Raw genomic sequence first — 57,671 nt, forward strand, 5'->3', positions numbered from 1 at the left:
TGGCACAGGTGGCGGGACGTGCGGGTCGGAAAAATCACAGGGGAACAGTCGTATTGCAGACATCGGAACCAAATCATCCGTTAATACGGCAGGTCATGGATAATGATTATGAGGGGATGTATAAAACACAGTTGTCGGAGCGGAAGCAATTTTCTTATCCTCCTTTCTTTCGGTTGATCTATATTTATATGAAACACAAGGATGAACAAATACTGAATAGTCTTTCAATCCAGTATGCCCGGACTCTTCGAGAGGTATTTGGAGAACGTGTACTGGGACCAGATAACCCTCCTGTGGCCCGTGTGCAATCTTTGTATATCCGTAAAATAGTTTTAAAGGTGGAAGTGAACGCTTCCATGATAAGAGTGAAAGAGATATTAAGGAAAGTATATGAGAATATGCTTACGGACGGGCGCTTTAAATCTCTTATCTTATATTATGATGTAGATCCTATGTAAAAGGAATGATATAAGAATAAGATATAAAAATGCGCTGCTTTTTCAGGCAGCACATTTTTAATATACGGTTTGTTTATTTAGATTTAATATGCGAACATAGGGTATTGGTTCATAGTTGTGTTTACTTTATCGCGTACGGATTTGATGATACTTTCGTTTTCAACATGATGTAAAACCGTGTCTATCATTTCCACGATATCGCCCATCAGTTCTTCTTTTGCTCCGCGGGTAGTTATGGCAGGTGTTCCCAGACGTATTCCGGAAGTCTGGAAAGGAGAGCGACTGTCGAAAGGCACCATGTTCTTATTTGCCGTAATATCGGCCAGTACGAGGGCTTTCTCTGCAACTTTACCTGTAAGATCCGGCAACTTAGTTCGGAGATCGACCAAAATACAATGGTTGTCGGTTCCGTTGGAAACGACTTTATAACCTTTGTCCATCAGTGCTTTTGCCATAGCGGCTGCATTTTTCTTAACTCGCTTTTGGTATTCTTTATATTCCGGTTGTAAAGCTTCTCCGAAAGCTACTGCTTTAGCTGCTATCACATGTTCGAGGGGACCTCCCTGTACACCCGGGAATACGGCAGAATCGAGCAGAGCCGACATCTTTTTGATTTCTCCTTTGGGAGTGGTTTTTCCCCAGGGATTTTCGAAATCTTTGCCCAGTAAAATGATACCTCCGCGCGGTCCTCTTAGTGTTTTATGTGTAGTAGAAGTAACGATATGAGCGTATTTAAGCGGATTTTCCAACTCTCCCGCCGCAATAAGCCCGGCCGGATGTGCCATATCTACCATAAATATAGCGCCTATCTCGTCTGCAATTTTACGCATACGGGCATAATCCCATTCACGTGAATAAGCAGAAGCTCCTCCTATAAGTAATTTAGGATGTTCCCGCAAAGCTACTTCTTCCATCATATCGTAGTCGATATAGCCGGTATCTTCTTTTACGCTATATTCCAGAGGATGGAAAACCAGTCCGGAAAAGTTTACAGGAGAACCGTGAGAGAGATGGCCTCCATGGGAAAGGTTGAGTCCGAGGAACTTATCTCCCGGATTGAGTACAGCCATGAATACGGCCATATTAGCCTGAGCACCAGAGTGGGGTTGTACGTTTGCCCATTCGGCCCCAAATATTTTTTTTAACCGATCAATCGCTATTTGTTCGGCTTCATCTACTACTTCACAGCCACCGTAATAACGTTTACCCGGATAACCTTCGGCATATTTATTGGTAAGGCAGGAGCCCATAGCCTGCATGACCTGTTCACTGACGAAGTTTTCCGATGCGATCAGTTCGATGCCTTTTTTCTGTCTTTGATGTTCTCTTTCGATGATGTCGAAAATTGCATTATCTCTCTTCATTGTAATAATGTATTTAGTGTATGAATCTATTACCAAAAAAAACCTACCGATATATTTAGTTCGTTAGTCGAGCGTTCAAGTGTGGCTGTAACGGGTGTATAACTGATGTCGGACGGAGTGAGTGTATATGTATTGTTCTTGAAAGATGTACAACATATTTCATATCTGAAATCGATATATAACCTTCCGATGGTTGTACTAACGCCCGCTACGCCGTATATAGCGTAATTTTTGTCGTCATTCATATATTCCAGTCCAAAACGGGGGGACTGGGTATTTTTGCAGTGGTTCGAAAAAATATATTTTACTTTCGGGCCGATAAAAAAATTTAACAGATAAGGAGACGATTTCACTATATTGAAACCATATAACAACGGTATATTTATAGATTGAGAATGCTCTCTTATTTGTAATAATTGTTTTTGAGGAATCTCCATTTCCGGGAAAAAATCGGAAGGATCAAGTTGTATGGAGGTACGGGAGGTCATATAGGAAACTTCAAGCTGGATGAAATTCCGTTTGAAATTATATCTGGAAAAAATGGAACCGACAAATCCCAACTGAGAGTTTGCCTGGGGTTTTGTTTCGGTCTCTCCGCCGATTTTGTAATCCAGAATGTTCAAGAATGCTCCGTTGCCTCCGGCACGAATTCCCCAATTGAACTTCTTATTGATGTTCAGGTCTTTTAATTTAAACTGTGCTTGTGATAACGTGGAAGTTAAAGCCAGTATAATTAAGAATACCAGGATTCTTTTCATGTTTTTTTGTTCTTTTTTTGAACCGACCATCCGAATTTTCCGATCTCGTTCCCCAGTTCATGATAGTGACCGTGCGAATATACCAATAAATTGGCTTTCTCCATATTGAAAGCTCCCGTTTCTTTGTCGATGAAGCGCTCGTCCGCTAAAACATTCACTACGTCCGAGATGAACATGTCATGAGATCCCAATCCTATAATTTCCCTTACTTTACATTCTATGCATAAAGGGGATTCCTCGATATACGGAGCTTTGACTATAGTCGAAGTTCCCGGAGTCAGTCCCATTTCTTCGAATTTACGATGATCTTTTCCCGACCTTACCCCACACCAGTCTGTCGCGAAGGCCATATCTTTTGTCGTGAGATTAATGACGAATTCCATATTATCCCGGATAACAGGATAAGAATGCCGTTCGGGTCTGACCGAGATATAACACATGGGAGGGTTTGTACAGATAGTTCCTACCCAGCTTACGGTAAGCAGGTTATATTCTTCCGGTTTATTCCCGCAGCTGATAAGCACAGCCGGCAGAGGGTATATCATCGTTCCCGGTTTCCAGTTTAGTTTCATTTCAATTCTGTTTCTGGTTAGCAGATTTCTATTTCGTCTTTAGTTACGGTTCGTTCGCAATACTGGCATTTTATGGCTATGTTTTTTTTATCTACGACATGGAAAATTGTGCTCATCGGTTCGTTGTTAGTTATACATTTGGGATTATTACAGCGAACGATATCGTAAATAACATCGGGCAGTTCTACCTGTCTTTTCTCCGTAACACGATAGTTCCGGATAATGTTTATTTTAGCATTCGGGGCAATAAGGGCGATTTTGTTCAGTTCTTCTTCTTTAAAAAATACATCCGCTACTTTAATGATCCCTTTTGTTCCTATTTTCTTGCTGGCCAGATTGTTTCCTATGGTTATGCTGTTGCTCAGCTTATCCAGTCCCAAGAGCGATACTACTTTGAAAAGTTGGCTTGAAGGTATATGATCTATCACGGTTCCGTTCTCGAGGGCTGCGACTTCCAGTTCTTTTTTTTCGACATTCATGATTTCGAATTTTTCGGTGAATTAAATTTCGATACCTAATACTTTGCAAATAATGGCCTGACGGGCATATAAACCGTTCCTGGCCTGTTCGAAATAATATGCTTTAGGATTATTATCCACATCGTAGGATATTTCATTGACCCTGGGTAACGGATGGAGAATGCGCAGGTTGTTTTTGCTGCCGTCAAGCATTTCGTTATGCAGGGTATATACGTTTTTGACTTTCTCATATTCCATGAGATCGGTGAACCGTTCCCGTTGGACACGTGTCATATATAATATATCGGCATGGTTGATTACCTCTTCCGAAAAATCGCTGTGTTCCTCGTACGGAATATGATTTTTTTCACAGAATAGTTTGTATTCTACCGGCATTTTCAGCTCATCGGGAGCGACGAAATGGAACGTGGGACTGAAGTGAGACATAGCCATGAGCAGGGAATGTACGGTACGCCCGTATTTCAAATCGCCTACCATCGTGATGTTCAGATTTTCCAGTGTTCCCTGTGTTTTATAAATGGAATAAAGATCCAGCATGGTTTGTGACGGATGCTGGTTGGCTCCGTCTCCGGCATTGATCACCGGTACCGATGAAATTTCCGAGGCATAACGGGCAGCCCCTTCCAGATAATGGCGCATAATGATGAGATCTACATAATTGTTTACCATCATAATGGTGTCTTTGAGCGTCTCTCCTTTTGAAGAGCTGGTGGTGGAAGCATCGGAAAAACCTATGATTCTACCGCCTAAACGGTTCACCGCCGTTTCGAAACTGAGCCGTGTGCGGGTGGACGGCTCGAAGAAAAGGGTTGCGATTACTTTTCCTTCCAGAACTTTCCGGTCGGGATTTTCTTCAAAACGCCTGGTTTTTTCCAGCAGGTCCAGGATCTCTTCTTTTGAAAAGTCTGTAATAGATACTAAACTTTCTTGTTTCATCGGTTAAGAGCGTAATGGGTTATAATATGTTTTTATATACAAAAAAGCCAATCCGACTTTAGAGGGCGAACTGGCCTTTTTGACGATATCTTATCGGCAATTGAATGCTTTGGTCTCGAAAAGAGAGCCTGTATTTCAGTAGCTTGTATGTGTTTACAAACAATTTCATAACGAATACAAATGTACAAAAAAAAGTCCATTTCAAAATAAATCTACTTAAAAAATATTGTTATATTATTTGCCCGTAAAAGGTATCGAATATATTTTGTACCTTTGTTTTATTAAATGTGCGGTCCGGCCATCAGGATGCTTACTGTGCGGATATAAATGAAATAACGGGCACGTATTATAGGTGACGACATGAAAAAGAAGAACAATAAGAAATTGAATACGACGTATGTGATACGTTTTTTATGGGGAGGCTTCATTTTCGGTGTGCTTGCTCTTGTCATATTGTTTTCAATGATAGGCAACGGGTACATCGGATATATGCCGCCTATCGAAGATCTGGAAAACCCGAAAGATAAGTACGCTTCTGAAATCTATTCGGAAGATATGCAGGTTCTGAGCCGTTTTTACCAGAGTAAGAATAATCGTGTATATGTGGGTTATAAAGAGATTTCGCCTTATTTGGTGCAGGCTCTTATTGCTACGGAAGATGCCCGCTTTACCGAGCATTCGGGTATTGACGTAAAAGCATTATTCCGGGCGATCATCAAGAGGGGCTTGTTCTTGCAGAAAAGTGCGGGAGGAGGAAGTACCATCACCCAGCAATTGGCAAAGCTGTATTTCTCTCCGAGTGCCGATAATGTTCTGGAACGGTTGTTTCAAAAGCCTATTGAGTGGGTAATAGCCGTACAGCTGGAACGTTGTTATACCAAGGAAGAGATATTGAATATGTATCTTAATCAGTTCGATTTCCTGAATAATGCAGTGGGAATACAGTCTGCTGCCGGTATTTATTTCGGAACTACTCCCGATAAACTGAAGATAGAAGAGGCAGCCACATTGATAGGAATGTGTAAAAATCCTTCCTATTATAATCCGGTACGGCATAACGAACGTTCACGAGGACGGCGCAATACGGTACTTAACCAGATGTATAAAGCCGATTATATTACGGCTGCCGAAAGAGACTCTTTGAAAAATCTTCCGCTAAAACTTAAGTTTAGCCGCGTGGATCATAAAGAAGGACTGGCTCCCTATTTTCGTGAACAATTACGTCTGATGATGACGGCGCGTAAGCCGGTACGGTCCGATTATCGCGGATGGGAACAGCAGAAGTTCGTAGATGATTCTATTGCTTGGGAGACTAATCCGTTATATGGCTGGTGTGAAAAAAACCGGAAGGCCGATGGTTCCAAATATAATATTTATACCGACGGTCTGAAGATCTATACGACTATAGATTCCCGTATGCAAAGATATGCCGAAGAAGCAGTAAGAGAGCATTTAGGCGGATACTTACAGCCTCGGTTCTTTTCCGAGAAGAAAGGGCGAAGTTACGGTCCGTTTTCCCGGAGCATATCGGAAAAAGACAGGGCTGCTATATTAGAAAGAGCTATGAAGCAAAGCGACCGTTACAGGAGTATGCAAAACGACGGTTATTCGGAAAGTGAAATACGAAAAGCATTCAATACTCCTGTGGAGATGCAACTTTTTTCATATAATGGAATGATCGATACGATTATGACTCCTATGGACTCTATTCGTTACCAGAAGTCTTTCCTGCGTACCGGTTTTATGTCTATGGATCCTCATAACGGACATGTGAAAGCCTACGTAGGAGGTATAGATTTTGCACATTTCCAATATAATATGGTATCTCAGGGACGCCGTCAGGTAGGTTCTACCGTAAAACCGTTCCTTTACACATTGGCAATGGAAGAAGGATTTTCTCCCTGCGATATGGAGTTGAATGCCCAACCGACGCTAATGGATGAAAGCGGAAGACCCTGGTCTCCCAGAAATTCATCGAAAGCCAGAGCCGGGGAAATGGTGACGCTAAGATGGGGACTGGCCAATTCTAATAACTGGATTTCCGCACGAGTGATGAGCCGTTTATCCCCTACAAGCCTGGTCCGCCTGATGCATTCGTTCGGTATCAAGAATCATATAGATCCTGTTATCTCATTGTGCCTGGGACCGTCTGAAGTTTCGGTCGAGGAGATGGTTACGGCTTATTCGGCTTTTTCAAACAAAGGAGTAAGAGTAGATCCGTTGTTCGTCACCCGCATAGAAGATAACCATGGAAATGTGATATCTGAATTTACTCCTGTTTATACCGAAGTATTCAGTGAGGCTGCCTATTATAAGATATTACCTATGTTGCGGGATGTTATTGACAGGGGAACGGGCGGACGTATACGTTTCCGTTATGGAATTACAGCTCCTATGGGTGGGAAAACAGGTACGACCAATAATAATTCAGACGGATGGTTCATGGCCTTTACGCCCAGTCTTGTTTCCGGTGTATGGGTAGGGGGTGAAGACCGTTCTATACATTTCGACGGAATGGGTGACGGGCAGGGAGCCAGCATGGCATTACCCATATACGGGTTATATATGCAAAAGGTATATGGAGATAAGAAGTTGGGTTATTCTCAGGACGAGAATTTTGTGATTCCTCCGGAATATGCAGATCCTTGTAGCGGAGGAGGAATGGACGACAAGTATGAGGAATATGAGCCCCAAGGTATAGAGGGAATATTCGAATAGATATAGTGCTTATGTATTAAGGTTTTAATAGATGTATATATCCCGGAAAGAAAAAATTTCCGGGATATATTTTATTGCCAGTATAGCATAGATATAATAACCGGAACAGAAAAATCGACGATGATCCCGTGAAATACCGATACGATGACAAAGTCTTCTCCAACAGAAGAAGCGATGACGGGGAGAGTGGTGTCTAATGATGTTGCGCCAGCTGCCGAAATAGGAGCGAGTTTACCGCAAAAACGGGCGAGGAACGGAATGGTCAATAAAGCCAGCAGTTCTCTGGCGAGATTGCTGATAAGTGCCATCATTCCTATATCACTTCCTGCGAGTTTATCCAGAAATATAGCCGATAAGCTGTAATATCCGAACCCCGAACCTATGGCAATGGTTTCGCGCAAATCGGTATTGGGAAGTACGATAGAAACCGCACCCGAAAAAAGAATAGTACCGGCAATTGTCGCCAAGGGTATAAGAAGTATTTTTGCTTTGTATTTTTTCCAGGGACGTATCAGGCTCTTGATATCGAATCCTAATCCTATTCCTACAAAGAACATCATGATATATAAAATGTATAAACTATAATCGTGCTGGTTTGTCCATTCCGGTAGCCACCGAAAGTATGAGGCGGTCACACCTGCCAGAAAACAAGCGAGAATAATGAGGCTGTTCTTCATGGCCGGTTGTGTTTATTAAATAATGTGCGGAATAACAACCATGCGAGAAGTACGCTACCCGTGGTACTGGCTACGGCGATAATAATAGCTTGCAAACCCAGTCCTCCCAGATTATGTATGATCTCCTTGTTATTTCCTATGGAGATTCCCATAAAGAACAATAAAAGGAAAATAATATATAAGGTGATTCTCCCTATGACGGGTTGAATTTTTTTTTGTGAGCGTAACGCATAACCGATACATATACCGATTATCATGACTCCCATGACTCCGAACATATGTGATGCAGATAATGAAAATAATGAGGTTTTGAAATTAACTTAAATCAGGTCGTTTTTAATATTGACTTTTTCTTCTATTTTCTTAAACTCTTTGCTGTCGATAAATTCGGTGAGAAAGGCTGCATGTTTCTTGTTATGCATATCCGAACCCAGAAAATCGATATAACCTTTTTCTAAGAGCCATTCGGCCATACCTTTTACCGCCTTGTTGTAATATCCGCCGATAGAAAGCAGATTGACCTGAAACAAGCAGCCCTGGTTGTGCAGGTCGTCATATATTTTTTTATTCCCGAAATAATAAGAGTATCTTTCGGGGTGTGCCAGGATCGGTTGGTAACCTTTTAACTGTAACTGAAAGATGAGATCGTTCAGTTGGTAAAAAGGCTGTAGGAATGAGTTCTCGATAAGTACGTAGTTATTGGGAAAAGGGATGATTTCGCCTTTGCGGACTATTTCCATAAAATTTTCGTCCATGCGGTATTCAGCTGAATAATGTATATCCATTTTCATGCCTTCCTTATCCATTGCCTCTCTCAGTTTACGATAAGCGTTTTCTATCGTTTCGGCAGTATTTTCAAAAGTTGCTTCTGTTATGTGAGGAGTGGCAATCACGCGGGTAATACCCCATTTTTGTAAATTGCGTATTAATTCCAGTGATGTTTCGACGTCAGGAGAACCGTCATCTATACCGGGCAGGATATGTAAATGCATATCGGTAGTATAGAATAATTTACTTCTATTTTCTTCCTTTTTCTTAAATAATCCAAACATGCTTTGAGATTTATGTATTTAAATGTCCCCTATTACTAATATACTTTATTGAACAAAAATACTGATTTATTTTGAAAATCATATAAAAATAATTTATATTTGTATTTCTATTATAACGGATTCGCAAGGTCTTTTGTTTACAATTTAAACTAAATCGATTAACTATGGCTAAGAAATTGAAAATTCGTGATTTAACGCTTCGCGACGGGCAACAATCACTGTTTGCTACAAGACTCACTCAGGAACAGGTAAACCGGGTGCTTCCTTATTATAAAAAGGCCGGATTTTACGCTATGGAAGTTTGGGGCGGTGCTGTACCCGATTCTGTCATGCGTTACTTAAATGAAAGTCCTTGGGACCGGTTGAAAAGTATAAGTGATGCCGTAGAAGGCGCTTCCTATCTGACGGCTCTTTCCAGAGGCCGGAATTTATTCGGTTATGCGCCTTATCCCGATTCCATTCTTGAAGGTTTCTACCTGGAAGCGATTAAGAACGGTTTAGGAATTATGCGTATTTTCGATGCTCTTAATGACCTTAACAATGTAAAATCATCTATTGAAAAAATTAATGCGGCAGGCGGAATTTCCGATGGTGCCGTTTGTTATACGGTAGATCCTCATTATGAGGTTTCGTTTAGCGATAAACTCAAATCTTTTTTCGGCGGTCCTAAAACTCCGAAACCTATATTTACCGATGATTATTTTGTAAATAAGGCTAAGGGACTTGAGAAACTGGGCGCAAAAATGGTAACTTTGAAGGATATGGCCGGATTGGTAACTCCTTCCAGAGTAGCCAGCTTGATGCCTAAATTGAAGTCTGCACTTTCTGTTCCTGTTGATTTCCATACACATTGTACGCCCGGTTATGGATTGGCGTCTTCTTTAATGGCTGTTATACATGGTGTCGATATTCTTGATACGAATATTTGGTATTTCGGAGGGGGTTCTGCCGCGCCGGCTATCGAATTGCTTTATGTATTCTGTACAAAGTTAGGTGTGGAAATGGATGTGGATATGGAAGTCGTAGGCAATATCCGTAAAGAACTGGAAGGTATCCGTAAGGAACTGTCTGCTTATGATTTGGTAAAGAGTTTCCCGAAAGCATTCGATCCGTTGCAAGATACTTTGCCCGCCGAAATAGACAAACAATTCGATATAGCTATTGAAGCTGCCAAACAAAATAAAGAACAGGAGTTGCTGGATGCCTGTCATGCCATAGAAGAATATTTTAATTTCCCGAAACCGAATTTGCTGGTTAAAGAAGCTGAAGTTCCCGGAGGTATGTATTCCAATATGGTGGCCCAGTTAAAATCATTACAGGCAGAACATGTTTTGGACGATGCCATGAAATTGATTCCTAAAGTTCGCATGGACGCCGGACTTGTGCCTTTGGTAACGCCTACCAGCCAGATCGTAGGAAGTCAGGCTGTAAGTTGTGCGCTGGACAAATTGAAAGGTAATCCTGAATATACGACTGTTTCCAATCAGTTTATAGCGCTTGTAAAAGGAGAATATGGTGAGACTCCGGTTCCTATCGATCCGGCTTTCAGGGAAAAGATTACGGGCAGCCGTCAGGAAAAACCGTATGACATGTCCTCTTACAAAGCTCCGGAAAATCCTGTATTACCTGAATATGGAGGTGTGAAATTAGCGGAGAATGAACAGGAATATTTGCTACTTGAACTGTTTCCGAATGTTGCCACTACTTTCCTGAAAGGTCAAAAAGCAGCGAAATATAAAGCTGTCGAACCCGAAAAGAAAGCAGAAGAAGCACCGGTAGCTGATGAAGTTCCTGTTGCGGAAGATCCTGTTACCGGATCGGTAATCGATGCTCCTATGAGCGGAAAAGTTGTCGAAATACATGTAAAGGAAGGAGACGAGATCAAGAAAGGCGATGTCGTTATCGTATACGAAGCCATGAAAATGGAAAATGATATATCTTCGCCGATGGCCGGAAAAGTCAAACGTATATTTGTACATGTGAACGATATTGTAATGGCGAATGCTCCATTGATTGAATTTGAAGAATAATATATTTGGAACCGGTTATCACAAAGGCTTTTAATTATGCGATTTGTAAAAAGAAGATAAAAAACTTTCGTATTTCAAAAGTTATCAATACATTTGCAAGCCATTACGAATTTCACGCTACCAACGTGAGTAGAAATTAAAAATAAATTTTAAAGACGATATAATAATGAAAAAAGGACTGCATCCTGATAACTACCGTCCCGTAGTATTCAAAGACATGTCGAACGAAGATGTTTTTATTACCCGTTCTACAGTTGCTGCAAAAGAAACAATTGAAATTGATGGTGTTACTTATCCTTTGGTAAAGCTTGAAATCACCAATACTTCACATCCGTTCTTTACCGGTAAACAGAAATTGGTGGATACCGCAGGTCGTGTGGATAAATTCATGAGCCGTTATGGTGACCGTATGAAAAAGAAATAAACATAAAAGAGAGAGAGGGTATATCCTTCGGGTACTGTCTCTCAAACTTAGATGTTAAATAATAACGTCATAAATTCTCTAAATAATGAGCCCGGTATTGCCGGGCTCATTCCGTATAGCTTCATTTTAATTCTTTTATTATTATACCAGTCAGGTATTTATGCAGTTACTTTTTGAATTTCTGCATGGATTTAAATTTCCTGGTATGTGAGAATTCAGACTTCATAAGTCCAAAAAAGTTTTTCATAATAGAGTAATCCAAACGATTTCTCTTCCGGGGATATACTTTGTCTCATTCCGTGTTTAGTCAAGGCATTTTGATAATCTTTATACAGGTATTGTCACTCTTGACCGGAACGCAATATAATTTCGGTTTCCTTTGGTAAATTGTCTGTGATAGCAAAATATTATTCAACATTTTTCTTATTTATTTTAAATCCGCTTTATCAGCTACATTATAATATAGTATTCTCCGTTAAACAGATCTATTACAAGTGACAAGAAACTTTTTTGCCTTTTGACATATCTGTTGCATGTTTACGGCGAGGACAACCTGCTTTAAAATCCTGAACAGGATGTTTGGTGTAATCTTAACCGGCAGCTCCTTTATATGATCGGTACGTTTCTATTTCTTTTCGTATTTTGATGCATTTTTCAATTCCGTTTGAGGTTTTTCTTTTCGGTTTTCCCGTATGCTTGCTTGGCTACCCTCGCTCGTTATGACGATACAATTAAATAATAGTCATGAACATGAAAACGGGTTATTTGCTAAATTATAATGAATCCGGCCGGTTTTTCTCTTTTCTTCTGGTGTATATTCTTAATATAAATAAACCCCGAAAGCCGGATAAGAAACTTTCGGGGTTCACTTCATTTTGATATTTTGGGTTATTTTTTTATAAACCGCCCGATTCTCGATGTTCTGTCCGAAATGGTTTTTACAAAGTAGACGCCTGCATTAAAATTTGTGCAATCGACTTTAATTTTTTCATTGCAGGTTTGATCAATATAGAATAATTCTCCGTTAGTATTAAAGATGTATATCTTTGTTTGTTCGCCATTTCGGGGTATACCTTCAATATTGATTTCATTATCGGCCGGAGAAGGATAAATATGCAGGCTATAATTATTATCGTTATGTTTTGCTGTTTCAATATCCGATGTAATAGCCACATTCACTTTTATTTCTCCGTAAATTCCTGAACCGTCGATAGCATAAGCACGGACGGTGGCCGAACCATTCTTTTTTCCGGTGGCATTGATTATTCCGTACTTATCGATAGTTATAATGTCTTCTCCGTTTGTAATAATCCAGTTTACCCCCTGGAATGTTGCAGTATTAGGATAAACGTACGCTATGAGTCTGATGCTCGGTTTATCGTCTAAAGTGATATTTGTCTCTCCATTTTCGCCTTTTACCTCTACGTTTGTAACGAAATCTGTATTGGAGGCGTTGATTACCGATACTATATTTGAACGAGAGGCTTTGGGTATCTCCGGCGCTTTTAGATATGATTTATTGATTACTGGCGTGGAAGGTACGATTTCTACAGCATAATATAATGCATCGCCGGGAGTGGGATTCATATCGCAATAGGAATTCATGCTGCCCGATACTTCTGCAATGATTGAAAGGTTGCCGGGTGACGATCCTCTAAGGATACGATAACTGGTAATGTCGATTCCCTCATATTTGCTCCACATCAGATTCCATGAACTGCCCATACCCCGGTTTATCATTACATGAATAGCCTGATGAGCTCTTCCTTGCTCCGATTCACCGTAGTTTAGAACCCAAGATAGACGGTAGCGCGAAGCTAATGCTTCGGGAATAGAGTTCTTGTCTATATAACTTTTTGTTCCGATCGGAACATTAGCTATTAACTCATATTCTTCGTAACGTGAAGTTTCTTTATATATGTTTATACTTTCGGCTCCGGCAGGTAAAATCTGCGGTTCTTCCCATGATATCAGGTGCTTTCCGGTCGTTTCGTCAATAGTGATAAGTGAAATTTCCTGTGTGGTTATATTGTCGGTGACCGTGACGTTGCCAGTATAGGTAGTGGAGGAATATTCATCGCTTACGATATGTCTTATATCGTATTTCCCGGCTTTTGAAAAACGAATGATTATCTGTTCTTCATTGATAATAGCTATTTCGGTCTCCTGATTTTTAAAGATATCTTCATATTTCGATCCATCGGACGATATTTCCCATTTGCTACCGGAAGCATTTTTTGTCGTAACATTTACGATGGCTCCTGCAAGTACATTTTCAGGAAGAGCGAATGCTCCTTGCGGTTTAGGGTTGACATAAATCTGTTGTGAGAATTTGCCGTTGGTTACGGTTTTCATACCTTCTGTATCCCATACGACGATGTATTTGTTTCCGTTATGTGATTTTACGGTTGCGCCGTCCCAATTTAAATCCGTACTGATATTACCTGTTATCGTGATCTCAGTTTCTACATCAACAGCAGTCGATGCATGCATTTCGAAAGCGGCAGATTCGGTAACCGTGAGACTATGTATTTCAGAAAAATCCGATTGCATATTCCAGCGGTCTATACCTTGTACCTGTATTTCATATTCACCTGGAGCTATATTGGCGAGTGGAATAAAAAAGCGGTTGTTGGATATAAGCGGTTTATGGGAGGGTATATGTACTTCGTTTTTAGTGCTGTTACAAGGTGAAATCAAATATGCACCTTCTCCCTCGGCTCCTTTACGCTTCACGCTGAGATTGTATCGCATCAGTTTAGCAGGAGTTTCTTTGTCCGCCGAATGATTCCATTCTATCATTACTCCCCGGTCTGTTTGGGAAGTTCGCAGACAGGTGGGGGCCTGTGGTGCGGAGTTCTCTCCTTTGATAACGTTAACGTTCAGACTCAAATCCCCGTCGGACCGATAGAAAACCGGAACCCCGGTATAGTAATTGTATGTATTGTTAAATTCATAATCCGATTCGGTTCCTGAAACATTATCGATTTTATATTGATGATTGGGATATAAATAAATGGCATAAGCTTCGTCAATGCCCTGTGAACCCACTATATTGCAAATCCTTAAATCCAAAAATCCGTTATTATCCAGATCGAACGCCGATATCCATGATATTTCATGTTCAAAATCGATAGAGGTAACAGAACTATCTCCCCATTCTATAAAATAGGTTATTATGTTATCCAGTTCTTTCTGTATAAAGAAATCAGGTTTGCCGTCTCCGTCGAAGTCATCGATTAATAAGACAGTTTGAAATTCTTTGGCATTAGAATCGATAGATTTGATGGAGTGAATAATTGATTTTTCCGTAAATGTCCAGTTTCCGTTATTTTCATAAACGATGTAATCGGTAATGCCGATTCCTGTTCCTTCATCAAATTTATAAACAGGGACGAGTAAATCGGTCAGACCGTTATTACTATAATCTTTACATGCGGCTATTGAGGAAGCTCCATAATAAATCTCCTCGAAGTTAATATAATCCCCATTGTTTTTATATATATGATCTGTGCGGTTATAATATTGTTTTATATCGTATACACCGTCATTGTCGAAATCATACATTTCTCCCCAATTCGGTGTTGAAATGGCTGTTTGTTCACCTACGTCCAAGTCTTTGTTTCCTTTGTTGAGGGCTTTAACCAGCGTTCTCGAAGCATTGGTTCCGAATACGTCGCACATTCCATCGTTATTTAAATCGATAGTTGCAACATTAAAATTCAATACATCCAGATTTGCGTTACTGTTGAATGTCTTTTTTATTTTTGAATAGATCCCGTCTGGATTCCCTTCCATAAACCTATGTGCATCGCTGTAGAATATTTCCTGAATACCGTCTTCATCCAGATCTAAAGCGAATCCGACGTCATTTAGATAGGTGTTATCGTCTATAGGAATAGTCGAGGGTTTGATATTCCCGGAAGTAACTTCGATAAATTGTTCCGATATATTCGATGCAATACCTTGGTCGTTAAGTACCTGCAAGTAAATACGTTTCTCTCCACTTGTTTTGAAACGTAACTGATAGGAAGAGCCGTCATCGCTTTTGCTTATTATTTCGGCTCCGGAAAAATTCCAAGTGTATATATTTGAGGTTGACGGTTTGTTCTTTAGTGTTACGAAACAGGTTTCTCCTACAGCAAAGGGTTGTTTATAAGAAATAATGAAACTGTTCTCCGGTTCTTTCTTCTCAAATATGGTATATTCGCTGAATTGTGAGCCCCGGCAGTTGGGATCGACGGACTGAACCGAAATATAGTATTTTCCCGCCGGCCATGATAAGGTATTAAGTACGCGTAGGGTACTATATCCGTTATTCCCTTCAAGCAGATTCCGCCGGGTTCCGTCGGAAAGAGCATGGACGTAGAGTATGTCGCCTTTGTCGGGAGCCGTACCTATGCGAAGTGCGTAGGTCAAATCCATGTCCGATGATTCGGTATCTGTGCCTCTTTTCCAAAATACTTTCAACAACCCGGTTCTTGCGTCGTAGGCAAATTTCGGTTTTGCTATTCTCTGGGGGACGGAATTTACTTTATCGGACACTTGAAATATAAATTGTGCGCCTTTCTGATCGGAACCATCACCATATATGCATTCTAAAATGCCGTTGTTGTCGATGTCTGCAATTATGAAAGGATATAGATCATTCCAATAACGATTTCTCTGATCGGGATAAATTGTACCTACCTGCTTATATATCATGTCGGGAACGGAGGATACGTTTATTCCTGAAATTTTGTAACTTACATAATCTACACCGTATAAATCAGTACCGTACTTGTCATCTTTACCGATGATTTCATTATCAGATCTTTTGGCAATTACTTCGTAGTTGCCATCGGCGTCTATATCTAAACAATAATGAAAATAAACCTCGCCGTCAAGGTAGTTTTCATGTTTTTTAAACGTACCGTCACCTGTGTTTTCCATCATGACAAGGTAAGATGCCCCGTTTTTGAATTCCCCGTTATTGGTCATGAAATCAAAGGGAATAAGGATATCCACATCTCCGTCTTTGTCAAAGTCATAGCACCAGATTTTATCGCTGCAATGTAGTCCGGATATCAATTTTTGTTCTTGTGTTTTACCATCTTTTCTGGCCAGATAAAGTGTAACGGTTTTATTGTCTCCATTATACACCAACAAGTCCATTAATCCATCATTATTGAAATCACGGAATGCGGCTTGACCTCCGAATTTGCCTTCCACAAAACTATTCTCTCCGGTGTTCAGAAAATAGCATCCGATCGAAGTATCTACGAAATCTATCAGGCCGTCTCCATTTATATCGACAGCGTTGTAATTCCCGAAACTTGAAGGATCGGCGGAACCGTAAGATGAGGTAATAAACATGTCATTCATTCCCGGGATAACCATTCCGCCTGTTGACTCCAGTTTTTTCTTTATACCGTTATATTCATCGGGGGTCATGACCTTTACTTTTTCGTTTCTCCAATTACCGTTACAATCTAAAGAAAGAACGTTGTGGTTTTTTATGTCGGTGTTGTTCCCGTTTTTTTCTAAAAATTCAATTTTACCGTCGTTATCATAATCGATGGGATTCAGAAAATATTTGTTATCATTTCTGGAATAAACCTCTGTAAAATTCAGGGTATTTTCTCCTTTCGATATATAGGACGGTATTCCTTCATTATAATAGTAATCGATATAATCGTCATTATTGTAGTTTATCCAATTGGTAAATCCTGTAATATTGGGGATAATAATCATATTATTTAGAAAGCCTTCCTGAAAATCATAGATGTTCTTATCGAAATAATATTCCATTATACCGTCCCTGTTGATATCGTAAAAGGAGATATTTTTTGTTGAAACGTTATTTGCAAATTTATGCATCCCCGAAATATCGGGATTATAAATATTTGCATATATATCTATATTCGATGTTGTGCTAAATTGTTTGTCTTCCGATTTGTAAAGTCTTATTTCGGTTGTGCCTCCAGGAATTAAGTAATAATAGCTGCCGTTTTTTATGAACTTGTATTCGTCATTCCATTTAATGTACTCGTTTCCTATTTTATAGAAGATATCTCCGGAAAATCCACTGCGTAAATATGTATTTTTTATGGTCGGTAATGTTGCACTTGTAATAGAAGCATCATATATATATTTGCCTGAAACTTCGTCATATACCGAATTTCCCTGATCATCTCCCTGAAGAATGGTTTTGGTAAGGTCTTTCAATTTATTGTCCGAGGAATGCGATTCATCGAGATTCAGGATCTGAATACAGGAAATTCCTATATTTTGGTTATCATTACTCTTGATCTTTATACGTTTCGTATTTTGAGGTAACCTTGAGGAGGCATTCATGGTAATCGCTATCGGGCTATAATTGATACCGTCGTAGCTTACGAAGACAGAGAAAGATTTATCTTGAGGGCTGTGGATAACCAACGAAGGGTATGTTTCGGAATGTAAATCAAGTTCCGGCGAAATGAATTCGCTGCCTGCAATACCGGGATACTTACCGAGTATTGTGGCGGAACTAAATGTATAGTTGCCTGTCCAACCTGAATTGATAGCCAAACTTTCTGTGTGGAATGAAGAGTTCAAATACACACTCGGATAATCGGCAGGGGTAGCTTCACGCCATGTTAATGCGTGCATTGCATTAAACATGCAGCACCATAACATGATTGAAAATGTGCAGGTGCGTTTGTAGAAGGATTTGATTTTCATAAATGTATGTAATCCCGCTAATTCCCATTCGGGAGATAAAGTTGTACATATATACTGCAAAGCGTAGGAATCAATTTGTCCATTGATTTCAAGGCATCGCCAAACGCCTACAGCCACATGAACAAGAAGAATCCCACGCTGAAACGATATGTAATCGACTCACATCGGGATACATACACACAGCGTAAGCGTCTTGTTAGTTCATCTTTGACTGATAAAAAATTTGGCGAATTTTTGAAATCAAGATGAAGCAAACACGCTCCACAAATAAAAAAATGTAGTCTGTGAAACCTCACATGACTGACATTACAAATATAGCGAAATTAAATTAACGAAACTTATATAATTCCAAATTTTCTCATGATCCGGATAAACATGATTATTTAAAAAGTAATATTTTAATAGAGAATCTTTTCTGAAAAGTACATTGAAGTTAATTCTCTATATTCTTTTTTTCGTTTCATGAAAAGGAAGGGAAAGTTTTTTCCGTGAATACGTAAAACTCATAGTAAAGGCCGTTTCATTTTGTTATTTTGAAACGGCCTTTCTTGTGTTCTTAAGTCGGGTAGCTATAAGTACGTTGGTGAAATGGTCAAGGTGAAGACCGTACAGGGCTGAACAACAAGATCGGCAAGGCTGTTACCGTGTGCGGAAGTACTCCCATCAAAGGGGGTGTTATCGTGTGCAAGGCAGGTACGACGATGGAACAACTGCAACGATACGGGCTTGTGCTGCTAATGTTGGGGCATCACGACATTGCAGATCTCCATACACTGCGACGAGGGGCATTATACGGAACGTCCGGCGACAAAACCTCATGTCAACCGAGCTATTACGCCCATATCGTATGGGTCTGTATGAATAACATCACGGGAAAGTCTTGCAAGCTCACGCCGCAGGACATGAGCGAAATTTAGACTATCCTGGCCGAAGCACTCGGCATGTAGCAAGGCACATCGAAAGAGCTGACCGGGCGCGAGTATCTGGAACGAAACGAGGCTATACGGTTACTCGACCAGCAGAGAGCGGAAGAACGGCAGCGCATCGACCGGACTGTTCGGGAAGAGATCGGAAAACAAGCTGAGATTATCGAAATCCTCAATCGGGAATTGCTGTGGAAATCCGTGCTGCTTGATACACTGGCGGACCTTTTATACCGGACAATTGAAGTGTTCCGGCGTGCCGTTACCGCCATCTTTGAGTTCGCCACCTCGCAATACAAATACATATTCTCGCTGTCGGAAGCTGCGACATCAAACGGGTCATGCACTCATACGGAGGCGAGGATAACCGGCAGCAAAAGACAGTCGGCAGGTGGCTCATCGGCTATGCATAAAACCGGGAACTGCTTGACCCTATTGAACGAAATATAAATACAATGAAGCGAACGATATTGCAGTGGGGCTTATGACTGGAAAATTGAAAAAGCACAACAGGGGATGCAAAGGTAGAGTTTATCTTAGCGACATGTTTTATAGCCAGTACCATACAATTAAAAATAAAATTCATCATCACTATTTTCGAAGTACAGTGATGATGAATTTATTATTTCAATTCTCGTAAGATAAATATATTGTCCTACTTGGTTCTCTCTATGAATGCGATAATTTCCTGCTTCATTTTAATCAATGCGGCAGGTTCCACCGGGTAATGCCCGCCATCGGGAAGTATGGCAATTTTTACATCGACTTTCCGGATCTTATCCAAAAAAGGTTTGCTCAATCTCAGGGGAGTCCATCTGTCCTTTTCGGGCTGTGTCAGCAGAATAGGACAGATATCGAAGTCCTCCGGACTGCACAACAGCCGATGATGCATATAGGAGTCCAGAAAGGCTATCGTACAACTGTTTCCGGCCGAGGTCTTGTCTTTCATAAACGCTTTCATCGCCGTATCGTTATTGCACAATGCCCACATTTTAGAGGCAATGCTCATCTTTATCTTTACCTTGCCGAAGCCTGTTTTATTAAAAACTCCGAGCATCGGGACAGCAATGCGGCTCATGAACCAGTTACGGGTCGTGGTATTGCGAACATCGGCATTTTGCTGGTCGAGAAAAGTCATTCCTATGATTCCTTTTACTTTTCCGTTTCGGTAAGCCACATCGTAGGTCTCCATACCTCCTGCGCTCAATCCATACAAAAATATCGGACGTGAATCCCGGGACAGCTCATAATTTATGTAATCGTTCCCCAATTCTATCCAGTCGTCATAAGTAACCGTCGTGTTTTTGTCCACTTCGGTCAATCCATAGGTAGGCATGTCTATGGCAATCGTTTCGTACCCGTTTTTCGCCAACGGCCCTCCCGTAATCATCGACATTTGGCGTCCGTTCGTGCCGACTCCATGCAACATAATTACTTTGACATCGGCATCGGGATTCCGGAAGCAGTCCAGGTGGATTTTATGACCTCTCCATGCCCACCATTCTTCCGTGGGTGTAAATTTTTCCGTAAAACGATAATCTTCAGGCAAAGTATACTGAATCTCTTTCCAGGCTTTCTGTTCGCTGTAATTCATCTTCGTATATTTTAGTTAAACAAATATATTTAATATGTTTAAACTCTTAAACGCGTATAAGTATGAAAAAGATTATTCTTGCAGGTCATTTTTTAATGAACGCAACAAGTCCTCCAGTAATTCGACTGCGGCCGTCAATTCCAGTCGATAATACCTTTCCTTACCCTCTTTTCTTATTACGACAAGTCCGGCATCGAGTAGAAGTTTCAGATGATGCGATACCGCAGGACGGGATAACGGCATTTTTTCGGCAAGTGAAGCAACGCTCAATTCCCCGCTTTCAAACAACAATATGATTATCTGTTGTCTGTTCTCATCTTGTAAAACTGAGAATACAGGCGAGCATTGCCGCAATATTTCCATTGTTCTCTGGCTCATGTCTACGAGTTTAAACCTTTTGTAATGCAAATATAATGCTTTTATTTGTTTTGGGAATTGTATATGGCTTTTTTACTATAATCTAATCACTTTGTGCCCAACAATCTATTGCATATAACTCAGATTTGCATTTCCGTTATATGATTATTTTTTTCTATTGTGACATTATAGTGACAGATTTAGAATTTTGCTAATTTCAGTACATCCCTAAAATATAATTTATATGTTGATTTACAATTGTATATAGATTTTTCACAAGTGCCTATATATCAGAAATCTAATCCCAATTTTAGTTTCAGCATTTTATATCCATCAGGCGGGGATTTTTTGTAATTATCCTCCAAAGTTATCGTACATGAGATTCTCTTCAGGAACGCCCAGGTTCCAGAGCATATTCTCTACGGCTTTTGACATAGGTCCGGGTCCGCACATGTAGTATTCTATATCTTCGGGAGCATCGTGTTCTTTTAAATAATTGTTATAAATAACATCGTGGATAAATCCTGTTGGACCAGTCCAGTTGTCTTCGGGAAGGGCCGCACTTAATGCTATGTGGAACGAAAAATTGGGAAATTCTTTTTCTAATTTCCGGAAATCTTCTTCATAAAAAATTTCTGCCCTGGAGCGAGCCCCATACCAGTATGATATTTTTCTATCTCTGATATCCAAGGTTTTTAATAGATGAAGAATATGTGACCGGAGTGGAGCCATACCCGCACCGCCTCCGATATATAACATCTCTTTTTTAGAATTGAGTATAGGGTGGAAATCTCCGTAAGGCCCGGATACCATTACTTTGTCTCCCGGTTTTAAAGAAAATATGTAGGAGGAAGCAATGCCCGGCGGTACTTTTTGAAAGCCGCCGTTCACCCGGTCGAAAGGTGGTGTGGCGATACGTACATTTAATTTTTCAATATCTCCTTCTGCCGGATAATTTGCCATGGAATAGGCCCGCATTGTGGGTTCTGTATTCTTGCAAGTGAGATCGAACATTTTAAAATGTTCCCAGTCTCCTCTGAATTTTTCTTCGATGTCGAAATCGGAATATTTAAGTTCATAAGCAGGAATATCTATCTGGCTGTAACTGCCCGGTATAAAGTTCAGGTGTTCATCATTAGGGAGCCTTACGACGAATTCTTTGATAAAGGTAGCGACGTTACGGTTCGATATGACCTCGCATTCCCATTTTCTTATACCTAATACAGACTCGGGAATAAGTATTTTCATATCATTTTTTACTTTTACCTGACATCCGAGTCTCCAATGAGCCTGTTGTTGTTTCCGGGAAAAATGTACGGTTTCCGTAGGAAGAATTTCTCCTCCTCCTTCAAGAACCTGACAACGGCATTGTGCACAGGAACCACCGCCTCCGCAAGCCGAAGGAAGAAATATTTTTTGAGAAGACAGTGTAGAGAGCAGGCTCGAACCTGTCTCTGTTTCTATTTCTTTTTCATCATTAATGGTGATCTTTACTTTTCCGGAAGGGACGAGGTATTTTTTAGCTACCAATAATATGAATACGAGCAGCAATATCATGATGAGGAATATCATGATGCTTGTCGTTACGGTTGCTGTCGTAGGGTTTATCGTCAATATCATTTTATTATATATATTTATTCTTAGATTACAGTTTTATTCCCAGGAAGCTCATAAAGGCTATTCCCATAAGGCCTGTGATGATAAAGGTTATTCCTATTCCTTTTAAAGGGGCCGGTATATTGGAGTAAGTCAGTTTTTCTCGTATGGCGGCGATGCCAACTATTGCTAACAGCCAGCCTAATCCCGATCCCAGGCCATATATAGTCGCAGTGCCTACCGTTGGAAACTCCCGTTGCTGCATGAACAAAGAACCTCCTAATATGGCGCAGTTCACAGCGATGAGGGGCAGAAATATTCCGAGTGAGGCGTATAATGACGGAGTATAACGTTCTACGACCATTTCTACTAATTGTGTCATGGAGGCTACTACGGCGATAAACATGATCAGGCTTAAAAAACTCAGGTCGATGTCAGAGTATGAAGCTCCCAGCCATTTAAGAGCGCCCGCTTTCAGAATGTAATTTTCCAAAAGATAATTGACAGGGAGGGTAATCGTAAGGACGAACGTCACGGCTATTCCCAGTCCAATAGCTGTTTTGACATTTTTTGATACTGCCAGGTAAGAACACATTCCCAAAAAGTAGGCGAATATCATGTTGTCAATGAAAATCGATTTGACGAATAAATTGAGATTTTCCATTTTTTTCTACTTGTTAAATAAAGGTTATGTATTACTTTTCCTGCAGGTCCTTATTGCGAGAACGGTGTATCCAGATAATGCAGGCGACAGTAATGAGCGCCATAGGAGGAAGGATCATTAGGCCGTTGTTCTCATATCCCCAATCGTAAAAACATTGAGGGATTATCTGATAGCCGAAAAGGGTTCCTGATCCTAATAATTCTCTGACAAACGCTACTATAACCAGGATAAGGCCGTACCCCAAGCCGTTTCCTATTCCATCCAGGAATGATTCCCACGGCCGGTGTCCCAGAGCGAAGGCTTCAAGGCGTCCCATAAGTATACAGTTCGTGATAATAAGTCCTACAAATACCGATAATTGTTTGCTCACGTCATAAACATAGGCTTTCAGTACCTGGTCAACAATAATGACCAAAGCAGCAACGACTACTAACTGGACGATAATACGTATGCTGTTTGGGATCGTATTGCGGAGCAAGGAGATAATTACGTTGGCAAATGCGACTACTACGGTTACCGATATGGCCATTACTAAGGCCGGCTGTAATTTGGCGGTTACGGCCAATGCTGAGCAGATACCTAATATCTGCACGATTACGGGGTTGTTTCTGGAAAGCGGCCCCAACAATATTTCTTTATTTTTTTTTGATAACATAACTATAATATCCGCTTAATTTAATGACTTCAAAAAATTCTGATAAGGAGCCAGACAATTTTCAAGCATAGACTGTACTCCTTTGCTGGTGATGGTACCTCCTGAGATTGCATCTACATAATCGGCCCCGTTCAGAGGTTTTTGTCCTTTTTTCTCAACAGCTATCGATTTAAATGCTCCGTTAATGAATAAGTGCATTCCTTTGAACTGCTTCTGGAATTTCGGTTTTTCGATTTCAGCTCCCAGTCCTGGGGTTTCTCCCTGATGTGCGAAATATGTGCCATATACCGTATTACCGTCAGAATCTACAGAAAGATATCCCCAAATGGGTCCCCATAGTCCTGCACCATACATAGGCAGACAATATTTTGTCTTTCCGTCAGGAGTCGTACATACGAAAACGGGAAGTTTCCGTTCTGCATCCGGCTTCTTTGCTTCGTTGGCAATATTGATCTCGAACGCATCTCCTGTAATATCCTCTCCTTTCGAGTTTATTACGAATGAACGGGAAATGTATTTCCGATATAGTTCCTGTGCATTTTCTGTATTTGCTTCTATATTGACCGCACTTAATATTTGTTTCATTTTGTCTACTGCTATGTTTTTTTCCTGTGCTGGCTTGAGGCTCATTGCCGTAAAGGCCAGGAGGGCGGCAACGATGATAACCATTACCGAGGAGTAGATAATCGTATAAATATTTCCTTGTTTGTTCATAGTCGGTATTTCTTTATGCTTTAATTCTGGCTCTGTTGAGGCGTTTCTTAATATTCGCTTCCACCACGAAATAGTCAATGAGGGGTGCGAATACATTCATTAACAATACGGCGAGCATGGCTCCTTCGGGGTAACCGTTATTGTATACTCGTATAATGATGGCGATAATTCCGATAAGAAATCCGTAGATATATTTTCCCGTATTAGTGCGTGCTCCGGTGACCGGGTCGGTCGCCATAAATACGGCTGCGAATGCGAATCCCCCCAAACAGATCTGGTCGAGAGGGGATAGGAGCGAACCGGGGTAAGTGGGGGATGCGAATAGGTTGCATATCCAACTCATAAATGCTCCCCCTGCAAATACAGATAACATGATGCGCCAGCTGGCAATACGGGTAAACAATAATATTGCGGCACCTATGAGAATTGCTAAAGTGGAGGTCTCTCCGATGGAACCCGGTATGAATCCCAGAAACACGTCCATCCGGCTGATGGGCTCTCCTATCGTGTTGATCAGCTGCATGTCTCCTCCGGTGTGGGTGGCGACTTGTCCGAGAGGGGTGGCTCCGGAAAACCCGTTTATCACTTCCCCTGCACCTAAACCGAATGTGTCGGAAGTACGGACAAAAACTTCGTCTCCCGACATTTTTGCCGGATAGGCGAAGAAAAGGAAAGCCCGGGTGATGAGAGCTACATTGAATACATTCATTCCCGTTCCTCCGAAAACTTCTTTGGCAAAGATCACTGCGAAGGCCGTTGCTATGGCAATCATCCATAAAGGAGTATCTATAGGAACGATCATAGGAATGAGTATGCCCGATACGAGGAATCCTTCCTGTATTTCATGATGGCGTATCTGTGCTGCGGTAAATTCTATGCCGAGCCCGACTGCATAGGAAACAATGATTTTGGGCAACACGGACAAAAAACCGAATAAAAAAGTCGGCCAGAACCCCGGATTTTCTCCTATGGCAAGGTAATGCTGGTATCCTACATTATACATCCCGAACAGTAAAGCCGGTAACAAAGCTATGATAACGACTGTCATTGTACGTTTTGTATCTATACTGTCGTGTATGTGTACTCCCGTTTTTGAGGTTGAACTGGGTACGAAAAGAAAAGTTTCAAAACCTTCGAATACGGACTGGAACATGGACAGTTTTCCTCCGGGTTCAAAATGGGGCTTTATCTTGTTTATATAATTTCTTAAAGCTTTCAATGTGTCTGATATTTAAGGTTGTAAATTAATTCATCTCTTTTTTTAATAAATCGAGTCCGTTGCGAACGATTTTTTGTAATTCCAGTTTGGATGTATCTACAAATTCGCAAAGCGCGAAATCTTCCGGAGCAACTTCGTAAATACCCAGATTCTCCATCTTATCTATGTCGAAAGCTATGATTGCTTTTATAAGAAATTCCGGAAGAATGTTCATAGGAAATACTCTGTCATATTCGTCGGACATGATTATGGCGCGTTCTCCTCCCCGGATGCGGGCATCGATTGTAAATTCTTTTTTTGAGCCCGTGAGCCAGGAAAAGTAGGAGTGGCTTACACTGAATTTTCCCAGACCGGGAGTTGCCCATCCGAAAAATTCATTACGTTCGTCCCCTTCGGGGATGACAGTTATATGTGAGTGAGGGGCACACAAGTAATCATTTCTGTTTACATGCGTCCCTGTTAGGACATTCCCGCTTATGTAGCGTAAGTGGTATCCGTTATCTTTGATGTTTCCGTTGATGATAGAGTCTATGGATGCACCCACTTTGCTTCTTACGTAATGAGGGTTTTCGACCTCTGAACCGGTTACGGCTACAATGCGGCTGAAGTCGGTTTTCCCTTCGTTAAAAAGCCGTCCTATGAAAAGGACATCCAAGGCATTTACAGTCCATACGGTTTCTCCTTTATTAACAGGAGCTATATGTTGTATCTGCACCCCGGCGTTCCCCGCGGGATGTGGTCCGTCAAAAATTACAGTTTCAGCGTTTGTTATAGAGACAGGTTGTCTGGCAGAAACTCCGGCATATATTTTTCCTGTTGTAAGTTTAGACAAAGCCCGTAGTCCGGTTTCAAGGTTTTTTTCTTCTCCTTTCAATATAAAACTGAAATCGGGAGCCAACGGGGCTGAATCGAAAGCAGTCATAAAAATATCCCGAGGTTGTACTGCGGGATTGGCTATGATATCGTATGGCCGTTGCTTGATATAAGCGAACATTCCGGCTTCGGAAAGTATCTTTTTTATTTCATCTGCCGTCAGATGATCAGGGTCTTTTATCCCAAAGTCGATATATTGTTGTTTTTTATCGGGTTTGATGGTTATTTTTAATACTTTACGGCGTTCTCCTCTTTCTACATCGATTATTTCACCGCTTACCGGAGATACGAATTTTACGTCCGGCTGATTCTTGTCATACATGACAGGAGTCCCGGCTAATACATGGTCACCCGGTTTTACAATTATTTTGGGAATAATTCCATGGTAATCGTCAGGAACAACTGCAAATAATTCACTTTCTGCGGCATTGGTAATTTCAGAGGAAGGTTTGCCCCTTAAATTGATATCCAATCCTTTTTTTAACTTGATTACATTTGCCATGTTGTAATATATAATGTGTGTGTTAGTTTCGACGCAAAAGTATGTTTTTTTTATCAGTTTTGCCAGAAAACAAACTTTTTATTATAATAATGTGTACTATACCGTCGTTTATCCATTATAAGAACAGGATGACATGGACAGGCTATATCTTCATAAAGGAACAGAATGGTGTAAAGGAGAAAAACTAATTTTAAAATAACAATCTGAATAATAATAAATGTTATAGAGATAACATTTGACAAAAGATAGAAAATTATAGAAAAGAAAAGTTTTTAGGCTATTTTGATGTAAACTCTATAAAATGAACGATGCAGTATCCTTGTTTTTTTTAAAGAGCATGAATTTGTAGTTAAATTAGGTTAATAATAACCCGGGCATACACCAAAAGCCTGGGCGCAAAAAAAAGTACATTATTTTTTTATCTGAAAATAAAGTGCTACATTTGACGCACCAAAAAAGTAAAAGTGTAAGAATAAAGTGGCTAATAGGCTTTCTTTATATATCAAAAAGGATGCTTTTTTGTGATAATCGCATAAGTTCGATAGAAGATGCACTTATATGAGTGGTAAGTGTGTTTTGTCGGGCAGATACTATGAGGAACTCGTTTCCCCAGGTAAAATAAAAGAACGTTTTGTGATTGTATGAATAAGAAATTTATGCTTCCCGGTGCGGGTTCATGAATGCGCATTATGAAGTAAAATTATAAGTCAAACTAATTTAATAATTTAATAAAAACAACCACTTAGATTTTTTTAATTATGGAAACTAAAAAAACAAAAGGAAAAAAACAATTCCGCGGTATCAAAAATGCATTCTTGGTGATTATAGTGTGCTTTATTGTTGCCGTTTGTGTATTCAATTTCGTATTCGGTAATCCCGCAAACTTTATGGATGGAGATCCTACGGGTCATCCGCTGCCCGGAAATATGTTGGGAACAATTTATAAAGGAGGTGTAATCGTGCCTGTTCTTCAGACATTGTTGCTTACTGTATTGGTTCTTACTGTAGAACGTTGGTTCGCTATCTCTAGTGCTAAAGGTAAAGGTAACATTACGAAATTCGTTGCAAATATTAAAGAAGCATTGGCTAACAATGATTTGGCTAAAGCTCAGGAACTTTGTGACAAACAAAGAGGTTGTGTTGCCAGCGTTGTATCTTCTGTATTGAAGAAATATGACGAAATGGATAAAAACACTACCATCTCTAAAGAACAAAAACTGACAACACTTCAAAAAGAAGTTGAAGAAGCTACCGCATTGGAAATGCCTTCTTTGCAACAGAATCTTCCTATCATCGCTACGATGACTACCCTCGGTACTTTGGTCGGTCTGTTGGGAACTGTAGTTGGTATGATCAAGTCTTTCGCCGCTTTGGCAAACGCTGGTTCTCCTGACTCAATCGCATTGTCTACCGGTATTTCCGAAGCCCTTATCAATACTGCGTTCGGTATCGGTACTGGTGCTTTGGCTGTAATCTCTTATAACTTCTTTACCAATAAAATTGATAACATTACTTACGCTATTGACGAAGTAGGTTTCTCTATTGTTCAAACATTTGCCGCTACGCATAAATAATTTAAATAAAAGAAAGAATTAAATTATGCCAAGAGTTAAAGTAAAAAGGAAAAGTACGCTCATCGATATGACTGCGATGAGTGACGTTACTGTACTTTTGCTTACATTCTTTATGTTAACATCCACTTTCGTTCAGAAAGAGCCTGTTCAGGTAGCAACACCGGCATCTGTATCGGAAATTAAAATTCCCGAAACAAATATTTTGCAGATTTTGGTGGATCCTCAGGGAAAAGTATTCCTGAGCTTGGACAAACAGGACGACCGAGTGGCTGTACTTAATGCGGTAGGTGAAGAGTATGGTTTGACATTCACACCTGAAGAGCAGCATACATTTAAACTTGCGAATTCATTCGGAGTTCCTATCAAAGGGATGAAGGAGTTTCTCGGTAAGAGACAGGACGAGCAGGACGCTATCCTGAAGAACTACGGTATTCCTACCGATAGTTTGAATAATGAATTCAAAGTTTGGGTGAAAGCAGCAAAACAGGTGAATCCCGATTTGACAATAGCAATTAAAGCAGATCAAGCTACCCCTTATCCCCAAATCAAGACGGTAATGTCTTCTTTACAGGATATACGGGAAAACCGCTATAATCTGATTACGTCGCTGAAAACAATTCCTGCGGATAATTAATTATTAACTACATTTTTACATAGAATAATATGGCAGAAGTAGAACAAAAAGAAAGCGGGGAAAAGAAAAAAGGCGCGCAAAAGAAGATGAAAATTCATGTCGACTTTACCCCGATGGTTGATATGAACATGCTTTTGATCACTTTCTTTATGCTATGTACCACGATGAGCAAACCTCAGACTATGGAGATAAGTATGCCATCGAACGATAAAGTTACGGAAGAAGAACAAAATAAAGTAAAGGCTTCGCAAGCCATAACGATCCTTTTGGGGGATAAAGACCGGGTATTCTATTACGAAGGTGAACCCCAATATGATGATTATACTTCATTAAAAGAATCTTCTTACGAGGCAGACGGTCTTCGGGCGATGCTTCAGAACCGTAATCACGATGTGGTAGAGAAGATGAAAGAACTGAAAGAGAAAAAGCTGAATAAGGAGGTTTCGGACGAAGAATTCGATACGCAGGCTAAAGAGATCAAAGGTGTGAAAACCGCTCCGGTTGTGCTTATCAAAGCTTCCGAAGGTTCAACTTATAAGAATCTTATAGACGCTCTCGATGAAATGCAAATTTGCAGCATCAGTAAATATGCAATTGTGGATATGACTGATGGTGATAAATTCTTGATTGAAAACTTTGAAGGCAAGGGCTCTTTATCGGCTCAGGCTGCAGAAGTAAAAGCGAATGGTAATTAAAACTAAAGAACACTTTAAAAAGAGAAGAAAATGGCAAAAGACATAGACTTAACCTCGAGTGAATGGTGTGACTTAGTTTTTGAAGGCAAAAACAAAGCATACGGTGCATATGATATGCGCCAGAATTCGCCCAAACGTCACAATCGTGCTATGATTGTGGTTGTGCTGGTTGTGATATTCGCTTTCTCCTTGCCTTACATTATTAGCAGCATCGTTCCTGAAAAGGAAGAAGAAATTGAAATGAATGTAGTAACGGAGCTTTCCAAACTGGATGCCGAAGTGAAGAAAAACGAAGAGTTGAAACCTATCGTAGAAACTCCTCCGCCACCTCCATTGAAAAGTTCTATCAAGTTTACTCCACCGGTTATTAAAAAAGACGATGAAGTAAGGGAAGAAGATGAGATTAAATCTCAAGATGAATTGATCGCTACGAAGGTAAACATCTCTATTGCCGATGTAAAAGGTAACGACGAAATACATGGTCAGGATATTGCCGATTTTAAAGAAATCGTCGCTCCTAAAAAAGAAGTAGAAGAGAAACCTTATGAAGCAGTAGAGCAGATGCCGACTTTCCCCGGTGGTGAGGCCGAACTGATGAAGTTCATGAGTGAGAACTTGAAATATCCGGTTATTGCACAAGAGAACGGTATTCAGGGACGTGTAATTCTGCGTTTCGTTGTATCTAAAACAGGTGCTATCGAAAACATACAGGTGGTACGCAGTGTCGATCCTACTTGTGATAAGGAAGCTATACGTATGGTGAAAAGTATGCCTCGTTGGATCCCGGGTAAGCAGAATGGTAACAATGTACCGGTTTATTTCACGCTTCCGGTTTTGTTTAAACTATTATAATCTCTGTTTGTTTTATATAATAAGAGAGATTTTAAACCTATAAAATACTCCGCAACCGTTATCTTTACAGGATAAGGGTTGCGGGTATTTTGAATTTATACCCCTATACATTATGGAACAGTACGGAAAATACGGAGACGAATCGAAAAAGCCAGGGAAAATGGCCCTTGTTTTTGGTATTATTATGGTAGTGATTTATTTGGGAATGGCTTATTTGCTGGTATTCACCCCGCTCTTTGATACGTTTTCTCCTATAGCCCGGTACATTCTGGCGGCAGTGTTTCTTGTCTATGGAATATTCCGTGGTTACAGACAATATAAGAACCTTTAAAAAAAGAGCTTATGAAAACATCACATGTATTATTGGTTTCGATGCTGACCGGATTGTCGATGCTGTCGTGCCGTTCCGAAAAGAAACACGCTGAGCCCCGTAATGCGGAGATCAGTTGTGACGAAAGTTTCAAACCTATTATCGAAGAAGAGATCGATGTCTTCGAAGCGACATTCACCGAGGTAAGTATTATACCCCGGTATACCAGTGAAGTAGAAGCCTTGAACCTGTTGTTACAGGATAGCGTGCGGCTGGCGGTTTCTACGCGTCCCCTGACCGAAGGGGAGATTAATACCCTACATGCTAAAAAACTGTTCCCGAAAGAAACAGTAATTGCTATAGACGGTATAGCATTTATCGTAAATAAACAGAATAATGATTCTGTGATCTCTGTTCCCGATTTAAGAAAGATCGTAACAGGAGAGATCACACAATGGAAGCAATTGAATCCGAAATCCAAACTGGGAGATTTATTATTCGTTTTCGATAACCGGAATTCGAGTACAGTGCGTTATGCCATAGATTCTTTATGTCAGGGCAAACCTTTATATAACGGATTGAAGGCATTGGGAACCAATCCCGATGTGATTAAGTTCGTATCGGAAACTCCGAACGCCATAGGTGTTATAGGAGCCAGTTGGATCAATGCCATAGATTCTACCAACCGTCAGACCTTTATAGATGATGTAAGGGTTATGAATGTGAAAGCCGATTTAGGATCTGTTCCTTACAAGCCATACCAGGCCTATATTGGTGGCTACGAAGGCCAGCAATATCCTCTTACCCGGCTTGTATATATTATAAGTACCGATCCGAAAGTTGGAATTCCCACGCAATTTGCTAATTTTGTGGCTGGATATAAGGGACAGAAGATCATTCTGAAGACCGGAATCGTTCCTATTCAAGCCAGTACGCTGAATAGCAGACAGGTAAATGTGAAGTCAGAACTATGAACTAATATTAAATTATATATCAATGAAATCAAGACTTAAATTATTCTTATCACTCATCTTGGTGAGTACACTGGTAGCCACTGTTTCTGCCGCCAATTACAAAGATGGTATTGAGTATTTTAAAGCCGGACAGCCTGACCGTGCCAAAATCCTTCTGGAAAAGAATCTCAATGACCCTACTACCGATAAGGCTGAAGCTTATTATTATTTGGGTGAAATCGCTTTTGGAGATAAAAAATATGACGAAGCCAAAAAGAACTATCAGGCCGGTTTTACTGCAGACCCTATGAATATGTATAACAAGATAGGTCTCGCCAAGGTAGAAATGCGCACGAATCCGAAAGCTGCCGAAAATATGATTAAGGATGCTGTAGGAGGTAAAAATAAGAAGAATGCAGGCCTTAATCTGGCCGCTGCCATAGCTTTTTATCAGAACGGTGTTCCCGGATATGAAGAATATCTTGAAAAAGCTTTAAAAGCCGATAAGAAATACCCTGACATATATATGTTCCAGGGAGACATACTGGCCGATAAGAAGCAATACGGTGATGCTGCCGGAAGTTATGAAACCGCTATATTGTTCGACCCGAATTGTGTAGAAGCCTATGTGAAATATTCTCATATTTATTTCCCTATTAACCCGACTATGGCGGTACAAAAACTCGAAGAATTGTTGCAATTGGCTCCCGAATCTGCTCTGGCTCAGCGTGAAATGGCCGAAGCCTATTATAAGAACGACCAGTTTAATAAAGCTGCGGAGGCTTATGCTAAATACATGCAGAATCCCAATCATTTCGAAAATGACCGTGCCCGTTATTCCACATTGTTGTTCTATGATAAAAAATACAACGAGTCACAGGCTATTGCCAACGAGATACTGGCAAAAAATCCGGAGGATTTCACGATGCGCCGTATATCCATGTTCAATGCTTATGAAATGAAAAATTTCGCTGATGCAGAAGCTGCCGGACGTGCATATCTGAATCAGGATAAATATAAGAAAGATTATATCGCCCGTGACTATTCTACTTACGGTTATGTATTGTTGGAGAATAAAAAAACCGGAGAAGCAGTAGAACAATTTGTAAAGGCGTATGAACTGGATACGGCCAAACATGACATGCTGAAAGAAATCAGTGATGCTTATCGTTTGAACGGCGACTACGCCAATGCAATCAAATATTATGAAATGTTTATGAACTCGGATGAAGAGAATATGCGTACTAACTCATATTATTCGTTGGGAGGTCTTTATTACCGTGCCGCTACCTCAGTTCCTGCCGATAGCGTGGCATTGCGGGATGAATACCTGGACGCAGCTCAAAAGAATTTCAATGTAGTTGTTGAAAAAGCGCCTGAAGATTATCGCGGTTATTTGTGGATAGCCCGTTCTCTTTCGGTAAAAGACCCTGAAACAAAAGACGGTTTGGCAAAACCTGCTTATGAACAATTATTGTTAGTGCTGGACAAAGATAGTGCCAACAAGACTAATGCCACTGCTGCTTATATCGAAGTTTATAAATATCTGGGATATTATCATTATCTGAAAAATGAGATAGCACTTACCAAAGAATATTGGAATAAGATGCTGGAATTTGATCCCGAAAATGTGGAAATAAAAGAAGCATTAAAACAACTACCGTAAACCGGTAAGTTATAAATAAATGAATAGCCGCGCCTCGAGGAGGTGCGGCTATTTTTGTTTGTAAAGGTTTGTAAAAGAAACTCACATATAGTTTTAAAAGCTCCATTAAGGATAGAAAAAACGAGAAAAAAACGAATAAAAGTCAAGAACGGATGAAATAGGGATAAAATAATTTTTATATCTTTGTGCGTGAAAATCTTAGAATGGTGTAATTATACATTTGAGACAAGAGGATAAAGAGGAACAGGAGTAAGTGATGATGTGGCAATATCTTTTTGTATCTCGGATGTTTATGTTATTTGGAAATGATTATTGAAAAAAACTGCGATAAATAAGCATTCGGTATAACGGTCGTGTTTTATACCTGTTTTTAGTTTTTGTCGTTTCTGGCAGCGTGATTATTTGGCGGTTATGGTTTTTCATTGTATTTCCTGTTTAACATAGTCCGGGAAAGGTTCCGGTATTAAAGCCAACAGGATTTTTGTAAGTAGATATCGGATTATTGAATTATATATAAAATAAATAATATGAATTCTGCACTATTTGTAGTTGTTTTGATTACCGGTATTACTCTGGTTGCCGCTGCGCTCTGGATTGCCGGGCTCATTTCGCCTCGTTCTTTCAATCCACAGAAAGGAGAGGCTTACGAATGTGGTATCCCTACGCGAGGGGAATCATGGATGCAATTTAAAGTAGGTTACTACCTGTTTGCTATCCTCTTCCTTATGTTCGATGTGGAAACGGTTTTTTTGTTTCCATGGGCTGTAATATTGCGTGATATGGGGGTAGCCGGATTAATAAGTATACTGTTTTTTATGACAGTCCTCATTCTGGGACTGGTTTATGCCTGGAAGAAAGGAGCATTGGAATGGAAGTGAAAATCAAAGGAATGAAGTATGAAGACTTCAAGGATAATGAATATATTGAACAACTTATGGCAGAGCTCAAGGAATCGGGAACCAATGTGGTTGTCGGTTGTCTTGACGAGCTTATCAACTGGGGCCGCTCCAATTCTTTGTGGCCGCTTACTTTTGCAACCAGTTGCTGCGGTATTGAGTTTTTATCTCTGGGCGCCGCACGTTATGACATGGCCCGTTTTGGGTTCGAAGTAGCCCGTGCCAGTCCGCGTCAGGCCGATTTTATTATGGTAGCCGGTACTATCGTACATCGTATGGCTCCTGTCCTTAAACGATTATATGATCAGCTGGCGGAACCGAAATATGTAGTGGCTGTCGGTGGCTGCGCTATTTCCGGAGGCCCTTTCAAGAATTCTTACCATGTTCTTAAAGGAGTGGATGAAATACTTCCTGTAGATGTATATATTCCCGGTTGTCCTCCCAGGCCCGAAGCAATGTTCTACGGCCTTATGCAGTTACAACGTAAGGTGAAAGTGGAAAAATTCTTTGGCGGCGTTAATCGTCAGGAGAAAAGAGATAAAATGTTCGATAAATAAATCATAACCGAATTCACCATATATGGCTAATATTCAAGAAAAAATAAGTAACTTTTTGCCGGAAGCGACATTTGTCGAAGGACAAATTCTCGAAGCCGTCATACCGGCTAAAGACTGGCAGCGGGTTGCCCGTTTTTTACGTAACGACGAAGAGTTACAATTCGATTATTTAGTTTCTCTTATCGGTATGGATTGGGGAGAGACATTAGGGTGCGTATATTATTTCGACTCTACGGTTCATCATCATCAAGTATCGGTAAAAGTAGAAACATCCGACAAAGAAAATCCTTTAATTTATAGCGTTTCGGATATCTGGGCGGTTGCTTATCTGTACGAAAGGGAAGTGTTCGACTTTTATGGCATCCGTTTTATCAATCATCCCGATATGAGGCGTCTTTTCCTGCGCAATGACTGGGTGGGATATCCTTTGAGAAAAGATTACGATATAAATCCGGAAGTGAATCCTGTACGTCTCGAGAATGAGGAAGCTGACGATACGGCTCCTTCTATTGTCGAAACGGCTGACGGTAAACTGGAAGAACGGGTGAACCGCATTTTTGCTTCCGAAGAATTTGTCGTGAACATAGGTCCGCAGCACCCTGCAACCCATGGTGTTTTGAGATTGCGTACTTCTTTAGAAGGTGAGAATGTTAAGAAAATAGATGTGTACTGCGGTTATATTCACCGGGGTATCGAAAAATTATGTGAATCGTTGACCTATCCTCAGACATTGCATTTTGCAGATCGTCTCGATTATCTTTCGGCACAACAGAACCGTCATGCGATTTGCCTCTGCGTGGAAGATGCTTTACAGATAGAAGTTCCTATGCGAGCTCAATATATCCGTACGATGATGGATGAGCTGATGCGTATATCTTCTCACTTGCTTTTTTATGCTACCTTCTGTATGGACTTGGGCGGTACTACGGCTTTCTTTTATGGTTTCCGCGATCGTGAAAAGATACTGGACATTATGGAAGATACTTGCGGTGCCCGTATGACGTTCAATTATAATGTGATAGGTGGCGTTATGGCAGATCTTCATCCCGATTTTCAGCGGAAGGTGAAAGAATTTTGCCAGATTATGCCTAAAATGCTGAAAGAATATCATCAGCTCTTTACGGGTAATGTCATTGCCCAGCAACGTATGAAAGGTATAGGAATTCTTTCCCGGGAGGAAGCTATTTCCCGCGGAATGACCGGACCGAGCGGACGTGCTTCGGGATGGGCCTGCGATATTCGTAAATTATATCCTTACGGGGTTTACGATAAAGTGGAATTCAACGAGATATTACGTACCGAAGGAGATGTCTTTGCTCGTTATATGGTACGTATGGACGAGATCGTGGAGTCTATACATATTTTGGAACAGTTGGTGGATAATATACCAGAAGGCGACTACGCCGTAAAAATGAAACCTGTTATCAAATTGCCGGAGGGACATTATTTCCGTCAAGTAGAAGCTAGCCGTGGAGCAATGGGTGTATATATAGAAAGCCGCGGAGAGAAATATCCTTATCGTCTTAAACTCAACTCTCCTTGTTTCCCGCTGGTCGGAGGACTGGATTCGATGTGTCGCGGCGGTAAGATCGCCGACCTTATAGCAATTGGCGGTTCTCTTGATTATGTAATCCCCGATATTGACAGATAATAAGTAGTAGTAATATATAATAAGAAATATATCATGTTCGATTTTTCAATAGTAACACATTGGATAGACAGTCTATTACGGGATTATTTGCCCGGATGGGGAGCCCTTCTCATTGAATTTGTATTGGTTGGTGTGGCTTTGTTACTGCTGTATGCAGTTTTGGCCTTGTTCTATATTTACTACGAACGTAAGCTTTGTGCTTTCTTTCAGTGTCGTTTAGGCCCGAACCGTGTGGGCCCTTACGGAATTATCCAGAGTGTGGCCGACATGTTCAAAATATTGATCAAAGAGCTTATCGAGATTAAGCATGTCGATAAATTTCTTTTCGCCCTGGCTCCTTATCTGGTGATTGCCGGTTCTATGCTGGCATTCGGATGTTTGCCTTTTGGCAAAGGTTTGCAGGTCATAGATTTTAATATCGGTATTTTTTTCCTGATAGCAGTATCTTCCATCGGTGTATTAGGTATACTGCTTGCGGGATGGTCCAGTAACAATAAATATACGTTGATAGGTGCTATCCGAAGCGGTGCGCAGATGGTAAGTTACGAGTTGTCCATCGGTCTGTCAGTATTGACGATGGTCGCGTTTGCGGGTACGATGTCCATTACCGGGATTGTAGAAGCGCAAAATAACGGATGGTTCATTTTTACGGGTCATATTCCTGTGATCATAGCATTTCTGATATATCTGGTTGCGGGTACGGCTGAAACTAACCGGGGACCATTCGACCTTCCCGAGGCTGAAAGTGAATTAACCGCCGGTTACCATACCGAGTATTCCGGTATTCATTTCGGTTTCTTCTATCTGGCCGAATATCTGAACCTCTTTATAGTATCGGGAGTCGCTGCGTTGCTTTTCTTTGGCGGTTGGATGCCTTTGCATATTCCCGGATGGGAAGGATTTAACCAGATTATGGATTATATACCTTCGGTGATTTGGTTCTTCGGAAAAGCAATTGTGATTTCTTTCATTATTATCTGGTTTAAATGGACATTCCCGCGTTTAAGAATCGATCAGCTTTTGCGTTTGGAATGGAAATATTTATTACCTTTGAATCTCGTGAATCTGTTCCTGATGGTTTTAATCATCATATTCGGACTGCATTTTTGATAAAAAGGTTGTGACAGATTTCAATAGTTGATTATAAATAATAACTGTTATACAGTAAAAGATATGAGAGATAAATTCGGATACATAACACAGGTAATCGGTCCTGTTGTCGATGTCACTTTCGAGGGAGAGGACAACGAGGTTCCGCCTATTTATGCCGCATTAAAGATCGAACGTGAGAATGGTACCGATCTTATCGTGGAAGTAGAGCAGCATATAGGGGAAAATACGGTTCGTTGTGTGGCTATGGATACCACCGACGGTCTTAAAAGAGGTATGAAGGTAATCGATTTGCAACGGCCTCTGTCTATGCCTACCGGCAATCAGGTGAAAGGCCGTATGATGAATGTGATAGGTGATACTATCGACCACCTGCCTCCTTTGGACTACAAGAACCTCAAATCGATACATCAGGAAGCACCTGCGTTTGAAGATCTCTCTATCAGTACCGAATTCCTTTACACGGGTATTAAGGTTATCGACCTGCTGGAACCATATTCCAAAGGGGGTAAAATCGGTCTTTTCGGTGGTGCAGGTGTAGGTAAAACTGTATTGATCATGGAAATGATCAACAATATAGCTAAGGGGCATAACGGATTTTCGGTGTTCGCCGGTGTAGGAGAACGTACCCGTGAGGGTAATGACCTGTTACGCGAAATGTTGGAATCGGGTGTTATGTCTTACGGTGAAAAATTTGAAAAAGGTCTGGAAAAAGGAGAATGGAATTTGCAGGATGTAGATATGGAGAAAGTAAATAATTCTCAGGCTACTCTTGTTTTCGGCCAGATGAACGAACCGCCGGGTGCACGTCTTCGTGTAGCGCTGTCGGGCCTTACCGTCGCCGAGCAATTCCGTGATTCGGGAGACGGAGGTAAAGAGATATTATTGTTTATTGACAATATATTCCGTTTTACTCAGGCCGGTTCCGAAGTTTCTGCATTACTGGGACGTATGCCTTCGGCCGTAGGATATCAGCCGACTCTGGCTTCTGAAATGGGTAAATTACAGGAACGTATCACTTCTACGAAACAAGGTTCTATTACTTCGGTACAGGCTATTTACGTACCTGCCGACGACTTGACCGACCCGGCTCCTGCTACGACTTTCAACTTTCTTGATGCTACTACAGTGCTGAGCCGTAAAATTGCCGAGTTGGGTATCTATCCGGCTGTCGATCCTTTGGAATCCACTTCCCGTATTCTCGATCCTCTTATAATCGGAGAAGAGCATTATCAGGTAGCGCAATCGGTAAAACAACTGCTTCAACACTATAATGAATTGCAGGATATTATCGCTATCTTGGGTGTGGACGAGCTTTCCGATGAAGATAAACTTGTCGTGAACCGTGCCCGTCGTGCCCAGCGTTTTCTTTCCCAGCCTTTCCATGTGGCAGAACAATTTACCGGTGTACCGGGGGTTATGGTTCCTCTTGAAGAGACGATTCGCGGATTTAAGATGATCCTTAACGGCGAGATGGACGAATATCCCGAGCAAGCCTTTATGAATGTGGGAACAATAGACGAAGTGATTGTTAAGGGCAAAAAGATGATGGAACAGGCTAAGGCCAATAAATAAAGACAACTATGACACTCGAAATAATATCTTCGGAAAAAGTGATTTTTAAAGGTGAAGCCGAGCGGGTTACTTTACCGGGGGCTTCCGGTGAATTCACCGTACTTGATCACCATGCTTCGCTTATTTCTACACTTACCGACGGTGTGGTGGAGTATGTATCCGGAGGTGAAACGCATACGGTTGCCGTAAGCGGAGGGTTTGTAGATGTAGATAACAACCGGGTGGCTGTTTGTATTCCCGGATAATGAGATACAGACAGGTGCTACCGAGCATAAAGAATGAGATGAAGAAATATATTATTTACATATTGAGTTCTCTTTTCCTGTTTTCGGCTCTTCCCGTTTTTGCGGGAGAAGAAGAAAAGGAGGAAAAGTCATTCAATCCCAAAGAGACGATTTTCGAGCATTTGCTCGATAATTACAGTTGGGAAGTACCTTTCTCTCACGAACTGAAGATACATTTGCCGGTCATTGTCCGCGATTATAAAGGCGACTGGAAAATTTTTAGTTCGGGGAAAATCGAGAAAGGCGGTAGTCATGAAGGTCTTTATATTGCCAAAGAAGGTAAGAACAAAGGTAAAATAGAAGGAGTGGACGACCAGGGTAATACTTATCGTCCGTTGGATCTTTCTATTACTAAAAATGTGTTTGCTCTTATTATATCCGCTTTTGTTTGTGCGTTTTGTGTATTTTCCGTAGCACGGTGGTATCGCCGCAATCGGTTCAAAGCGCCCCGGAAAGGGAGCGGTATCATGGAGTTTGTTATTGAAATGATTTATCGGGATGTCATTAAAAGCACATTAGGAGATAAAGCTTCCCGTTTCGCACCTTATTTGCTTACGGTTTTCTTTTTCATCCTTACGATGAATCTGATGGGGCTTATTGTTATTTTTCCGGGCGGAGCCAATCTTACGGGTAACATTTCCATAACACTGGTATTGGCCGTATGTACTTTTATCATGGTAAACGTACTGGGGACAAAAGGATATTGGAAAGAAGTATTCTGGCCCGATGTTCCTACCTGGCTTAAATTTCCTGTACCCATCATGCCTATTATCGAGATATTCGGGGTATTTACCAAACCGGCAGCATTGATGGTGCGTCTTTTTGCCAATATGATGGGAGGGCACCTTATTATCCTTGCATTGATATCTCTGATATTCATATTCGGTTCTATGGGAGTTGCCGTCTTAAGCGGGACGACTGTGATCTCGGTATTGTTTTCGCTTTTTATGATGCTTATAGATACATTGGTATCTTTTATCCAGGCATATGTATTTACCATGCTTTCGACCCTGTTTATCGCTTTGGCACAGGTAAAAGAGCATCAGAAAGAAACAAGATAATAAGAATGTATAACTTTTAAACAACAAAACTATGTTAGGAATGATTTTATTACAAGCAGCAGCCGGCGTAGGCCTGGCTAAATTGGGAGCCTGTATTGGTGCTGCCATAGCAGCTATCGGAGCTGGTATCGGTATTGGTAAGATTGGTTCTTCGGCTATGGAAGCCATCGCCCGCCAGCCGGAATCTACTAACGATATTCGTAGTAACATGATTGTGATCGCCGCATTGGTTGAAGGTGTGGCTTTGTTCGCAGTTATTGTTTGTATCATGTCCTTATTCATTTAATAAAATATGGAACTGTTCACGCCCGAATTGGGATTGGTCTTTTGGATGTTCGTGGTTTTCGCGATTCTTTTTGCCATTCTTGCAAAATTCGCCTGGCCGTTTATAATTCGCAGCATCGATGAGCGGGCTGCCTTTATTGACAGGGGAGTCGAATATGCCGAAGAAGCTAAAAATCGTCTCGATAAAGCCGAAGAAGAAGCCCATGCCCTTTTGGTCGAAGCGCAAAAACAACAATTGGATATTCTTCGCGAAGCTGCCCAGCTCAAGTCTCAGATTATAGAAGAGGCACGTAAGGCAGCCGGTGTCGAAGCCAAGAAAGTGATGGACGCTGCGGCCGTGTCGATTGAACAGGCCCGTAAGGAGTCGGAATTACAGTTCCGTACCGAAGTAAGTACGTTCGCATTGCAGATTGCGGAAAAAATGATGCGAAAAGAACTGTCGAGTGACAAGGCACAGGCCGAAATGATCGACAAACTGTTGAATGATATAGAGAATAAAAATTAACCGTTATGAACGAAGGATTGATACCTAGCAGATATGCCAAAGCGTTGTATAAGTTTGCAACGGAAAAAGGTTCTGCACAAAAGGTTTACAATGAGTTGGGCGATTTGGTGAATAGCTTTTCTACTCATCCGGCATTAGGCAAGGCTATGGGAAATCCGGCTTTACCGGCCAGGGACAAAGAGCAACTCTTGGCAACGGCAATGGGAGGTAATCCCGATGACAGCCTCCTTCGTTTCGTTCGTTTAGTTATCCGAAACCGTCGTGAGTCATTTATGAGAGCCATTGCGCTCACGTATCAGAGTATTTACCGGGAGGCCAATAACATTGCCCGTATTACGGTCGTTACTGCGGTGACTCTGGGCAGTGAAGTGCTGGATAAGATAAAGGCTCTTATGCAATCTAAAACAGACAAGACGCTGGAATTTGTATATGTGACCGATCCTTCTATTATCGGGGGATTCATCCTGAAGGTAGATTCCATGCAACTGGATGCTTCGGTAAATAATGAATTAAAGAAATTGCGTTTAAAATTAATAAACAGCAAGTGATATGATTAAACCAAGTGAGATATCAGATATTTTAAAGCAACAGCTCGACGAGGTTGACTCAAAAATAGATTTCGAAGAAGTAGGTACCGTGCTCGAAGTTGGGGACGGTGTCGCTCATGTTTACGGATTGGATAATGTACAATCCAGTGAACTGGTCGAATTTGAGAATGGAGTACGTGGCGTGGCGATGAATCTGGAAGAAAGTAATGTGGGGGTTATTTTGCTCAATAATGTGGATAAAGTGACTGAAAACATGACTGTGCGCCGTACGGGAGAGATTGCTTCTTTACCGGTAGGCGAAGGCTTGCTGGGCCGTGTTATCAATACGTTGGGCGAACCTATTGACGGAGCAGGTCCTATCCAGGGTGAAACGGTGAGGCTTCCGCTGGAACGTAAAGCTCCCGGAGTAATTTTCAGGCAGCCGGTGAACGAACCGTTACAGACAGGTATCAAGGCTGTAGATTCTATGGTACCTATCGGACGCGGACAACGTGAGCTGATTATCGGTGACCGCCAGATCGGTAAAACATCTATTGCTATAGATACGATTATTAATCAACGTGAGAATTATAAAAACGGCAAACCTCTCTATTGCATCTATGTGGCAATAGGGCAGAAGGCTTCTTCGGTTGCGGCTTTGGTCAATACTTTGCGTGAACATGGTGCTTTGGATTATACGGTAATACTTGCAGCCAATGCTTCCGATTCGGCAGCGATGCGTTATTATGCGCCTTTTGCGGGTGCTGCTATCGGTGAGTATTTTCGTGATAGCGGACGGCATGCGCTTGTCGTTTATGACGATTTGTCTAAGCAAGCCGTATCATATCGTGAAATTTCTTTGATTCTCCGTCGTCCTTCAGGACGTGAGGCCTATCCTGGCGATATTTTCTATTTGCACTCCCGTTTGTTGGAACGTGCGGCAAAAATCATTGCCAATGATCAGGTGGCTGCGACAATGAACGATCTTCCCGAAGCGATGAAACCTTTGGTAAAAGGCGGAGGCTCGCTTACGGCACTCCCTATTATCGAAACTCAGGCTGGTGACGTATCGGCGTATATTCCTACTAATGTTATCTCTATTACCGACGGACAGATATTTTTGGAAACAGCTCTGTTCAATCAGGGTGTGAGGCCCGCTATCAATGTAGGTATTTCTGTATCCCGTGTAGGTGGTAATGCCCAGCTGAAAGCAATGAAAAAAGTAGCCGGCACGTTAAAGATAGACCAGGCTCAGTTCCGGGAACTGGAATCATTTACCAAGTTCGGTGGAGATATAGATCCGGTTACAGCTATGGTTATCGATAAAGGACGCAAGAATGAACGTATTCTTATACAGCCTCAATATTCTCCTGTGCCAGTAGAAGATGAAATTGCCATTATTTATTGCGGAACTCACGGCTTATTACAGTCGGTTCCTTTAGATAAGGTTACTGATTTTGAAAAGTTGTTCTTACAGATATTAAAAGCTAAATATGACCACGAAGTGATGGATGAGTTACGTGCCGGCCGTCTTACCGACGAAGTTTCGGCCCGTATCGAAGAAGTTGCGACAGAAGTGGCAAACCGATTTAAGGAGTAAGAGATATGGCATCAATGCGCGAACTGAAGGGAAGGATAGGCTCTGTCGCTTCTTCCGAAAAAATCACCGGAGCCATGAAGATGATATCTTCTGCGAAGATGCATAAGACCGAACTGGCTGTGCGTCGCGTAAGACCGTTCCGGAATCAGATTCAGAATACAATCAATAATTTGTTGGCTTCCGACGGGGAATACGAATCTCTGTTGACCGAAAAGCGTGCGGTGAAACGTGTGGCTTTAGTCGTGTTAGGCTCTGACGAAGGATTGTGCGGCGCATTCAATATCAATATATCGAAACTGTTACTGGAAACCATCCGTTCGATTAAAGAGTCGTCCGGGGGGGATATATCGTTTGTCATTTACCCGGTCGGGAAAAAGATCGTTGTTTTTACCGAAAAACTGAAAGGAGACGATATAGAGGTTGCCGATATTCCTTATATGACAGCGAAAAGCGTACCATCGGATGTCAGCCGTTTTTGCAAGGAGCTTATAGAATCTTTCGAGAAACAGGACGTGGATCGGGTTGTGCTGATATATACCCATTTTATCAGTATTAGCAAACAGGTTTTTACATCTTTGGATTTTCTTCCGATAGAAGCTTCTAATCTGGGGAATCCGGAGGAAGCCAAAGTGAAGAATAAACCGTATATTTTCGAACCTGACGGGAATACGATATATAATACCGTACTTCCGTTATATCTGCTGGCAACTTTGCAGGAGGTGGTCAGTGAGAGCCAGGCTTCGGAACAAGCGTCCCGTGTTATGGCGATGCAATCGGCCAACGACAATGCACACAAATTGTTGGAAGAGTTGCAACTGGAATATAATAAACTGCGCCAGCAGAGTATTACTACCGAGTTGCTGGATATTCTCGGAGGCAAGGTTGAATAGAAAAATGATAAGATAAAGGACGGAGAAACCGGAAGTGCACGGTTTCTCTATTTATGATATGCGAATTAATTTGAGTTTTTAACCTAAAATAGATCAGTTCTATAAAGAAATTTATGGGAAGTTTTAAAAATTACATCACCTCTTTTTTCAGTGGCTTGAAGAGCTTGCTAAAAGGCATGCAGGTTACAGGAAAAGAGTTCGTTACTAAAAAAGTGACCGAGCAGTATCCCGAAAACAGGGCTACATTGAAAATCCCCGAGAGGTTCAGGGCAAAACTTACTCTTATCTATGATGAGAACGGACAGCACAAATGTATTGCTTGTGGTATTTGCCAGAATAATTGTCCGAATGGTACTATTACCATTGAGTCTTCCAAGATTACTACAGAGGAAGGAAAAACAAAAAAAGTGTTGGATAAATATTTATATGATTTGGGAAGTTGTACTTTCTGTCAGTTGTGTGTAACTACTTGCCCTCATAATGCGCTTGAGTTCACCAACGATTTCGAACAGGCAGTATATAACCGTGAGAAACTGGTAAAACAACTGAATCGTCCGTCCGACAATAAACCGGTGGAAAAATAATAATATTATGGAACAAATAGCAAATCAAGTTATTTTTTATTTGTTGTCGGCAGCTATTATCATCTTTTCGGTGATGACAGTGACAACAAGGCGTATCCTCAGAGCTGCCACTTACCTTCTTTTCGTACTTTTCGCGACGGCAGGTATATATTTTCAGCTCGATTATACATTCCTGGGAGCGGTACAGATAGCTGTTTACGCAGGAGGTATCATCGTGTTATTCGTTTTCTCTATTCTGCTGACCAGCCATCCGGGCGAGAAATCATCGGTTATTACGAGTAAAAAACGGTGGTTGGGATTGTCGGCTGCTATAGTCGGTACGCTCGTCTGCGGTTATACATTACTCACTTATCCGTTCTTTACGAAGCCTTTAATAGGAGGAGAAGTAAACATGAAACTGATAGGTAATACGTTGATGGGAATGGATAAATACCAGTATCTTTTGCCTTTCGAGGCGATCAGTGTTTTATTGCTGGCTTGTATAATTGGTGGCATTTTGATTGCCCGTAAAAGATAAATGAATATGGAAATACCTATGATTTATTATCTGGTGGTCAGTACCATCATGTTTTTTGCCGGAGTTTACGGTTTTATCACCCGTAAGAATATGCTGGCTATGCTTATTTCTCTGGAGTTGATGCTTAATGCCGTGGATATCAATTTCGTGGTGTTTAACCGTTATCTTTATCCCGAAGCGCTGGAAGGACATTTCTTTACGCTTTTCGCGATAGGAATTGCGGCGGCCGAGACGGCTCTTGCCATTGCCATCATACTCAATATTTTCCGCAATATTCAGAATGTTGAAGTGAAAAACCTTGATAAAATGAAATTTTGATTATTGCTTAAAGAAAACAGATTATGGAATATTCAATTATAATACTTTTGTTACCGCTGGCCATGTTCCTCCTTCTGGGACTGGCGGGCTATAAAATGAGTAAACGCTTTGCGGGTATATTGGGAACTCTGGGTATGGCTGTGACGGCAGCCCTGGCCTATACGGTGGCTTTCCAGTATTTCACGATGCCCCGCGTAGATGGTGTATATCCTACACTTCAACCTCTTAATTTCGTATGGTTGCGTTTTACCGAGTATCTGCATATCGATTTGGGTATCTTGTTAGATCCTATTTCGGTGATGATGCTGGTGGTGATAACGACTGTTTCCCTTATGGTGCATATTTACAGTTTGGGTTACATGCATGGTGAGACCGGTTTCCAGCGTTATTATGCGTTCCTTTCGTTATTCAGTTTCTCGATGCTGGGTCTCGTTGTCGCTACAAATATTTTCCAAATGTATATATTCTGGGAGCTTGTAGGTGTATCTTCTTATCTTCTTATCGGGTTTTATTATACTAAGGCTGCTGCGGTTTCTGCTTCCAAAAAGGCATTTATTGTTACCCGTTTTGCCGATCTCGGTTTCCTGATAGGTATTCTTATCCTGTCGTTCTTTACCGAGACCTTCAATTTCGAGGCTCTCACGAGCAATCCCGGTGCAGTTCTTGCCAGTACGGCAGGTAAGTCTTTCATGGGACTTTCGGTTCTTACCTGGGCTATGGCTCTTATCTTTATGGGAGGTGCAGGTAAATCGGCCATGTTCCCGTTGCATATCTGGCTGCCCGATGCCATGGAAGGTCCTACTCCCGTATCGGCCCTTATACATGCAGCTACGATGGTCGTTGCCGGTGTATATTTGGTAGCCCGTTTGTTCCCGATTTATTTTGTGACTCCGGAAGTCTTGCACATGATTGCCTACATAGGTGCGTTTACCGCTCTTTTTGCGGCGGTCATCGCATGTGTACAGACCGATATAAAACGGGTGCTGGCTTTTTCTACCATTTCGCAGATTGCTTTTATGATGGTATCTTTAGGTGTAGTGGTCAGTATGTCGGGTCATGGCAGCGTAGGTTATATGGCTTCTATGTTCCACTTGTTCACTCATGCTATGTTTAAAGCATTATTGTTTTTGGGAGCCGGTGCCATTATTCATGCCGTACATTCCAATGAAATGTCTGCTATGGGCAATCTTCGCAAATATATGCCAGTTACCCATATCACATTCCTTATCGCGTGTCTGGCTATCGCCGGTATCTATCCGTTCTCCGGATTTTTCAGTAAGGATGAGATATTGAGCGCAGCGTTCCAGTTTAGTCCTTATATGGGTATCTGGATGACATTTGTTGCCGGGCTTACCGCATTTTATATGTTCCGTTTGTATTACCGTATTTTCTGGTGGAATAAACCTGATTTCGAACATACTCCTCACGAAGCTCCGCTTACTATGACTATTCCGTTGATGTTCCTGGCAGCCGTTACCTGTGTAGCCGGATTCATACCTTTCGGAGATTTCGTAAGCAGCAACGAAGAAATTTACCACATACATATCAATATGACGGTAGCTGCTACCAGTATAATCGTCGCGGTGATCGCTATCGCTTTGGCAACGTGGTTGTATCGTAAAGAAAATAACAAACCTACAGCTATGGCGAATGCGGTACGCGGATTCTATACGGCTGCATACCATCGTTTTTATATCGACGAAGTTTATCAGTTTATTACACATAAGATCATCTTTAATATCATTTGTACCTCTATTGCATGGTTCGACCGTCATATTATAGACGGAACCATGGATATGTTCGCTACCGTGACCAACAGCGTCTCGTATCGTATCCGTAAGCTGCAATCCGGTTATATACAATCTTACGTATGGATATTTCTCATGGGAGCGCTTGTAATAGCCGTATTGGCGATATGCTTGTAAAAACTAATGGTTGAAAGATATTTATAAAAAAAATTACTATGAATTTTCTATCTTTATTTGTGCTTATTCCTCTTTTGATGATGCTGGGACTGGCCTTGTCAAAGAATATGAAACAGATACGTACGGTAGCAGTAGTCGGCTCAACCATTCAGTTGTTGCTTGCCATTGGTACTGTGGTACTTTATTTACAGGAACGTGTGGCGGGAAATACCGATGAAATGTTGTTTGTCGCAAAGACGATGTGGTTCGCTCCGCTTAATATCCATTATGCGGTAGGTGTGGACGGTATATCGGTCGCCATGTTGTTATTGTCGGCTATCATTGTATTTGCAGGCGTTTTTGCATCCTGGAAGATACAACCGCTACCCAAAGAATTTTTCCTGTGGCTTATTTTATTATCGATAGGTGTTTTCGGTTTCTTTATTTCCATAGACCTGTTCACGATGTTCATGTTCTATGAAGTAGCCCTTATTCCTATGTACTTGCTTATAGGCGTATGGGGAAGCGGTAACAAGAATTATTCGGCGATGAAGCTGACGCTCATGCTGATGGGAGGCTCTGCATTCCTGCTCGTGGGTATTCTGGGAATATATTTCCATTCTTCGGTGGATGGCAACTTTACGATGAACATACTGGAAATTGCCAAGAATAATGCGATACCTCCTTTTGTCCAGAATTATTTATTTCCGCTGACGTTTGTAGGATTCGGTGTGCTGGGAGCTATGTTCCCGTTCCATACTTGGTCTCCCGACGGTCATGCTTCGGCTCCTACTGCAGTGTCCATGTTGCACGCCGGAGTTCTGATGAAACTGGGAGGTTACGGATGTTTCCGTGTTGCGATTTATCTGATGCCTCAGGCTGCTCAGGAGTTAGCTTGGATATTCCTTATCCTGACGGGTATCAGCGTGGTTTACGGGGCGTTCAGCGCTTGTGTCCAGAAAGACTTGAAATATATTAATGCATATTCTTCGGTAAGTCACTGCGGGCTGGTATTGTTTGCAATCCTTATGCTCAATACGACAGCTATGACAGGTGCTGTCCTTCAGATGTTGTCGCACGGTCTTATGACAGCTCTTTTCTTTGCGCTTATAGGCATGATATACGGACGTACACATACTCGTATGATTACTGAAATGGGAGGGTTGATGAAAATCATGCCGTTTCTTTCGGTATGTTATGTAATCGCCGGTTTCGCTTCTCTGGGTTTACCGGGACTTAGCGGATTCATTGCTGAAATGACGATTTTTGTCGGCTCGTTCCAGCATACCGATACATTCCATCGCGTATTGACGATTCTCGCTTGTACTTCTATTGTGATCACTGCCGTATATATACTGCGTGTCGTAGGAAAATTGCTGTACGGGAAGGTACAGAACGAGCATCATCGCGAACTTACCGATGCAACCTGGTTTGAAAAATTGTCGGCTGTTACATTGATAGTGGCTGTCGCCGGACTGGGTTCTGTTCCGGGTTGGATATCGGATATGATTAGTAAAAGTATAACCACAATTATTGAACGCTTATAAAATACAGAGTATGGACTATTCACAATTTTTATACATGCGCGGAGAGTTGTCGCTGTTGTTGGTATTCGTACTGATATTCCTGTTCGACACGTTCGGCTCGGAGAAGAGTAAAAAATATTTCTCCGTAACCGCCTGCCTTCTCTTTGCGGCACACACTATTTATAACATTATGCCCGCCGGTGATGCAACTGCATTCGCAGGAATGTACCATACATCGCCTATTATTTCGATTGTTAAAACCATACTTAATATCGGTACTTTAGCCGTTTTGATACAGGCGACAGGCTGGGTGGACACCGACGGTATAAAAATACGCCGGGGAGAGTTTTATGAACTTATTCTCATTACCTTGTTCGGAATGTACCTGATGATATCTTCCGGTCACTTCCTGCTTTTCTTTATCGGTCTGGAAACGGCTTCTTTACCGATGGCTGCTTTGGTCTCTTATAACAAGAGCAAAGAAGAATCTTTCGAGGCCGGTGCAAAATACCTGTTTACCGCCGTATTTTCTTCAGCTGTATTGCTGATGGGTATTTCTTTTGTGTACGGAATCGTCGGTTCGTTGTATTTTTCTGATATAGCCGGTATGATAGCCATGAATAACAGTGCTTTACTGATCGTTGCTCTTGTTTTCTTTATGGCCGGCATGGGATTCAAATTGTCTTTGGTTCCCTTCCATTTGTGGACTGCCGATGTTTATCAGGGAGCACCGACGCAGGTAACTTCATATCTCTCTGTAATATCCAAGGGAGCGGGTGCATTTGCTTTTATGCTTATTCTTTTTCATGCTTTCGGAACGATAGAGGTCGTATGGCAGAATATCCTGTGGGGTATTGTTGCTGTGACTATAACAGTTGCCAACCTGTTCGCTATTCGCCAAAAGAACTTGAAGCGTTTCCTTGCATTCTCTTCCATATCACAGGCCGGTTATATTATGCTGGGTGTTATGGCCGGAAGCGCTTATGGTATGGCATCGTTGGTGTATTACATTCTGGTTTATATTTTTTCCAATCTGGCTGCCTTCGGGGTTATCTCGGCTATAGAGAACAAGACCGGAAAAGTCAATATGGATGATTATAACGGATTGTATTCTACCAATCCTAAATTGAGTTGGGTCATGATGCTGGCTATGTTTTCTCTGGCCGGTATTCCTCCGTTCGCCGGATTCTTTAGCAAATTCTTTATTTTTGCTGCTGCAGCCCGCGAAGGTTTCTATGTGCTGGTTCTTATCGCTTTGATAAATACGATTATTTCGCTTTACTACTATTTGCTGGTCGTGAAAGCTATGTTTATCAATACGAGCGAAAATCCTGTTCCTGCATTCCGCAGTGATAATGCTGCCCGTCTGGGACTGGTCGTATGTCTGGGCGGAGTATTGTTGCTGGGTATTCTGAGCATCGTATTCAGTTTCATATCGGAATATAGTTTCGGAATTATCTGATACTATTAAAATATAATTATAAAAGGATCTCTTCCGACAGGAGAGGTCCTTTTTCTATTCCCGGAAATTTGTGCTACTTTTGTTCTGAAAAAATATATTTGATGAAATATAGAAATGTTTTTATCGATCTGGATGATACTTTATGGGATTTTAAATCCAGTTCGGCTGTCGCTCTGAAAAATTTATATGATAAATATGATTTGGATCACTTATTTCCCTCCTTTGAGGAATTCAGGGGATTATATATGAGAAAGAATCATGAATTATGGGAGCTTTACCATCATGGCAATATTACGAAAGATGAATTGATAGTGGAACGTTTCCGCTTTCTTTTGAAACAATCCGGTTATCAGGATGGGGAAGACTGTTATGCTTTGGAGTTAAATGAAAGTTATCTGATGCTTTTATCGGAACAAACATTATTGGTTCCGTATGCCATAGAGTTGTTGGAATATTTGAAAGCAAAGAATTACCGTTTATTCGTTTTAAGCAATGGTTTTACCGAGACCCAGTATAGAAAATTGCGTTCCGGAGGGTTGGAGTCTTATTTTGACAGAATAGTGTTGTCGGATGAAATTGGTGTGACAAAACCTAATCCGGAACTTTTTCGCTATGCGCTGGAAGTGACCGGTTCACAGATTGAAGATACCCTTATGATAGGGGACAATTATGATGCTGATATTATGGGGGCCCGTAACAGTGGCTGGGGACAGATTTATTATAATCCGGAGAATGTGCCGGTAACAGGAGTGATACCTGATTATATGGTCGGGGATCTGAGGGATATCATGACTATTTTATAGGAAAGGGATATGAAAGAAACGTTGATAATAAGGTCGGCAACAGAAAATGATGCGGAAGACATATTACGTATTTACTCATATTATGTCATGAATACGGTTATAACATTCGAATATACGGTTCCGTCTCTGGACGATTTTAGAGAACGTATAAGAAATATAATCTCTGTTTACCCTTTTTTGGTATGTCTCGTGAATGGTCGTATAGCAGGATATGCTTATGCATCGCCTCATATGGAACGTGCAGCTTATCACTGGAATGCGGTATTGTCGGTTTATCTCGAGAATAAATATACGGGACAAGGTATTGGTTCTATTTTATATGAAACTTTAATGGATATACTGAAAAAACAACATGTACAAAATGTATATGGTATTGTAACATATCCAAATATACCGAGTGAGAAACTTCATCTGAAAACCGGTTTCACCCCCGTAGGAATCTTTCATCATACGGGATTTAAATACAACCGTTGGCATGATGTAATCTGGTATGAGAAATTTATAGGAGACAATGAAAAAGAGCCGGAACCTTTGGTTGCTTATTCCCATGTGGAGGGGAATTTATTAAAAGTCGTTTTGGAAAATAATTGAAAATAAGGAACCGATCTCTGAAAAAAAGAATTTTCTTTAATCGAATTTTTTTAAAAAAGTAAGAATTTGTTTTTAAGAAATATATTATCTTTGATACTCGGAAATGAGTACTAATTCATCAAAATTATACAGCTATGTTAAGTAAAAAAATGGAAGAGGCATTAAATGCTCAGATTAATGCGGAATTTTGGTCGGCTTATCTTTATCTTTCTATGTCCGCACATTTTGCGGCAGCTGGAAATTCGGGTTTTGCAAACTGGTTTGAAGTGCAATTCAAAGAGGAACAGGATCATGCAGCTATTTTTACCAAATATATTCTTTCCCGTGGCGGCAAAGTTATGCTGAAACCTATCGACGGCGTAAAGACGGAATGGACGTCCCCGTTGAATGCTTTTGAAGATACGTTGGAACATGAACAAAAAGTTACGGCGATGATCAATAACTTGTATGCGATTGCTACGGAAGAGCATGATTATGCTACGCAGAGCATGCTGAAATGGTTTATCGATGAACAGGTTGAAGAAGAAGAAACAGCACAAGGCTTGATAGATAGTCTCAAAATGATCAAAGATAACGGTTTCGGACTGTACATGCTGGATAAGGAGTTAAAAGTCCGTGCTTATACTCAGGCTGCTCCGCTTGCCGGAAGTGCAGAATAATTTTAATATGTTATCATAGAGCCCTCTTTTTGAGGGCTTTTTTTGTTTTACGATAATTGTTTTATCGCATGGTCTTATTATGACAGGAAGATATTTTTGTCTATCAAAAAATGCCTGTCAGAAATACTTTAACTTTACGGAACGCGGTCGATATTTATAAATCGGGATTGCAGGATGAACAAGCCCTGAAATTGATTGAAGAAACGGTAGCAGATGCAATTTTACAGTCGTTGTCACCTGAATATATGGGATGTGGCCTTTATGAGGCGACCGGGCATATAGAATGCGAACCGTCTATAGATGCCGATTATTGTTTCCGAAAGTGGGGTTATATAGAAGAAAGTAATTATTTTGAACCTTCTTTTTTTGTTTGTACAAGCTGTGATTTGGAAATTGTCCTGTGGATTACCGGCGATCATGGCGAACCTTACTATCTCGATACTACCGAACTGGAGAGATACTTTTGTAAATCAGAGAGATTGTTATAGGATAACTGCTTTGTTTTTGTCCGATATTGGGTAAAAGAATTACTTTTGTATATAAAGAAGAACGGAGGATGAAAAAGCTCGTATGGTTGTCGGTTTTACTTTTTTCTTTCATATCTTGTCATCGGCAAGATATAAAAGAAATATTATGGGAAGCGGAAGAGTTATCAGACAGAAATCCCGACAGTGTACTCCTGATTCTGGAACAAATCGATTATCCTCAGAAATTGCGGCCTAATGAGAAGGCATTATTCGGTTTCTTAAAGGCCAGAGCAGATGTTATGCTGGGAAAATCTATGGCAAGCGATTCTCTAATTTTATACACATTAGATTATTATAAAGAAAATAATGATAGCATACGGTTGCTCAAGTCATATATTCCGGCTTTCCATTTTTATAAATGGAAGGGTGATACGCTCCATATGCTTCGCATCTGGAATAAAGGACTGTCTTTAGCTGTGGATTTGGAAGATAGTATTTCCATATCTTCTTTTTATGATATAATGGCTTATTGTCGTTTTAATCTGGGCAGAGATAATCCGGAATCTGTGGGTTATTTTAAGAAAAGCCTGAATTATCAGGATAAATCGAAGACATATTATATGCTCGGTCTCTGTTATGATACGATAGATAATGATTCTTTATACAATTATCTGGAGAAAGGAATAAAGGTAGCTTTGCAGCAAGAAAAAGATACATTAATAGCTTGTCATTACCTGCGTAATTATGCAGGTATAATGGTAAAGAGAAACAAAAGAGATAAAGCGATGGAATTAATCAGGCATACCTACCGTTTGTCTCCGTATTATAAGAACGTATTTGCTAATGATCTGATAATAGCTGAAATCTTTATTCGGGAGAATAACATGGATTCGGCTATGTTTTATCTCGATAAAGGAGAACAGGATAATCTTAATATGAGTTTCGGTAAAAGTTCACAAGAAAATTTTACTCTTAAGAATCTCTCCGCATTATATAGAAGTATTGTTAATTATACACGTAATCGTACATTGGATGTTCTCCCTATAGTCCGCTATAACGATTCCATTTATGTGGACATTAGAGAACAGTATAAACGGCTTCGGGAAAAAGATGAGATCCGAAATCAATTGGAACGCCAGAATCTGTTATTGGCAATAGACCGGCAACGTATATTTTTCGGGTCTTTAGCTTGCATTGTCCTTTTGATATTAATTATCGGGGCGATTTGTTTGTCTATTCGTAATCATCACTATAAGTTGGCTGAAGCGGAAGAACGTGTGGAGGTATTGACGCGCCTTTTGGACGATGCTGTAAAAACAAACCCGGGAAAGGGACCTGACGGTAATCTTTTTAAGAAAATATTATTACAACAGTTAGGCATCATACGTTTGGTTGCTGTATCTCCTTCGGTACATAACCGGGAACTTTTACGTCGTATGGCGGAGATAACCGATAAAGAATTACCTGTGGAATCATTATTGGTGTGGGATGACCTTTATTCAGTTATCGATTCGGCATATAATGGTTTTTATTCTGGGATGGTAAATCTGTATAAAGATATACTGAATGAAAAAGAGATACAGCTTTGTTGCCTGTTATGTGCCGGGTTTTCCACAAAAGAGATAAGTGTAGTTGCACAACAAAGCGTACCTACGGTTTACCAGCGTAAAACAACCATTCGCAGAAAGTTAGGAATGGATGAAAAAGAAGATATTGTCATTTTTATCGCCTCCAAAATATATATGTAATTCTCATATATAGATCATAAATTCATTTATATAGAATTTTTCTGAAATATACTGTTGTAATATAATGATAACTAGTGTATTATATAAATTAACTCAGAAAAAAATATAAGGTTATAGAATGAATCAACCTCACAAATAACTTAATTTTGATTCCGGCCCGTAATAAAGATTTGGGTGTTTTCTCTTTTAAATAAAATATATACCATTTTGCAATTTTATTTTTTGTATTGATATTGTAAATTATAAAAAATAGATTATGAAATTTTTTATCGTATTAATTGTCATTTTTATGTCGGTTACCTTTTCGGTTTTTTCCATAAACGATATAGCAGATTTTAAAGTCAGGAGTATAGAACGCAGGATCGTTGAGTATAAAGATACGTTCGATTTGTCTTCTCCGCTGAATTCATTCCTGACATTTGAATACTTAATAGTGAATGGAAAACGGGGTTTACAAAGAGAGGCGTCTTCATATCGTATAAAATCATATATGGCTAAGTCTGGTGCTCCAGCTGTGCAGATTAATGAAAGTAAGAGGAATGGTATACTGCACCGAACGATCCGGGAAGTATGGACTTATAAAGATTCAGTAGCAGCTGTTATAACAGATTATGTCGATTCTCTTTGTTTGATCAGATTTATGAGCTGTGAGGACGGAAAATGGCTTAATGCCGGAGAGGATATGAGTGTAACTCTTTTAAATGCGCGGAATGTCGTAAGAGAGAAATCACATAATTTTCTCTCTATGTTACGAAGAGTGCAATGCTTGAAATATGTACCTTCTGATACTTTGTCGTTTGTCAATTATTTAAATGAAGCAGGAATGGAACCGGAAGATTATTTGTTAAGGATGTTGGAGAAGCATAAGCTATTGATATATGGTGAAGTGCATAGGCGCAGAATATCGTGGGAGTTGATGAAGAGGGTAATCAGTGATCCCCGGTTTTACAAAACCACAGGAACTGTTTATATGGAATTATCGACCGATAAGCAAAAAGAATTGGACCGTTTTTTTGATAATGAAACTATCAAGCCGGATATTATTCTGAGTATATTTCAGGATGTTCAGATAAATGGATGGTATGACCGGGGTATGTATGAGTTTATACTTGAGTTGTGGAAGCTGAATAAAAGTTTATCCCCAAAAGACCGGATACGTGTTGTGGCAGTAGATATGCCACGTCCTTTCAGTTCTTTATATAGTAAAGAAGAATATAGTGATTTTTTCGATAATACTGAAGACCGTAATAACTGGATGGCGGACCAAATAGAAAGAGATATGCGCTCTGCTATTCATACACAGAGCCATTTGTTTATCGTAGGATGTGCACACGCGTATAAATCCAGTGTCCCTGGTATTGCTTCTGCAGCTTCGGGAGAGGATGCCCGTTTGACGGTCGCGGCGCAGTTAGCGGGACGTTTTAAACAAGAAGATGTATTTACCGTATTTTCTCATACTGCAATCATCAGTAATAATGGTGTGATTCATGGTAAAATAAGACACGGTGTCTTTGATTATGCTTTTATGAGAACCGGATATAAACCTGTTGCTTTCAGTTTGCAGAAAAGTCCTTTTGGGATGGAGCCTTTCGATGGGATTTATGAAATAAGTTATAACGAGAGTGCTGGTAATTATGTCGATAATTTTGATGGTTATATTTTTCTCGAGCCGTTGGAGAATGAGGAATCAGAATATATTCTTTATGATATATTCACAGACGATTACGTGCAGGAACTGAAAAGAAGGGCTGTTATATCAGATTCGGAACATGAACGATGGTATGGTCTCCCTGTAAAAGATTTGACAAAAGAAGCTATTATTTCTAATTTAAAAAAAGCTACAGAGGGGAAGAAGCGGTGGGAGGCTCTTTTTCGGTAATTGATAATATGAAATAAAAAAACAGACTGTTGCAAAACAGTCTGTTTTCGTTATGTGAGGTAAGTACGACTTATTTACTTAAAGCTTGAGTAACGTCTACGTGTTGGAGTGCATATGGCTCATCCTATCCGCGTTATACCGTATGAAGCAGCGATGTGGCATCTATACAACCTATATCTATTATTTGGTAAATATCTGTATTATACTTAAATGATCAAAAGAACATTCGAGCTTATTAGTTACTTTACCAAACAGGTTTTCTAACGCATATTTAAAATTAAAGTAATAGGATGTTGTTTTTTATAAGTTTTATAATGA

53 protein-coding genes (1 of these 53 only partly in view) are annotated in these 57,671 nt (G+C 40.7%); 36 read left to right on the forward strand and 17 right to left on the reverse strand.

The annotated features are described in order from the left end of the window. A protein-coding gene (gene priA / locus OCV73_RS06625) for a replication restart helicase PriA (protein WP_147550607.1) crosses the window boundary here: on the forward strand, window positions 1-458 show its 3' end. The gene continues 2,008 nt to the left of window position 1, outside the view; the window shows 458 of its 2,466 coding nt (coding positions 2,009-2,466); the start codon falls outside the window, past its left edge; its stop codon occupies window positions 456-458. 83 nt (window positions 459-541) lie between these two features. On the opposite strand, the gene glyA is transcribed toward priA, so the two are convergent. From glyA to pyrB, 5 genes are read right to left on the reverse strand one after another with little or no spacing between them, the layout of a single operon-like run. After that, complete coding sequence (glyA, locus tag OCV73_RS06630) at window positions 542-1,822, reverse strand: serine hydroxymethyltransferase (RefSeq protein ID WP_147550609.1); 1,281 nt, start codon at window positions 1,820-1,822, stop codon at window positions 542-544. A 29-nt stretch (window positions 1,823-1,851) separates the two neighbouring features. Then, window positions 1,852-2,580: a porin family protein gene (locus OCV73_RS06635; RefSeq protein ID WP_167551226.1), complete on the reverse strand. Its 729-nt coding sequence runs from the start codon at window positions 2,578-2,580 to the stop codon at window positions 1,852-1,854. Further along, the gene (locus OCV73_RS06640; protein WP_147550613.1) at window positions 2,577-3,152 is read right to left on the reverse strand and encodes a flavin reductase family protein; all 576 of its coding nucleotides are present in this window, start codon (window positions 3,150-3,152) and stop codon (window positions 2,577-2,579) included. The genes OCV73_RS06635 and OCV73_RS06640 overlap by 4 nt, the downstream gene beginning before the upstream one ends. Before the next feature lie 17 nt (window positions 3,153-3,169). Then, on the reverse strand, window positions 3,170-3,631 hold the full coding sequence (gene pyrI / locus OCV73_RS06645) for an aspartate carbamoyltransferase regulatory subunit (RefSeq protein ID WP_147550615.1): 462 nt from the start codon (window positions 3,629-3,631) through the stop codon (window positions 3,170-3,172). Between the two features lie 21 nt (window positions 3,632-3,652). Then, complete coding sequence (pyrB, locus tag OCV73_RS06650) at window positions 3,653-4,567, reverse strand: aspartate carbamoyltransferase (protein ID WP_147550617.1); 915 nt, start codon at window positions 4,565-4,567, stop codon at window positions 3,653-3,655. A gap of 360 nt (window positions 4,568-4,927) precedes the next feature. Here pyrB and OCV73_RS06655 point away from each other — a divergent pair, with 360 nt between their 5' ends. After that, on the forward strand, window positions 4,928-7,285 hold the full coding sequence (locus OCV73_RS06655; RefSeq protein WP_147550619.1) for a transglycosylase domain-containing protein: 2,358 nt from the start codon (window positions 4,928-4,930) through the stop codon (window positions 7,283-7,285). 71 nt (window positions 7,286-7,356) lie between these two features. Here OCV73_RS06655 and OCV73_RS06660 read toward each other — a convergent pair whose 3' ends face one another. From OCV73_RS06660 to OCV73_RS06670, 3 genes are read right to left on the reverse strand one after another with little or no spacing between them, the layout of a single operon-like run. After that, window positions 7,357-7,962 (reverse strand): lysine exporter LysO family protein, encoded by a 606-nt coding sequence (locus OCV73_RS06660; RefSeq protein ID WP_147550621.1) that lies wholly within the window; start codon window positions 7,960-7,962, stop codon window positions 7,357-7,359. Continuing rightward, on the reverse strand, window positions 7,959-8,228 hold the full coding sequence (locus tag OCV73_RS06665) for a lysine exporter LysO family protein (RefSeq protein ID WP_262512899.1): 270 nt from the start codon (window positions 8,226-8,228) through the stop codon (window positions 7,959-7,961). Before OCV73_RS06665 ends, OCV73_RS06660 begins: the two co-directional genes overlap by 4 nt. Window positions 8,229-8,282: 54 nt before the next feature. Next, a complete protein-coding gene (locus OCV73_RS06670) occupies window positions 8,283-9,014 on the reverse strand; it encodes a tyrosine-protein phosphatase (RefSeq protein WP_147550625.1) in 732 nt (243 codons plus the stop codon). 164 nt (window positions 9,015-9,178) lie between these two features. Here OCV73_RS06670 and OCV73_RS06675 point away from each other — a divergent pair, with 164 nt between their 5' ends. Together OCV73_RS06675 and OCV73_RS06680 are read left to right on the forward strand one after the other, a co-directional pair. Then, window positions 9,179-11,044: a biotin/lipoyl-containing protein gene (locus OCV73_RS06675; protein WP_147550627.1), complete on the forward strand. Its 1,866-nt coding sequence runs from the start codon at window positions 9,179-9,181 to the stop codon at window positions 11,042-11,044. A 166-nt stretch (window positions 11,045-11,210) separates the two neighbouring features. After that, on the forward strand, window positions 11,211-11,468 hold the full coding sequence (locus OCV73_RS06680) for a type B 50S ribosomal protein L31 (RefSeq protein WP_147550629.1): 258 nt from the start codon (window positions 11,211-11,213) through the stop codon (window positions 11,466-11,468). An 888-nt stretch (window positions 11,469-12,356) separates the two neighbouring features. Here OCV73_RS06680 and OCV73_RS06685 read toward each other — a convergent pair. Further along, window positions 12,357-18,173: an FG-GAP-like repeat-containing protein gene (locus tag OCV73_RS06685; protein ID WP_147550631.1), complete on the reverse strand. Its 5,817-nt coding sequence runs from the start codon at window positions 18,171-18,173 to the stop codon at window positions 12,357-12,359. Between the two features lie 1,124 nt (window positions 18,174-19,297). On the opposite strand from OCV73_RS06685, the gene OCV73_RS06690 reads away from it, so the two are divergent. Next, complete coding sequence (locus OCV73_RS06690; RefSeq protein WP_262512901.1) at window positions 19,298-19,546, forward strand: hypothetical protein; 249 nt, start codon at window positions 19,298-19,300, stop codon at window positions 19,544-19,546. Window positions 19,547-19,751: 205 nt separating this feature from the next. Here the strand turns inward: OCV73_RS06690 and OCV73_RS06695 are convergent, their stop codons facing one another. The 8 genes from OCV73_RS06695 to OCV73_RS06730 form a co-directional block, all read right to left on the reverse strand. Then, the gene (locus tag OCV73_RS06695) at window positions 19,752-20,690 is read right to left on the reverse strand and encodes an alpha/beta hydrolase (RefSeq protein ID WP_147550635.1); all 939 of its coding nucleotides are present in this window, start codon (window positions 20,688-20,690) and stop codon (window positions 19,752-19,754) included. Window positions 20,691-20,762: 72 nt separating this feature from the next. Continuing rightward, a complete protein-coding gene (locus OCV73_RS06700) occupies window positions 20,763-21,068 on the reverse strand; it encodes an ArsR/SmtB family transcription factor (RefSeq protein ID WP_147550637.1) in 306 nt (101 codons plus the stop codon). A 333-nt stretch (window positions 21,069-21,401) separates the two neighbouring features. Continuing rightward, on the reverse strand, window positions 21,402-22,667 hold the full coding sequence (gene nqrF / locus OCV73_RS06705; RefSeq protein WP_147550639.1) for an NADH:ubiquinone reductase (Na(+)-transporting) subunit F: 1,266 nt from the start codon (window positions 22,665-22,667) through the stop codon (window positions 21,402-21,404). Window positions 22,668-22,692: 25 nt separating this feature from the next. Next, on the reverse strand, window positions 22,693-23,307 hold the full coding sequence (gene nqrE / locus OCV73_RS06710) for an NADH:ubiquinone reductase (Na(+)-transporting) subunit E (protein WP_147550641.1): 615 nt from the start codon (window positions 23,305-23,307) through the stop codon (window positions 22,693-22,695). A 31-nt stretch (window positions 23,308-23,338) separates the two neighbouring features. Beyond that, a complete protein-coding gene (locus tag OCV73_RS06715) occupies window positions 23,339-23,962 on the reverse strand; it encodes an NADH:ubiquinone reductase (Na(+)-transporting) subunit D (protein WP_243764609.1) in 624 nt (207 codons plus the stop codon). Window positions 23,963-23,977: 15 nt separating this feature from the next. Beyond that, on the reverse strand, window positions 23,978-24,676 hold the full coding sequence (gene nqrC / locus OCV73_RS06720; protein WP_147550646.1) for an NADH:ubiquinone reductase (Na(+)-transporting) subunit C: 699 nt from the start codon (window positions 24,674-24,676) through the stop codon (window positions 23,978-23,980). A gap of 13 nt (window positions 24,677-24,689) precedes the next feature. Then, window positions 24,690-25,895: an NADH:ubiquinone reductase (Na(+)-transporting) subunit B gene (locus OCV73_RS06725; RefSeq protein ID WP_147550648.1), complete on the reverse strand. Its 1,206-nt coding sequence runs from the start codon at window positions 25,893-25,895 to the stop codon at window positions 24,690-24,692. Between the two features lie 25 nt (window positions 25,896-25,920). Beyond that, entirely contained in the window at window positions 25,921-27,270 is a 1,350-nt protein-coding gene (locus tag OCV73_RS06730) for a Na(+)-translocating NADH-quinone reductase subunit A (protein ID WP_147550650.1), read from the reverse strand. Between the two features lie 758 nt (window positions 27,271-28,028). Between OCV73_RS06730 and OCV73_RS06735 the strand changes: the two genes are divergently transcribed. The 31 genes from OCV73_RS06735 to OCV73_RS06885 all read left to right on the forward strand — a co-directional run bounded on the left by OCV73_RS06735 (window position 28,029) and on the right by OCV73_RS06885 (window position 57,353). After that, window positions 28,029-28,844: a MotA/TolQ/ExbB proton channel family protein gene (locus tag OCV73_RS06735; RefSeq protein ID WP_147550652.1), complete on the forward strand. Its 816-nt coding sequence runs from the start codon at window positions 28,029-28,031 to the stop codon at window positions 28,842-28,844. 25 nt (window positions 28,845-28,869) lie between these two features. Next, window positions 28,870-29,478 carry an ExbD/TolR family protein gene (locus OCV73_RS06740; RefSeq protein WP_147550654.1) on the forward strand — a complete coding sequence of 203 codons (609 nt, stop codon included), beginning with the start codon at window positions 28,870-28,872 and terminating at the stop codon, window positions 29,476-29,478. A 29-nt stretch (window positions 29,479-29,507) separates the two neighbouring features. Next, the gene (locus OCV73_RS06745) at window positions 29,508-30,173 is read left to right on the forward strand and encodes an ExbD/TolR family protein (protein ID WP_147550656.1); all 666 of its coding nucleotides are present in this window, start codon (window positions 29,508-29,510) and stop codon (window positions 30,171-30,173) included. 30 nt (window positions 30,174-30,203) lie between these two features. Continuing rightward, window positions 30,204-31,025: an energy transducer TonB gene (locus tag OCV73_RS06750; protein WP_147550658.1), complete on the forward strand. Its 822-nt coding sequence runs from the start codon at window positions 30,204-30,206 to the stop codon at window positions 31,023-31,025. A gap of 112 nt (window positions 31,026-31,137) precedes the next feature. Further along, window positions 31,138-31,356: a hypothetical protein gene (locus tag OCV73_RS06755; protein WP_147550660.1), complete on the forward strand. Its 219-nt coding sequence runs from the start codon at window positions 31,138-31,140 to the stop codon at window positions 31,354-31,356. Window positions 31,357-31,367: 11 nt separating this feature from the next. Further along, window positions 31,368-32,309, forward strand: coding sequence for a PstS family phosphate ABC transporter substrate-binding protein (locus tag OCV73_RS06760; protein ID WP_147550662.1), 942 nt, complete (start codon window positions 31,368-31,370; stop codon window positions 32,307-32,309). Between the two features lie 22 nt (window positions 32,310-32,331). Further along, window positions 32,332-33,954 carry a tetratricopeptide repeat protein gene (locus OCV73_RS06765; protein WP_147550664.1) on the forward strand — a complete coding sequence of 541 codons (1,623 nt, stop codon included), beginning with the start codon at window positions 32,332-32,334 and terminating at the stop codon, window positions 33,952-33,954. Window positions 33,955-34,481: 527 nt separating this feature from the next. Beyond that, a complete protein-coding gene (locus tag OCV73_RS06770; protein WP_147550666.1) occupies window positions 34,482-34,832 on the forward strand; it encodes an NADH-quinone oxidoreductase subunit A in 351 nt (116 codons plus the stop codon). After that, window positions 34,823-35,407: an NADH-quinone oxidoreductase subunit B gene (locus tag OCV73_RS06775; protein ID WP_147550668.1), complete on the forward strand. Its 585-nt coding sequence runs from the start codon at window positions 34,823-34,825 to the stop codon at window positions 35,405-35,407. The genes OCV73_RS06770 and OCV73_RS06775 overlap by 10 nt, the downstream gene beginning before the upstream one ends. A 22-nt stretch (window positions 35,408-35,429) precedes the next feature. Next, window positions 35,430-37,058 carry an NADH-quinone oxidoreductase subunit D-related protein gene (locus tag OCV73_RS06780; protein ID WP_147550670.1) on the forward strand — a complete coding sequence of 543 codons (1,629 nt, stop codon included), beginning with the start codon at window positions 35,430-35,432 and terminating at the stop codon, window positions 37,056-37,058. Window positions 37,059-37,091: 33 nt separating this feature from the next. Continuing rightward, entirely contained in the window at window positions 37,092-38,168 is a 1,077-nt protein-coding gene (gene nuoH / locus OCV73_RS06785; protein ID WP_147550672.1) for an NADH-quinone oxidoreductase subunit NuoH, read from the forward strand. A 63-nt stretch (window positions 38,169-38,231) separates the two neighbouring features. Further along, window positions 38,232-39,743 (forward strand): F0F1 ATP synthase subunit beta, encoded by a 1,512-nt coding sequence (atpD, locus tag OCV73_RS06790; RefSeq protein WP_147550674.1) that lies wholly within the window; start codon window positions 38,232-38,234, stop codon window positions 39,741-39,743. 8 nt (window positions 39,744-39,751) lie between these two features. Then, window positions 39,752-39,988, forward strand: a complete 237-nt coding sequence (gene atpC, locus OCV73_RS06795) for an ATP synthase F1 subunit epsilon (RefSeq protein ID WP_147550676.1) — start codon at window positions 39,752-39,754, stop codon at window positions 39,986-39,988. A gap of 38 nt (window positions 39,989-40,026) precedes the next feature. Then, window positions 40,027-41,088: a F0F1 ATP synthase subunit A gene (gene atpB, locus OCV73_RS06800; protein WP_147550678.1), complete on the forward strand. Its 1,062-nt coding sequence runs from the start codon at window positions 40,027-40,029 to the stop codon at window positions 41,086-41,088. Window positions 41,089-41,119: 31 nt separating this feature from the next. Next, window positions 41,120-41,374 (forward strand): ATP synthase F0 subunit C, encoded by a 255-nt coding sequence (gene atpE, locus OCV73_RS06805; protein ID WP_147550680.1) that lies wholly within the window; start codon window positions 41,120-41,122, stop codon window positions 41,372-41,374. Between the two features lie 6 nt (window positions 41,375-41,380). After that, on the forward strand, window positions 41,381-41,878 hold the full coding sequence (gene atpF, locus OCV73_RS06810) for a F0F1 ATP synthase subunit B (protein ID WP_147550682.1): 498 nt from the start codon (window positions 41,381-41,383) through the stop codon (window positions 41,876-41,878). 5 nt (window positions 41,879-41,883) lie between these two features. Then, on the forward strand, window positions 41,884-42,426 hold the full coding sequence (locus OCV73_RS06815) for a F0F1 ATP synthase subunit delta (protein WP_147550684.1): 543 nt from the start codon (window positions 41,884-41,886) through the stop codon (window positions 42,424-42,426). Window position 42,427: 1 nt separating this feature from the next. After that, entirely contained in the window at window positions 42,428-44,005 is a 1,578-nt protein-coding gene (atpA, locus tag OCV73_RS06820) for a F0F1 ATP synthase subunit alpha (RefSeq protein WP_147550686.1), read from the forward strand. Window positions 44,006-44,010: 5 nt separating this feature from the next. Then, window positions 44,011-44,895, forward strand: a complete 885-nt coding sequence (atpG, locus tag OCV73_RS06825) for an ATP synthase F1 subunit gamma (protein WP_262512902.1) — start codon at window positions 44,011-44,013, stop codon at window positions 44,893-44,895. Between the two features lie 113 nt (window positions 44,896-45,008). Continuing rightward, the gene (locus OCV73_RS06830) at window positions 45,009-45,479 is read left to right on the forward strand and encodes a NuoI/complex I 23 kDa subunit family protein (protein ID WP_147550688.1); all 471 of its coding nucleotides are present in this window, start codon (window positions 45,009-45,011) and stop codon (window positions 45,477-45,479) included. 7 nt (window positions 45,480-45,486) lie between these two features. Beyond that, a complete protein-coding gene (locus OCV73_RS06835; protein ID WP_147550690.1) occupies window positions 45,487-45,996 on the forward strand; it encodes an NADH-quinone oxidoreductase subunit J family protein in 510 nt (169 codons plus the stop codon). A gap of 6 nt (window positions 45,997-46,002) precedes the next feature. Beyond that, a complete protein-coding gene (gene nuoK / locus OCV73_RS06840; protein ID WP_243764611.1) occupies window positions 46,003-46,314 on the forward strand; it encodes an NADH-quinone oxidoreductase subunit NuoK in 312 nt (103 codons plus the stop codon). 23 nt (window positions 46,315-46,337) lie between these two features. Further along, window positions 46,338-48,239 (forward strand): NADH-quinone oxidoreductase subunit L, encoded by a 1,902-nt coding sequence (gene nuoL / locus OCV73_RS06845; RefSeq protein WP_147550692.1) that lies wholly within the window; start codon window positions 46,338-46,340, stop codon window positions 48,237-48,239. A 38-nt stretch (window positions 48,240-48,277) separates the two neighbouring features. Continuing rightward, the gene (locus OCV73_RS06850; protein ID WP_147550694.1) at window positions 48,278-49,765 is read left to right on the forward strand and encodes a complex I subunit 4 family protein; all 1,488 of its coding nucleotides are present in this window, start codon (window positions 48,278-48,280) and stop codon (window positions 49,763-49,765) included. Window positions 49,766-49,775: 10 nt separating this feature from the next. Beyond that, entirely contained in the window at window positions 49,776-51,206 is a 1,431-nt protein-coding gene (locus OCV73_RS06855; protein ID WP_147550696.1) for an NADH-quinone oxidoreductase subunit N, read from the forward strand. Window positions 51,207-51,307: 101 nt separating this feature from the next. Further along, complete coding sequence (locus tag OCV73_RS06860) at window positions 51,308-52,009, forward strand: YjjG family noncanonical pyrimidine nucleotidase (RefSeq protein ID WP_147550698.1); 702 nt, start codon at window positions 51,308-51,310, stop codon at window positions 52,007-52,009. A 9-nt stretch (window positions 52,010-52,018) separates the two neighbouring features. Further along, window positions 52,019-52,600, forward strand: coding sequence for a GNAT family N-acetyltransferase (locus tag OCV73_RS06865; RefSeq protein WP_147550700.1), 582 nt, complete (start codon window positions 52,019-52,021; stop codon window positions 52,598-52,600). Between the two features lie 134 nt (window positions 52,601-52,734). Further along, window positions 52,735-53,259 carry a ferritin gene (locus OCV73_RS06870; RefSeq protein WP_147550702.1) on the forward strand — a complete coding sequence of 175 codons (525 nt, stop codon included), beginning with the start codon at window positions 52,735-52,737 and terminating at the stop codon, window positions 53,257-53,259. 110 nt (window positions 53,260-53,369) lie between these two features. Continuing rightward, the gene (locus OCV73_RS06875; RefSeq protein WP_147550704.1) at window positions 53,370-53,747 is read left to right on the forward strand and encodes a hypothetical protein; all 378 of its coding nucleotides are present in this window, start codon (window positions 53,370-53,372) and stop codon (window positions 53,745-53,747) included. A gap of 68 nt (window positions 53,748-53,815) precedes the next feature. After that, entirely contained in the window at window positions 53,816-55,474 is a 1,659-nt protein-coding gene (locus OCV73_RS06880; RefSeq protein WP_147550706.1) for a helix-turn-helix transcriptional regulator, read from the forward strand. 256 nt (window positions 55,475-55,730) lie between these two features. Then, window positions 55,731-57,353, forward strand: coding sequence for a ChaN family lipoprotein (locus OCV73_RS06885; RefSeq protein ID WP_147550708.1), 1,623 nt, complete (start codon window positions 55,731-55,733; stop codon window positions 57,351-57,353). Window positions 57,354-57,671 lie beyond the last annotated feature (318 nt).

Source organism: Barnesiella propionica (genome assembly GCF_025567045.1).
GTDB classification, from domain to species: domain Bacteria; phylum Bacteroidota; class Bacteroidia; order Bacteroidales; family Barnesiellaceae; genus Barnesiella_B; species Barnesiella_B propionica.

Excerpts from the sequence above, each read along its gene's own strand:
- OCV73_RS06815 (WP_147550684.1), top strand. The coding sequence starts at position 41,884 with ATGAACGAAGGATTGATACCTAGCAGATATGCCAAAGCGTTGTATAAG.
- OCV73_RS06755 (WP_147550660.1), top strand. The coding sequence starts at position 31,138 with ATGGAACAGTACGGAAAATACGGAGACGAATCGAAAAAGCCAGGGAAA.
- OCV73_RS06685 (WP_147550631.1), bottom strand. The coding sequence starts at position 18,173 with ATGAAAATCAAATCCTTCTACAAACGCACCTGCACATTTTCAATCATG.
- OCV73_RS06740 (WP_147550654.1), top strand. The coding sequence starts at position 28,870 with ATGCCAAGAGTTAAAGTAAAAAGGAAAAGTACGCTCATCGATATGACT.
- nuoH (WP_147550672.1), top strand. The coding sequence starts at position 37,092 with ATGTTCGATTTTTCAATAGTAACACATTGGATAGACAGTCTATTACGG.
- OCV73_RS06870 (WP_147550702.1), top strand. The coding sequence starts at position 52,735 with ATGTTAAGTAAAAAAATGGAAGAGGCATTAAATGCTCAGATTAATGCG.
- atpD (WP_147550674.1), top strand. The coding sequence starts at position 38,232 with ATGAGAGATAAATTCGGATACATAACACAGGTAATCGGTCCTGTTGTC.
- OCV73_RS06865 (WP_147550700.1), top strand. The coding sequence starts at position 52,019 with ATGAAAGAAACGTTGATAATAAGGTCGGCAACAGAAAATGATGCGGAA.
- atpC (WP_147550676.1), top strand. The coding sequence starts at position 39,752 with ATGACACTCGAAATAATATCTTCGGAAAAAGTGATTTTTAAAGGTGAA.
- OCV73_RS06760 (WP_147550662.1), top strand. The coding sequence starts at position 31,368 with ATGAAAACATCACATGTATTATTGGTTTCGATGCTGACCGGATTGTCG.
- OCV73_RS06640 (WP_147550613.1), bottom strand. The coding sequence starts at position 3,152 with ATGAAACTAAACTGGAAACCGGGAACGATGATATACCCTCTGCCGGCT.
- pyrI (WP_147550615.1), bottom strand. The coding sequence starts at position 3,631 with ATGAATGTCGAAAAAAAAGAACTGGAAGTCGCAGCCCTCGAGAACGGA.
- OCV73_RS06660 (WP_147550621.1), bottom strand. The coding sequence starts at position 7,962 with ATGAAGAACAGCCTCATTATTCTCGCTTGTTTTCTGGCAGGTGTGACC.
- atpB (WP_147550678.1), top strand. The coding sequence starts at position 40,027 with ATGAAGAAATATATTATTTACATATTGAGTTCTCTTTTCCTGTTTTCG.
- OCV73_RS06745 (WP_147550656.1), top strand. The coding sequence starts at position 29,508 with ATGGCAGAAGTAGAACAAAAAGAAAGCGGGGAAAAGAAAAAAGGCGCG.
- OCV73_RS06780 (WP_147550670.1), top strand. The coding sequence starts at position 35,430 with ATGGCTAATATTCAAGAAAAAATAAGTAACTTTTTGCCGGAAGCGACA.
- OCV73_RS06770 (WP_147550666.1), top strand. The coding sequence starts at position 34,482 with ATGAATTCTGCACTATTTGTAGTTGTTTTGATTACCGGTATTACTCTG.
- OCV73_RS06730 (WP_147550650.1), bottom strand. The coding sequence starts at position 27,270 with ATGGCAAATGTAATCAAGTTAAAAAAAGGATTGGATATCAATTTAAGG.
- OCV73_RS06675 (WP_147550627.1), top strand. The coding sequence starts at position 9,179 with ATGGCTAAGAAATTGAAAATTCGTGATTTAACGCTTCGCGACGGGCAA.
- OCV73_RS06850 (WP_147550694.1), top strand. The coding sequence starts at position 48,278 with ATGAATTTTCTATCTTTATTTGTGCTTATTCCTCTTTTGATGATGCTG.
- OCV73_RS06775 (WP_147550668.1), top strand. The coding sequence starts at position 34,823 with ATGGAAGTGAAAATCAAAGGAATGAAGTATGAAGACTTCAAGGATAAT.
- OCV73_RS06885 (WP_147550708.1), top strand. The coding sequence starts at position 55,731 with ATGAAATTTTTTATCGTATTAATTGTCATTTTTATGTCGGTTACCTTT.
- nuoK (WP_243764611.1), top strand. The coding sequence starts at position 46,003 with ATGGAAATACCTATGATTTATTATCTGGTGGTCAGTACCATCATGTTT.
- OCV73_RS06695 (WP_147550635.1), bottom strand. The coding sequence starts at position 20,690 with ATGAATTACAGCGAACAGAAAGCCTGGAAAGAGATTCAGTATACTTTG.
- atpF (WP_147550682.1), top strand. The coding sequence starts at position 41,381 with ATGGAACTGTTCACGCCCGAATTGGGATTGGTCTTTTGGATGTTCGTG.
- nuoL (WP_147550692.1), top strand. The coding sequence starts at position 46,338 with ATGGAATATTCAATTATAATACTTTTGTTACCGCTGGCCATGTTCCTC.
- OCV73_RS06665 (WP_262512899.1), bottom strand. The coding sequence starts at position 8,228 with ATGGGAGTCATGATAATCGGTATATGTATCGGTTATGCGTTACGCTCA.
- nqrF (WP_147550639.1), bottom strand. The coding sequence starts at position 22,667 with ATGATATTGACGATAAACCCTACGACAGCAACCGTAACGACAAGCATC.
- OCV73_RS06835 (WP_147550690.1), top strand. The coding sequence starts at position 45,487 with ATGGAACAAATAGCAAATCAAGTTATTTTTTATTTGTTGTCGGCAGCT.
- OCV73_RS06855 (WP_147550696.1), top strand. The coding sequence starts at position 49,776 with ATGGACTATTCACAATTTTTATACATGCGCGGAGAGTTGTCGCTGTTG.
- OCV73_RS06655 (WP_147550619.1), top strand. The coding sequence starts at position 4,928 with ATGAAAAAGAAGAACAATAAGAAATTGAATACGACGTATGTGATACGT.
- OCV73_RS06670 (WP_147550625.1), bottom strand. The coding sequence starts at position 9,014 with ATGTTTGGATTATTTAAGAAAAAGGAAGAAAATAGAAGTAAATTATTC.
- OCV73_RS06635 (WP_167551226.1), bottom strand. The coding sequence starts at position 2,580 with ATGAAAAGAATCCTGGTATTCTTAATTATACTGGCTTTAACTTCCACG.
- OCV73_RS06715 (WP_243764609.1), bottom strand. The coding sequence starts at position 23,962 with ATGTTATCAAAAAAAAATAAAGAAATATTGTTGGGGCCGCTTTCCAGA.
- OCV73_RS06700 (WP_147550637.1), bottom strand. The coding sequence starts at position 21,068 with ATGAGCCAGAGAACAATGGAAATATTGCGGCAATGCTCGCCTGTATTC.
- OCV73_RS06750 (WP_147550658.1), top strand. The coding sequence starts at position 30,204 with ATGGCAAAAGACATAGACTTAACCTCGAGTGAATGGTGTGACTTAGTT.
- nqrC (WP_147550646.1), bottom strand. The coding sequence starts at position 24,676 with ATGAACAAACAAGGAAATATTTATACGATTATCTACTCCTCGGTAATG.
- OCV73_RS06860 (WP_147550698.1), top strand. The coding sequence starts at position 51,308 with ATGAAATATAGAAATGTTTTTATCGATCTGGATGATACTTTATGGGAT.
- atpG (WP_262512902.1), top strand. The coding sequence starts at position 44,011 with ATGGCATCAATGCGCGAACTGAAGGGAAGGATAGGCTCTGTCGCTTCT.
- pyrB (WP_147550617.1), bottom strand. The coding sequence starts at position 4,567 with ATGAAACAAGAAAGTTTAGTATCTATTACAGACTTTTCAAAAGAAGAG.
- nqrE (WP_147550641.1), bottom strand. The coding sequence starts at position 23,307 with ATGGAAAATCTCAATTTATTCGTCAAATCGATTTTCATTGACAACATG.
- OCV73_RS06765 (WP_147550664.1), top strand. The coding sequence starts at position 32,332 with ATGAAATCAAGACTTAAATTATTCTTATCACTCATCTTGGTGAGTACA.
- OCV73_RS06735 (WP_147550652.1), top strand. The coding sequence starts at position 28,029 with ATGGAAACTAAAAAAACAAAAGGAAAAAAACAATTCCGCGGTATCAAA.
- OCV73_RS06880 (WP_147550706.1), top strand. The coding sequence starts at position 53,816 with ATGAAAAAGCTCGTATGGTTGTCGGTTTTACTTTTTTCTTTCATATCT.
- OCV73_RS06830 (WP_147550688.1), top strand. The coding sequence starts at position 45,009 with ATGGGAAGTTTTAAAAATTACATCACCTCTTTTTTCAGTGGCTTGAAG.
- atpA (WP_147550686.1), top strand. The coding sequence starts at position 42,428 with ATGATTAAACCAAGTGAGATATCAGATATTTTAAAGCAACAGCTCGAC.
- OCV73_RS06875 (WP_147550704.1), top strand. The coding sequence starts at position 53,370 with ATGCCTGTCAGAAATACTTTAACTTTACGGAACGCGGTCGATATTTAT.
- atpE (WP_147550680.1), top strand. The coding sequence starts at position 41,120 with ATGTTAGGAATGATTTTATTACAAGCAGCAGCCGGCGTAGGCCTGGCT.
- glyA (WP_147550609.1), bottom strand. The coding sequence starts at position 1,822 with ATGAAGAGAGATAATGCAATTTTCGACATCATCGAAAGAGAACATCAA.
- OCV73_RS06680 (WP_147550629.1), top strand. The coding sequence starts at position 11,211 with ATGAAAAAAGGACTGCATCCTGATAACTACCGTCCCGTAGTATTCAAA.